The organism is Pseudomonas sp. UBA6753 (genome assembly GCF_002453565.1).
Lineage (GTDB): Bacteria > Pseudomonadota > Gammaproteobacteria > Pseudomonadales > Pseudomonadaceae > Aquipseudomonas > Aquipseudomonas putida_Z.
Map to the genome: position 1 here is coordinate 1 of NZ_DKHD01000061.1, position 56,483 is coordinate 56,483.

51 protein-coding genes and 1 pseudogene (1 of these 52 running past the window's edge) are annotated in these 56,483 nt (G+C 65.1%); 14 read left to right on the plus strand and 38 right to left on the minus strand.

Going from position 1 to position 56,483, the window contains the following annotated elements:
• Positions 1-235 precede the first annotated feature (235 nt).
• Together recJ and B2790_RS23940 are read right to left on the minus strand one after the other, a co-directional pair.
• A complete protein-coding gene (recJ, locus tag B2790_RS23935; protein WP_085601932.1) occupies positions 236-1,945 on the minus strand; it encodes a single-stranded-DNA-specific exonuclease RecJ in 1,710 nt (569 codons plus the stop codon).
• 8 nt (positions 1,946-1,953) lie between these two features.
• Positions 1,954-2,496, minus strand: coding sequence for a YaeQ family protein (locus B2790_RS23940; protein ID WP_286919932.1), 543 nt, complete (start codon positions 2,494-2,496; stop codon positions 1,954-1,956).
• 133 nt (positions 2,497-2,629) lie between these two features.
• Between B2790_RS23940 and B2790_RS23945 the strand changes: the two genes are divergently transcribed.
• Positions 2,630-3,829 (plus strand): CaiB/BaiF CoA transferase family protein, encoded by a 1,200-nt coding sequence (locus B2790_RS23945; RefSeq protein WP_286919933.1) that lies wholly within the window; start codon positions 2,630-2,632, stop codon positions 3,827-3,829.
• Between the two features lie 20 nt (positions 3,830-3,849).
• On the plus strand, positions 3,850-4,725 hold the full coding sequence (locus tag B2790_RS23950) for a TIGR02285 family protein (RefSeq protein ID WP_286919934.1): 876 nt from the start codon (positions 3,850-3,852) through the stop codon (positions 4,723-4,725).
• 252 nt (positions 4,726-4,977) lie between these two features.
• Here B2790_RS23950 and B2790_RS23955 read toward each other — a convergent pair whose 3' ends face one another.
• The 12 genes and pseudogenes from B2790_RS23955 to ffh all read right to left on the minus strand — a co-directional run bounded on the left by B2790_RS23955 (position 4,978) and on the right by ffh (position 14,867).
• Positions 4,978-5,259: a DUF3509 domain-containing protein gene (locus tag B2790_RS23955; protein ID WP_286919935.1), complete on the minus strand. Its 282-nt coding sequence runs from the start codon at positions 5,257-5,259 to the stop codon at positions 4,978-4,980.
• 79 nt (positions 5,260-5,338) lie between these two features.
• Positions 5,339-5,758, minus strand: a pseudogene (locus B2790_RS23960) (histidine kinase).
• A gap of 220 nt (positions 5,759-5,978) precedes the next feature.
• Entirely contained in the window at positions 5,979-7,388 is a 1,410-nt protein-coding gene (gene thrC / locus B2790_RS23965) for a threonine synthase (RefSeq protein ID WP_010952565.1), read from the minus strand.
• A gap of 58 nt (positions 7,389-7,446) precedes the next feature.
• Positions 7,447-8,751, minus strand: coding sequence for a homoserine dehydrogenase (locus B2790_RS23970; RefSeq protein ID WP_046616085.1), 1,305 nt, complete (start codon positions 8,749-8,751; stop codon positions 7,447-7,449).
• A gap of 83 nt (positions 8,752-8,834) precedes the next feature.
• Positions 8,835-9,578, minus strand: coding sequence for a thioredoxin fold domain-containing protein (locus tag B2790_RS23975; RefSeq protein WP_025337916.1), 744 nt, complete (start codon positions 9,576-9,578; stop codon positions 8,835-8,837).
• Between the two features lie 153 nt (positions 9,579-9,731).
• On the minus strand, positions 9,732-10,628 hold the full coding sequence (gene xerD, locus B2790_RS23980; protein ID WP_046616083.1) for a site-specific tyrosine recombinase XerD: 897 nt from the start codon (positions 10,626-10,628) through the stop codon (positions 9,732-9,734).
• Positions 10,629-10,786: 158 nt separating this feature from the next.
• A complete protein-coding gene (locus B2790_RS23985) occupies positions 10,787-11,194 on the minus strand; it encodes an acyl-CoA thioesterase (protein WP_025337914.1) in 408 nt (135 codons plus the stop codon).
• Between the two features lie 94 nt (positions 11,195-11,288).
• Positions 11,289-11,639, minus strand: coding sequence for a 50S ribosomal protein L19 (gene rplS / locus B2790_RS23990; RefSeq protein ID WP_003252148.1), 351 nt, complete (start codon positions 11,637-11,639; stop codon positions 11,289-11,291).
• A 42-nt stretch (positions 11,640-11,681) separates the two neighbouring features.
• Positions 11,682-12,434 carry a tRNA (guanosine(37)-N1)-methyltransferase TrmD gene (gene trmD / locus B2790_RS23995; RefSeq protein ID WP_003252146.1) on the minus strand — a complete coding sequence of 251 codons (753 nt, stop codon included), beginning with the start codon at positions 12,432-12,434 and terminating at the stop codon, positions 11,682-11,684.
• A gap of 3 nt (positions 12,435-12,437) precedes the next feature.
• Positions 12,438-12,974, minus strand: a complete 537-nt coding sequence (rimM, locus tag B2790_RS24000; protein ID WP_025337913.1) for a ribosome maturation factor RimM — start codon at positions 12,972-12,974, stop codon at positions 12,438-12,440.
• Between the two features lie 5 nt (positions 12,975-12,979).
• A complete protein-coding gene (gene rpsP, locus B2790_RS24005; protein ID WP_003259424.1) occupies positions 12,980-13,231 on the minus strand; it encodes a 30S ribosomal protein S16 in 252 nt (83 codons plus the stop codon).
• A gap of 259 nt (positions 13,232-13,490) precedes the next feature.
• On the minus strand, positions 13,491-14,867 hold the full coding sequence (gene ffh / locus B2790_RS24010) for a signal recognition particle protein (RefSeq protein WP_013971189.1): 1,377 nt from the start codon (positions 14,865-14,867) through the stop codon (positions 13,491-13,493).
• A 324-nt stretch (positions 14,868-15,191) separates the two neighbouring features.
• On the opposite strand from ffh, the gene B2790_RS24015 reads away from it, so the two are divergent.
• The 3 genes from B2790_RS24015 to B2790_RS24025 all read left to right on the plus strand — a co-directional run bounded on the left by B2790_RS24015 (position 15,192) and on the right by B2790_RS24025 (position 18,793).
• Positions 15,192-16,001 carry a cytochrome C assembly family protein gene (locus B2790_RS24015; RefSeq protein WP_025337912.1) on the plus strand — a complete coding sequence of 270 codons (810 nt, stop codon included), beginning with the start codon at positions 15,192-15,194 and terminating at the stop codon, positions 15,999-16,001.
• Between the two features lie 9 nt (positions 16,002-16,010).
• Entirely contained in the window at positions 16,011-17,216 is a 1,206-nt protein-coding gene (locus B2790_RS24020; RefSeq protein WP_075043942.1) for a transporter associated domain-containing protein, read from the plus strand.
• A 275-nt stretch (positions 17,217-17,491) separates the two neighbouring features.
• A complete protein-coding gene (locus tag B2790_RS24025) occupies positions 17,492-18,793 on the plus strand; it encodes an MFS transporter (RefSeq protein WP_286919936.1) in 1,302 nt (433 codons plus the stop codon).
• Between the two features lie 114 nt (positions 18,794-18,907).
• Here the strand turns inward: B2790_RS24025 and purT are convergent, their stop codons facing one another.
• The 5 genes from purT to B2790_RS24050 all read right to left on the minus strand — a co-directional run bounded on the left by purT (position 18,908) and on the right by B2790_RS24050 (position 22,191).
• Positions 18,908-20,089: a formate-dependent phosphoribosylglycinamide formyltransferase gene (purT, locus tag B2790_RS24030; RefSeq protein ID WP_025337909.1), complete on the minus strand. Its 1,182-nt coding sequence runs from the start codon at positions 20,087-20,089 to the stop codon at positions 18,908-18,910.
• A 76-nt stretch (positions 20,090-20,165) separates the two neighbouring features.
• On the minus strand, positions 20,166-20,633 hold the full coding sequence (locus tag B2790_RS24035; protein ID WP_003252131.1) for a VUT family protein: 468 nt from the start codon (positions 20,631-20,633) through the stop codon (positions 20,166-20,168).
• A gap of 202 nt (positions 20,634-20,835) precedes the next feature.
• Positions 20,836-21,021 carry a DUF1289 domain-containing protein gene (locus B2790_RS24040; protein ID WP_286919999.1) on the minus strand — a complete coding sequence of 62 codons (186 nt, stop codon included), beginning with the start codon at positions 21,019-21,021 and terminating at the stop codon, positions 20,836-20,838.
• Position 21,022: 1 nt separating this feature from the next.
• Positions 21,023-21,547 carry a gamma carbonic anhydrase family protein gene (locus B2790_RS24045; RefSeq protein ID WP_015269134.1) on the minus strand — a complete coding sequence of 175 codons (525 nt, stop codon included), beginning with the start codon at positions 21,545-21,547 and terminating at the stop codon, positions 21,023-21,025.
• Between the two features lie 44 nt (positions 21,548-21,591).
• Positions 21,592-22,191, minus strand: a complete 600-nt coding sequence (locus tag B2790_RS24050; protein ID WP_003252125.1) for a CoA pyrophosphatase — start codon at positions 22,189-22,191, stop codon at positions 21,592-21,594.
• A gap of 124 nt (positions 22,192-22,315) precedes the next feature.
• Here B2790_RS24050 and B2790_RS24055 point away from each other — a divergent pair, with 124 nt between their 5' ends.
• From B2790_RS24055 to B2790_RS24070, 4 genes are all read left to right on the plus strand, one after another.
• Entirely contained in the window at positions 22,316-22,867 is a 552-nt protein-coding gene (locus B2790_RS24055) for an NUDIX hydrolase (protein WP_085587598.1), read from the plus strand.
• Positions 22,868-22,889: 22 nt separating this feature from the next.
• Positions 22,890-23,444: a L,D-transpeptidase family protein gene (locus B2790_RS24060; RefSeq protein WP_025337906.1), complete on the plus strand. Its 555-nt coding sequence runs from the start codon at positions 22,890-22,892 to the stop codon at positions 23,442-23,444.
• 160 nt (positions 23,445-23,604) lie between these two features.
• Positions 23,605-25,287: a ShlB/FhaC/HecB family hemolysin secretion/activation protein gene (locus B2790_RS24065; protein ID WP_286919937.1), complete on the plus strand. Its 1,683-nt coding sequence runs from the start codon at positions 23,605-23,607 to the stop codon at positions 25,285-25,287.
• 27 nt (positions 25,288-25,314) lie between these two features.
• Positions 25,315-29,838, plus strand: a complete 4,524-nt coding sequence (locus tag B2790_RS24070; RefSeq protein ID WP_286919938.1) for a hemagglutinin repeat-containing protein — start codon at positions 25,315-25,317, stop codon at positions 29,836-29,838.
• A gap of 110 nt (positions 29,839-29,948) precedes the next feature.
• Here the strand turns inward: B2790_RS24070 and B2790_RS24075 are convergent, their stop codons facing one another.
• From B2790_RS24075 to B2790_RS24130, 12 genes are all read right to left on the minus strand, one after another.
• Positions 29,949-30,608, minus strand: coding sequence for a general secretion pathway protein GspN (locus B2790_RS24075; RefSeq protein WP_286919939.1), 660 nt, complete (start codon positions 30,606-30,608; stop codon positions 29,949-29,951).
• A complete protein-coding gene (gene gspM / locus B2790_RS24080) occupies positions 30,605-30,991 on the minus strand; it encodes a type II secretion system protein GspM (protein WP_286919940.1) in 387 nt (128 codons plus the stop codon). Before gspM ends, B2790_RS24075 begins: the two co-directional genes overlap by 4 nt.
• Positions 30,988-32,064 (minus strand): type II secretion system protein GspL, encoded by a 1,077-nt coding sequence (gene gspL / locus B2790_RS24085; RefSeq protein WP_286919941.1) that lies wholly within the window; start codon positions 32,062-32,064, stop codon positions 30,988-30,990. Before gspL ends, gspM begins: the two co-directional genes overlap by 4 nt.
• Positions 32,061-32,732: a prepilin-type N-terminal cleavage/methylation domain-containing protein gene (locus B2790_RS24090; RefSeq protein WP_349681755.1), complete on the minus strand. Its 672-nt coding sequence runs from the start codon at positions 32,730-32,732 to the stop codon at positions 32,061-32,063. The genes gspL and B2790_RS24090 overlap by 4 nt, the downstream gene beginning before the upstream one ends.
• Positions 32,733-33,662: 930 nt before the next feature.
• A complete protein-coding gene (locus B2790_RS24095; RefSeq protein ID WP_025337901.1) occupies positions 33,663-34,031 on the minus strand; it encodes a type II secretion system protein GspI in 369 nt (122 codons plus the stop codon).
• Positions 34,028-34,465: a type II secretion system minor pseudopilin GspH gene (gspH, locus tag B2790_RS24100; protein ID WP_286919942.1), complete on the minus strand. Its 438-nt coding sequence runs from the start codon at positions 34,463-34,465 to the stop codon at positions 34,028-34,030. The genes B2790_RS24095 and gspH overlap by 4 nt, the downstream gene beginning before the upstream one ends.
• A 3-nt stretch (positions 34,466-34,468) precedes the next feature.
• Entirely contained in the window at positions 34,469-34,903 is a 435-nt protein-coding gene (gene gspG / locus B2790_RS24105) for a type II secretion system major pseudopilin GspG (RefSeq protein ID WP_013971171.1), read from the minus strand.
• Positions 34,904-34,920: 17 nt separating this feature from the next.
• On the minus strand, positions 34,921-36,123 hold the full coding sequence (gspF, locus tag B2790_RS24110; protein WP_286919943.1) for a type II secretion system inner membrane protein GspF: 1,203 nt from the start codon (positions 36,121-36,123) through the stop codon (positions 34,921-34,923).
• A 3-nt stretch (positions 36,124-36,126) separates the two neighbouring features.
• The gene (locus B2790_RS24115) at positions 36,127-37,575 is read right to left on the minus strand and encodes a GspE/PulE family protein (protein ID WP_286101861.1); all 1,449 of its coding nucleotides are present in this window, start codon (positions 37,573-37,575) and stop codon (positions 36,127-36,129) included.
• Entirely contained in the window at positions 37,575-39,338 is a 1,764-nt protein-coding gene (gspD, locus tag B2790_RS24120; RefSeq protein ID WP_178080713.1) for a type II secretion system secretin GspD, read from the minus strand. The genes B2790_RS24115 and gspD overlap by 1 nt, the downstream gene beginning before the upstream one ends.
• A gap of 3 nt (positions 39,339-39,341) precedes the next feature.
• Positions 39,342-39,767, minus strand: a complete 426-nt coding sequence (locus B2790_RS24125; RefSeq protein WP_286919944.1) for a pilus assembly protein PilZ — start codon at positions 39,765-39,767, stop codon at positions 39,342-39,344.
• Positions 39,764-41,404: a lipoprotein UxpA gene (locus B2790_RS24130; RefSeq protein ID WP_286919945.1), complete on the minus strand. Its 1,641-nt coding sequence runs from the start codon at positions 41,402-41,404 to the stop codon at positions 39,764-39,766. The genes B2790_RS24125 and B2790_RS24130 overlap by 4 nt, the downstream gene beginning before the upstream one ends.
• A gap of 224 nt (positions 41,405-41,628) precedes the next feature.
• Here B2790_RS24130 and B2790_RS24135 point away from each other — a divergent pair, with 224 nt between their 5' ends.
• Positions 41,629-43,689, plus strand: a complete 2,061-nt coding sequence (locus B2790_RS24135) for a PhoX family protein (protein ID WP_286919946.1) — start codon at positions 41,629-41,631, stop codon at positions 43,687-43,689.
• 430 nt (positions 43,690-44,119) lie between these two features.
• Here B2790_RS24135 and gspK read toward each other — a convergent pair whose 3' ends face one another.
• Positions 44,120-45,085 (minus strand): type II secretion system minor pseudopilin GspK, encoded by a 966-nt coding sequence (gspK, locus tag B2790_RS24140; RefSeq protein ID WP_137163093.1) that lies wholly within the window; start codon positions 45,083-45,085, stop codon positions 44,120-44,122.
• Between the two features lie 145 nt (positions 45,086-45,230).
• On the opposite strand from gspK, the gene tatA reads away from it, so the two are divergent.
• From tatA to tatC, 3 genes are read left to right on the plus strand one after another with little or no spacing between them, the layout of a single operon-like run.
• Positions 45,231-45,464: a twin-arginine translocase TatA/TatE family subunit gene (tatA, locus tag B2790_RS24145; RefSeq protein ID WP_286919947.1), complete on the plus strand. Its 234-nt coding sequence runs from the start codon at positions 45,231-45,233 to the stop codon at positions 45,462-45,464.
• Positions 45,464-45,769: a Sec-independent protein translocase protein TatB gene (gene tatB, locus B2790_RS24150; protein ID WP_015269116.1), complete on the plus strand. Its 306-nt coding sequence runs from the start codon at positions 45,464-45,466 to the stop codon at positions 45,767-45,769. Before tatA ends, tatB begins: the two co-directional genes overlap by 1 nt.
• Positions 45,766-46,527, plus strand: coding sequence for a twin-arginine translocase subunit TatC (gene tatC / locus B2790_RS24155; RefSeq protein ID WP_137163092.1), 762 nt, complete (start codon positions 45,766-45,768; stop codon positions 46,525-46,527). The genes tatB and tatC overlap by 4 nt, the downstream gene beginning before the upstream one ends.
• Positions 46,528-46,629: 102 nt before the next feature.
• On the opposite strand, the gene B2790_RS24160 is transcribed toward tatC, so the two are convergent.
• Together B2790_RS24160 and purL are read right to left on the minus strand one after the other, a co-directional pair.
• Positions 46,630-46,941 carry a hypothetical protein gene (locus B2790_RS24160; protein WP_015269114.1) on the minus strand — a complete coding sequence of 104 codons (312 nt, stop codon included), beginning with the start codon at positions 46,939-46,941 and terminating at the stop codon, positions 46,630-46,632.
• Positions 46,942-46,944: 3 nt separating this feature from the next.
• Positions 46,945-50,844: a phosphoribosylformylglycinamidine synthase gene (purL, locus tag B2790_RS24165; RefSeq protein WP_137163091.1), complete on the minus strand. Its 3,900-nt coding sequence runs from the start codon at positions 50,842-50,844 to the stop codon at positions 46,945-46,947.
• 325 nt (positions 50,845-51,169) lie between these two features.
• Between purL and mltF the strand changes: the two genes are divergently transcribed.
• Positions 51,170-52,627, plus strand: coding sequence for a membrane-bound lytic murein transglycosylase MltF (gene mltF, locus B2790_RS24170; RefSeq protein ID WP_013971158.1), 1,458 nt, complete (start codon positions 51,170-51,172; stop codon positions 52,625-52,627).
• 110 nt (positions 52,628-52,737) lie between these two features.
• Here mltF and tadA read toward each other — a convergent pair whose 3' ends face one another.
• The 4 genes from tadA to B2790_RS24190 form a co-directional block, all read right to left on the minus strand.
• On the minus strand, positions 52,738-53,217 hold the full coding sequence (tadA, locus tag B2790_RS24175) for a tRNA adenosine(34) deaminase TadA (protein ID WP_075043916.1): 480 nt from the start codon (positions 53,215-53,217) through the stop codon (positions 52,738-52,740).
• On the minus strand, positions 53,217-54,599 hold the full coding sequence (locus B2790_RS24180) for a multicopper oxidase family protein (protein WP_274078580.1): 1,383 nt from the start codon (positions 54,597-54,599) through the stop codon (positions 53,217-53,219). The genes tadA and B2790_RS24180 overlap by 1 nt, the downstream gene beginning before the upstream one ends.
• Before the next feature lie 89 nt (positions 54,600-54,688).
• Positions 54,689-56,116 (minus strand): M48 family metallopeptidase, encoded by a 1,428-nt coding sequence (locus B2790_RS24185; protein ID WP_286919948.1) that lies wholly within the window; start codon positions 56,114-56,116, stop codon positions 54,689-54,691.
• Between the two features lie 76 nt (positions 56,117-56,192).
• A protein-coding gene (locus B2790_RS24190) for a hypothetical protein (RefSeq protein WP_286919949.1) crosses the window boundary here: on the minus strand, positions 56,193-56,483 show its 3' end. 375 nt of this gene lie beyond the right edge of the window; only the last 291 of its 666 coding nucleotides appear in the window; its start codon lies off the right edge, out of view; it ends in the stop codon at positions 56,193-56,195.

Here is a 56,483-nt window from a genome sequence, read left to right on the forward strand (position 1 = left end):
TGGATGGCCCCGGCTTCGCCGGTGATCGCCGGCAAGCCAGCTCCCACAGGTACAGCGCAAGCCTTAAGCCCGCCGCAGGCCCTGTGGGAGCGGGCGTGCCCGCGAAGAAGGCGACTCAGTGGATGGCACCGGCTTCGCCGGTGTTCGCGGGCATGCCCGCTCCCACAGGGATCTTCACCTGGCATCAAGGCCTTGTGCCATACCTACAGAGTTGCGGAAGCCGCAGTACTTGCAGTCAGCGCGGCTCCATGTGGGCAATCATCAACTGCACACTTTCATTACCACGAAACTCGTTCACATCCAGCTTGTACGCCAACTCGACCCAACGCACCGTCGGGTTCGGCCACACTTCGCGGTCAATGCCAAAGGCAATGCCGTCCAACCGCACCGAGCCGCACTCGCTCTTGAGCACCACCTTCAGGTGCCGCTCGCCCACCACGCGCTGCTCCACCAGCTGGAACACGCCATGGAACAGCGGCTCGGGGAAGTGCTGCCCCCAGGGCCCGGCATGGCGCAGGGCCTTGGCCAGGTCGAGGTGGAACTCCTCCACCGCCAAGCTGCCGTCGGACAGCAACCGACCGGTCAGGTCCTCTTCGCGCAGCTGGCGTCGCACTTCTTCGTCGAACGCCTCGGCAAATGCCGGGAAATTGGCCTCGGGCAGCGACAACCCCGCCGCCATCGCGTGGCCGCCGAACTTGCTGATCAACTGCGGGTGGCGCGCCGCCACGGCATCCAGCGCATCGCGAATATGAAACCCCGGCACCGAACGCGCCGACCCTTTGAGCATGCCCTCGCCAGCGTCGGCGAAAGCGATGGTCGGCCGGTGGTAACGCTCCTTCAGGCGCGAAGCCAGAATACCGATCACCCCCTGGTGCCAGTCGGCATCGAACAGGCACAGGCCATATGGCATCGACTCGACAGGCAGGTCCTTGAGCTGGGCCAGGGCCTCGCGCTGCATGCCCTGTTCGATCGACTTGCGGTCCTGGTTCAGGTCGTCCAGCTGCTGGGCCATGTCCTGGGCCAGGGCCGCGTCTTCACACAGCAGGCATTCGATGCCGAGGCTCATGTCGTCCAGGCGCCCGGCAGCGTTCAGCCGCGGGCCCAGGATGAAGCCAAGGTCGGTCGAGGTGATACGCCGGTGATCGCGCCGGGCCACTTCAAGAATGGCCTTGAGCCCCGGCCGGGCGCGGCCGGCGCGAATGCGCTCGAGGCCCTGGTGCACCAGGATGCGGTTGTTGGCATCCAATGGCACCACGTCGGCGACGCTGCCCAGGGCAACCAGGTCGAGCAATTCGCCGATGTTCGGCTGCGGCTGCGTTTCGTAGCGCCCCAGGCTGCGCAGGCGCGCACGCAGGGCCATCAGCACGTAGAAGATCACCCCTACCCCGGCCAGCGCTTTGCTCGGGAAACTGCAGCCCGGCTGGTTGGGGTTGATGATGGCGTCGGCGTCGGGCAACTCCGCACCCGGCAGGTGGTGGTCGGTGACCAGCACCTTGAGCCCGGCGGCCTTGGCGGCTGCCACACCGTCGACGCTGGAAATGCCGTTGTCCACGGTGATCAGCAGCTGCGGCTGGCGTTGCAGCGCCACCTCGACGATTTCCGGGGTCAGGCCGTAACCGTATTCGAAGCGGTTGGGCACGAGGTAGTCGACGTGGGCCGCGCCCAGCAGGCGCAGGCCCAGCACGCCAACAGTACTGGCAGTGGCGCCGTCGGCATCGAAGTCGCCGACGATGAGGATGCGCTGGCGCTGGTCGATAGCCTCGACCAGTAGATCCACGCCGGCCTCGATGCCCTTGAGCTGCTGGTACGGCAGCAGGCGCGCGAGGCTTTTGTCCAGCTCGGCCTCGCTCTGCACGCCGCGTGCGGCGTACAGGCGGGTCAGCAAGGGTGGCAGGTTACCCAGGAATGGCAGGGTCGGCGGCAGCGGGCGAGGTTCGATACGCATGGAGTGCTTCAGCCGCGCTCACCAAGCAGCCACTCCAGCTGCACTTCGTGCTGGCCACGGTCGTCGGTGACGAACAAGGTGCCTTCGCTGATCATCACGTCCCACTTGATGTTGCGGGGCATGTCGGTGGCGAGGGTTTCCAGCACCTCCTGCGGCACGGCGGCAATGCTCAGGTTCTTCAGGCCCTTGACCGCGTCCACCACCTTGTTCTGCCATACGCGCAGGCTGCCGTAGGCCAGCAGGCTGGTACGCTCGGTGCGGCGCGAGGACCAGGTCAGTCGGTCGGCGTCCGGCTGGCCCACTTCGATCCAGTGCAGGATGCGATCGTCCAGGCTCTTTTCCCACAGCGCCGCTTCGTCCACATCGGACAGGCCACGGCCGAACGACAGGTTCTCGTTGTACCACAGGGCGTAGGCCAGCAGGCGTACGGCCATGCGTTCTTCGGTTTCCGAAGGGTGGCGGGCGATGGTCTGACGGACGTTTTCGTACACGCCGCGGTCGAGGTCGGTCAGGTTCAGTTCGAATTTGTAGGTGGTGGACGGCTGGGCCATGGTCGACGGGCTTCTTGCGCAGAGAAAAAGTGACACAGTCTAACCGATACTGCCCTTCGTTGCCCCGCAGCAGTATCTGCCGCTTCGGACCTATGATAAAACCACGCATCTGCCCAGCTGCCACGGATGCCCCATGACTACGCCCAGCAAACCCCTCGCCGGTCTCAAGGTTGTCGAACTCGGCACCCTTATCGCTGGCCCGTTCGCCTCGCGCATCTGTGCCGAATTCGGCGCCGAGGTGGTCAAGGTCGAATCGCCCGATGGCGGCGACCCGTTGCGCAAATGGCGCAAGCTGTACGAGGGCACCTCGCTGTGGTGGTTCGTGCAGGCCCGCAACAAGCAGTCGCTCACCCTCAACCTCAAGCACCCAGAGGGCCGCGAGATTCTCAAGCGCCTGCTGGCAGACGCCGACATCCTGATCGAGAACTTCCGCCCGGGCGTGCTGGAAAAACTCGGCCTGGGCTGGGACGTGCTGCACGCGCTCAACCCGCGCCTGGTAATGGTGCGCCTGTCGGGCTTCGGCCAGACCGGGCCGATGAAGGACCAGCCGGGCTTCGGCGCCGTGGGCGAGTCGATGGGCGGCCTGCGCTATATCACCGGCTTCGACGACCGCCCACCGGTGCGCACGGGCATTTCCATCGGTGACTCGATTGCTGCCCTGTGGGGGGTGATCGGCGCACTGATGGCGCTGCGACACCGTGAAGTCAACGGCGGCCAGGGCCAGGTGGTGGACGTGGCCCTGTACGAAGCGATCTTCGCCATGATGGAAAGCATGGTCCCGGAGTTCGATGTGTTCGGCTTTATCCGCGAACGCACCGGCAACATCATGCCGGGCATCACGCCCTCCTCCATTCACACCAGCGCCGACGGCAAGCATGTGCAGATCGGCGCCAACGGCGATGCGATCTTCAAGCGCTTCATGCAGGCCATTGGCCGCACCGACCTGGCCGACGACCCGACCCTGGCCACCAACGATGGCCGCGACCTGCGCCGTGACGAGCTGTACGGGGTAATCGACCGCTGGGCCAACAGCCTGCCGCTGGAGCAACTGATACAGGTGCTGAACACCGCCGAAGTGCCGGCCAGCCGCATCTATTCGGCCGAGGACATGTTCAACGACCCGCAGTACCTGGCACGCGAAATGTTCCTGCAGGCCAAGCTGCCGGACGGCAAGCCATTCCGCATGCCGGGCATCGTGCCCAAGCTGTCGGACACCCCCGGCTCCACCGAGTGGGTAGGCCCGGCGCTGGGCGAACACACCGAAGCGCTGCTCGGCAACCTGGGCTACGACGCGGCGGCCATCGCCAGCCTGCACGCAGCAGGCACGGTCTGACCCTGACGCGGCCCTGGTCCATGCGCGCTGCCCGTTGCCTACGTCACCTGGTCCTGCTGTGCGGGCTGCTGCCCGCATTGCTGTTGCAGCCTGCCAGCGCCAAGGAGCGCCTCTTCTGGCTGGTGCGCGACCTGCCGCCGTTCACCATTCTGGAAGGGCCGGAGAAAGGCCGAGGGGTTATCGACCAGCTGTTGCCCCTGCTGATCAGGCAGATGCCCGAGTACGACCACAGCATCGTGCGGGTCAACCGCGCCCGCGGCATCCAGATGCTGCAGGACCTGAATAGCTTCACCTGCGACCCGACCCTGCTGTGGACGCCGGAGCGCGCCGAATATGTGCGGTTTTCCGTGCCCTCCCTGGGCGTGCTCAGTGGTGGCCTGGTGCTGCGCAAGGACAGCGAGGCGCTGGTGGCGCCTTACCTCGACGGCCAGGAGGTAGACCTGCATGGCCTGCTGAGCAAGGCCCCGCTGAAGCTGGGGGTTGTCGCCGAGCGCAGCTATGGCACGCAGATCGACGCCATCCTGCGCCAGTTGCCCGACACCGCGTTCAGCCGCCACTACGGCAACGACGCCACCGCCAACCTGCTACAGATGCAACAGCTCGGGCGCCTGCGCATGGTGCTCGGTTACTGGCCCGAAGTGCGCTACCTGGTGGAGCAGCAAGGCGGGGCACTGGCTGACTACCGGTTTCATCCTGTGCAAGGGGTGAACCGCTACCAGTTTCTGCATGTAGGTTGTTCGAACAGCGAGCTGGGGCGTGAAGCGATTGCGCACATCGACCAACTGCTGCCTGCCTTGCGCCGGGATGTGTTGCCGGGGTTGTATGCACGCTGGCTGGACCCGGCGTTGCAGGAAGATTACCTGGAAGAGAGCAAGCGCTTCTTCGAAGGCCACTGATTGCCTGCACCGGCCCTATCGCCGGCAAGCCAGCTCCCACCTCGACCGCATCAACCTCAAGCCATGTGCAGTAACTGTGGGAGCTGGCTTGCCGGCGATAGGGGCCGGTGCAGGCAACTCAAAAAGAAACCCCGAGCGCTGGGGAAACACGCCCGGGGCCAAGCGAAAGCCCCTGCGGGCTTCCCGTGACAGCCTTGCCAGCGCCGGAGCAAAGCACTGGCCCGGCTGCCCCTACAGTATCTGATAAACCACTCAGGCAAAGGTTCCATGGGGTTGCTGGCGCTGCTGCAATGCCGCGATCACACAGGGCTGCAAACGCCCTTCGGCGATCTGCAGGTCGCGGTGCAAGCCATCCACCAGGTCGATCAACAGGCTTTGTTCCTGCAACTGGCGCTCGCTGACCGTGCGCCGCAGGGTGATGCCGGCGAGGCGGTCGTGAATGGTCAATTGGCGATTACCCTCGGCATCGGCGACGCCGAGGTGGGTCTGATAGGGGGTCAGGGCTTCGTTGAGCAGTCTGCAGATTCTTTCCATCCGGATCACTCGCTGCGTGGTGGGATATAGAGGAACTGACCAACAGACGCAGCGGAAAGTTCGTTACACCGCGGCTGCTTCAGTGAGCATGCGGGGCGGACGTGACAGTTTGAATACGCCGCCACGGGCGCGCCTGCAGTGCTTGCAGGGCACGCTGCAGACTTGGCATCGACAGCGGCCAGGGCAGTTCGGCTAGCACCCACAGACCCCGGTTTCTGGCCTCCTAGGCAAGGTTGCGGCGCTTGGGAGTAGCCTGGCCGACGAACAGCAAAGCGCGGCTTCGGTGCTGCTGTTCGAGCAAGGCAAGGCCGGCACGGGTTGGCATGGCGTGGTCGAGGATCAACAGATCGGGGCGGTGATCGGCGTTCAGGCAGGCGTCGAGGTCTGCGCTGGTTTCGCTGATGCGCACATGGAACATGCCTTGGGCGTTGAGGGCCTGGTGCAGGAGGATCTGATGGGATGGGCGAGCCTGGTGGATCAACACGTAGGGCTGGTACATGAGCCGCTCCTGATAAGAGGACCGGCTAATTTAGGCTTTGCGCTGGGCGGCCTGAATAGGATGTTTCTGATGGAGCAGTGGGAAGATTCGGACAATTAGGGCTGCTCCGCAGCCCATCACCGGCAAGCCAGCTCCCACAGGGATTGCACATGACCTTGGGCCTATGCGGTCGGGGTGGGAGCTGGCTTGCCGGCGATGGGCCGCAGTGCGGCCCCGATGTTTACAGCGGCTTGCCGCGGTTGCCATGCTGGCTGACAAAGCCCTGCACGGCCTTCAGGTCATTGGCCAGCACCGTGCAACGCTCTTCACGGCTGAACAGGTCGCTGAGGTGCGCCGGCAGCTCCAGCGCCTTGCCAACACCGGCCTTCTCCACCGCTTCCGGGAACTTGACCGGGTGCGCGGTACCCAGCACCACCATCGGCGTGTCCAGGCTGCGGCGGCACTCGCGGGCGGCCTTGACGCCGATTGCGGTGTGCGGGTCGAGCACTTCGCCGGTAGCGGCGAACACTTCGGCGATGGTTTCGCAGGTCTGCTCGTCACTCACTGCCAGCGAGTCGAACAGCTTGCGCGCTTCGGTCCAGCGGTCTTGCTCGACACTGAAGCCGCCACCTTGCTTGAAGTTGGCCATCAGTTCGGCAATGGCGCCGCCGTTGCGGCCGTGCAGGTCGAACAGCAGGCGCTCGAAGTTGGACGAGACCATGATGTCCATCGACGGCGACAAGGTCGCGTGCAGGGTTTCCTTGACGTACTGGTTGCCGCTCATGAAGCGGTGCAGGATGTCGTTGCGGTTGGTGGCGACGATCAGCTGGCTGACCGGCAGGCCCATGTTACGTGCCAGGTAGCCGGCAAAGATGTCGCCGAAGTTGCCGGTCGGCACCGAGAACGCCACGGAACGCGCCGGGCCACCCAGCTGCAGGGCAGCGTGGAAGTAGTAGACGATCTGGGCCATGATCCGCGCCCAGTTGATCGAGTTGACCGCAACCAGGCGGGTGCCCTTGAGGAACGACTGGTCGGCGAAGCTGGCCTTGACCATTTCCTGGCAGTCGTCGAAGTTGCCTTCGATGGCGATGTTGTGGATGTTGTCGCCGAAGATGGTGGTCATCTGCCGGCGCTGCACTTCCGACACGCGCTGGTGCGGGTGCAGGATGAAGATGTCGACGTTGTCGCAACGGCGGCAACCTTCGATGGCGGCGGAACCGGTGTCACCGCTGGTGGCGCCAATGATCACCACGCGCTCGTTGCGCTTGGCCAGCACGTGGTCCAGCAGGCGGCCGAGCAGTTGCAGGGCGAAGTCCTTGAACGCCAGGGTCGGGCCGTGGAACAGCTCCAGCACCCACTCGTTGCTGTTCAGCTGACGCAGCGGGGCAACCGCGGCGTGGGCGAACTCGCCGTAGGTTTCTTCGAGGATCTTCTTGAAGTCGGCGTCGGCGATGCTGCCTTCGACGAACGGGCGCATCACCCGGAAGGCAAGTTCGTGGTACGGCAGGCCGGCCCACGAGGCGATTTCTTCCTGGGTGAAGCGTGGCAGGTTTTCCGGGACGTACAGGCCGCCGTCGCTGGCCAGGCCAGCCAGCAGGACGTCTTCGAAATTGAGGGCCGGAGCCTGGCCGCGGGTACTGATATAGCGCATGGGTGCAAACCTTCGATGCTGGGGCCGGGGCCGCACTGGCGGCCCGCCGGCACTATTGTTAGTTGAGCTGCTCGACGCGAATGCGCACGACCTTGCCGACCACGTCCTGCAGGGCTTCCAGGGCGACGATGGCGTCGTTGATACGCTGCTCGACCACGCGATGGGTCAGCAGGATCATCGGCACCAGGCCGTCCTGTTCCTCGGCTTCCTTCTGCATGATCGACTCGATGTTGATGCCACGCTCCGAGAGGATGCTGGCCACCTGGGCCAGTACGCCCGGGTGATCCTTGGCCTGGATGCGCAGGTAGTAGGCGCTTTCACAGGCCTCGATCGGCAGGATCGGGTGGGCCGACAGCGAATCCGGCTGGAAGGCCAGGTGCGGCACGCGGTTTTCCGGGTCGGAGGTCATGGCACGGACCACATCGACCAGATCGCCGACCACCGACGAAGCGGTAGGCTCCATGCCGGCACCGGCACCGTAGTACAGGGTGGAACCGGCGGCGTCGCCATTGACCATGACGGCGTTCATCACACCGTTGACGTTGGCGATCAGGCGGTCGGCCGGGATCAGCGTCGGGTGTACGCGCAGCTCGATACCTTCGGCAGTGCGGCGAGCCACACCCAGGTGCTTGATGCGGTAGCCCAGGGCCTCGGCATAATTCACGTCAGCAGTGGTCAGCTGGGTGATGCCTTCGGTGTAGGCCTTGTCGAATTGCAGCGGGATGCCGAAAGCGATCGAAGCCAGGATGGTCAGCTTGTGCGCGGCATCGATGCCTTCAACGTCGAAAGTCGGGTCCGCTTCGGCGTAACCCAGCGCCTGGGCTTCGGCCAGCACGTCCGGGAAGGCGCGGCCCTTCTCACGCATTTCGGTGAGGATGAAGTTGCCGGTGCCGTTGATGATGCCGGCCAGCCAGTTAATGTGGTTGGCCGACAGGCCTTCGCGGATGGCCTTGATCACCGGGATGCCACCGGCCACGGCCGCTTCGAAGGCGACGATCACGCCCTTCTCGCGGGCCTTGGCGAAGATTTCGTTGCCGTGCACGGCAATCAGCGCCTTGTTGGCGGTGACCACGTGCTTGCCGTTTTCGATGGCCTTGAGCACCAGTTCGCGGGCCACGGTGTAGCCACCGATCAGCTCGATGACAATGTCGATCTCCGGGTTGCTCGCAACTTCGAACACATCAGCGGTAATGGGGGTACCGGTAATCTGGCAGTTCGGGTTCTGCGAGCGCATGGCAATCTGTGCCACTTCAATACCGCGCCCGGCACGGCGGGCGATCTCCTCGGCGTTGCGCTGAAGTACATTGAAGGTTCCGCCACCGACGGTCCCCAACCCACAGATGCCTACTTTGACCGGTTTCACTGTGAACTCCCCATTGAACGGCCGACACCTATGCCGACCGTGAAACATGCCGTCACCCCATGACGACGGCGTACTGAATTGGATTACTTGGCCAGCGCCAGCTTGGCGACCTGCGGTGCCGGCTGGTAGCCCGGAATGACCTGGCCGCTTTCAAGGACGATCGCCGGCGTGCCGTTGACGCCGATCGACTGGCCCAGCTGGAACTGCTTGCTGACCGGGTTGGCGCACTTGGCGGCCTTGATTTCCTCACCCTCGACCATCTTGTCCATCGCCGCACGGCGGTCGCTGGAACACCAGACGGCCTGCAACTGCTGGTCACCCGGCGAACCGAGACCCTGACGCGGGAAGGCGACATAGCGCACTTCGATACCGCGGCGGTTGAGCTCGGGCACCTCGGCGTGCAGCTTGTGGCAGTACGGGCAGGTGGTGTCGGTGAATACCGTGATGTGCGACTTGGTCTCGCCCTTGGCAGGATAAACCACCATCTCGGCGGCTGGAATGCCGTTGATGAGCTTGGCAATGCCCAGGCGCTCGGTCTTCTCGGTGAGGTTGACCGGCTTGCCGTCCTGGATCTGGAACAGGTAGCCCTGCATCACGAACTGGCCGTCGCCGCTGGCATACAGCACGCGGCCGCCCTGCAGCTTGACTTCATACAGGCCACTGACCGGGCTGCTGGCCACGCTTTCGACGGGCACTTCCAGCTCGAGGTTCTGCAACGACTTACGGATGGCCTGCTCGGCAGTGGCATTGCTGTCGGTTGCCGCAGCAACGGCAAAGGTACTGGCCAGCGCCAACGCGGCGGCGGCGAAAAACTGGGTCACGCGCATGGGAACTCCTGAAGGCGGACAGGGGCCGGAGGACGCCACCTGCGGAAAATACGCGGTGACCGTGCGGCCCTTGGTGCAAACCGCCCAAGCCTACCACATCACACCGCCGGTGAAGGGCCTTGCAAGGACCGGTCGGCGGAACATGAAAAACATTCATCCACGCGGGTGGTGCTGGGCGTGCAATTGCTGCAGGCGGGCCTTGGCGACATGGGTATAGATCTGCGTGGTCGACAGATCACTGTGGCCCAGCAGCATCTGCACCACGCGCAGGTCGGCGCCATGGTTGAGCAGATGAGTAGCGAAGGCATGACGCAGGGTGTGCGGCGACAGCGGTTTGTCGATGCCGGCGACCCGGGCATGGTGCTTGATGCGATGCCAGAAGGTCTGGCGGGTCATCTGCTCGCCACGCTGGCTGGGGAACAAGACATCGCTGGGGCGGCCATTGAGCAGTTCGGCGCGGCCATCGCGCAGGTAGCGTTGCAGCCACACCACCGCCTCTTCGCCCATGGGCACCAGGCGCTCCTTGCTGCCCTTGCCCATCACCCGCAGCACGCCCTGGCGCAGGTTGACCTGGTCGAGGGCCAGGCTGACCAGTTCGGTGACCCGCAGGCCGCAGGCGTAAAGCACTTCGAGCATGGCGCGGTCACGCTGGCCGATGGCTTCGCCCAGGTCCGGGGCCTGCAGCAAGGCTTCGACGTCGGCTTCAGACAACGACTTGGGCAGCGGCTTGCCCAGTTGCGGCATGTCCACTTGCAGGGTCGGGTCGATGGCCACCAGCTTTTCCCGCAGCAGGTAGCGGAAGAAGCCGCGCAGGCCGGACAGGAAGCGTGCGGTGGAGCGTGGCTTGTAGCCCTGGTCGAGGCGCCAGGCCAGGTGGTCGAGAATCAGGTCGCGGCCGGCGTCGGGCAAGCTGACGCCGTGTTCCTGCAGCCAGCCGTTGAACAGAGCCAGGTCGCTGCGGTAGGACATGCGGGTGTTGTCGGACAGGCCCTTTTCAAGCCACAGGGCGTCGAGGAACTGGTCGATCAGGGGGTGGTCTAGGGCGGGCATTCGGGGCTGCTGGGTGTTGGAGGTGCGGCTAGTGTTTCACAGCAGCTTGGGGGTTGTCTGTACCGGCCTCTTCGCGGGCACGCCCGCTCCCACAGGACCTTCACAGTGCAGTACCTGTAGGAGCGGGCGCGCCCGCGAAAAGGCCGGTACAGGAGAACTCAGGCCTGGGGCAAGACTGGCACCGGCCGCTTGTCCTCGTCGATGGCGACGAAGCTGAACACCCCATGAATCGCTCGCTCGCGCCCGTCCAGGTACATGTTCTCGACGAACACATCCACCTGCACCTGCAAGCTGGTATTACCCACCTTGATGACCGACCCCACCAACTCGACGATCGAGCCCGCCGGGATCGGGTGCTTGAAGTCGATGCGGTCAGTGGACACAGTCACCAGCGGCAGGCGGCAGAAGCGCGTGGCGGCGATGAACGACACTTCGTCCATCCAGGCCAGGGCGGTTCCGCCGAACAGGGTGTTGTGGTGGTTGGTGGTATTGGGGAACACCGCCTTGGTCACGCGGGTCACCGACAGCTCGGTGCGGCGCAGGATTTCCTGGTCTCGGGTAGTCATGGCAATCACATCTTCGGGGGGTCAAAACGCAAAAAAGCAGCCCGAAGGCTGCTTTTTTCTCGCTAGGCGGCCTTGGCCACCGGGCAAACTGCACTCAGGACAGTTTTTCCTTGATGCGAGCGGCTTTGCCGGACAGGTCGCGCAGGTAGTACAGCTTGGCTTTACGCACGTCACCACGACGTTTCACGGCCAGGCTGTCGATTTGCGGGCTGTAGGTCTGGAAGGTACGCTCTACACCAACGCCGCTGGAGATCTTGCGCACGGTGAAGGCGCTGTTCAGACCGCGGTTACGCTTGGCGATAACGACGCCTTCGAACGCCTGCAGACGGGAACGCTCACCTTCCTTCACTTTAACCTGAACGACAACGGTGTCGCCTGGTGCGAAGGTCGGGATTTCCTTGCTCATCTGCTCGGCTTCGAGCTGCTGGATGATCTTGTTGGTCATGCTGTGCTCCTAAGATGGATACGTGATCCACCATCGATACGTTTAACTATCGTCCCGCTCGCGGAGATATTCCTCGAGCAGCTTCTTCTCTTCTCCAGAAAGCGAGCGACTTTCCAGAAGATCGGCGCGTCGTTCGAAGGTCCTACCAAGGGACTGCTTCATTCTCCAACGCCGGATGTGTGCATGGTTGCCACTTAGCAACACGTCGGGAACACGCTGATCCGCATACACCTCAGGCCGGGTGTAGTGCGGGCAATCGAGCAGACCGTCGGTGAAGGAATCTTCTTCCGCCGAGTCCACATGCCCTAAAGCTCCGGGCAGCAGCCGTGTAACCGCATCGATCAGTACCATGGCCGGCAGCTCGCCACCGGAAAGCACATAGTCGCCAATCGACCACTCCTCATCGACATGAGCCTCGATAAAGCGCTCGTCGATGCCTTCATAACGACCGGCGATCAGGATCAACGATTCCTGTTCGGCCAGGCCTTTGACCGCCTGCTGAGTCAGCTTGCGGCCTTGTGGCGAAAGGTAGATCACCTTCGCCGCTGCTCCGGTCGCTTGCCTGGCACTAACCAGGGCGTCTTCCAGAGGCTTGATTTTCATCACCATGCCCGGACCACCGCCAAACGGCCGATCATCCACCGTGTGGTGACGATCTGTGGTGTAGTCCCGCGGGTTCCAGCAAGTCACCTGAAGCAACCCCTGTTTCACCGCGCGGCTGGTAATGCCGTACTCCGTGATGGCCGAGAACATCTCGGGGAACAACGTGATGACGTCTACGCGAAGGTTACCCATCGTTTAGAAGTCCGCGTCCCATTCAACCCGCATCACGCCTGCTTCCAGGTCGATGTCGAGCACGCATTGCGCCGTATAGGGCAACAGACGCTCGCGATCATCCAGGCTGCCTGCGCAGGGCTTGACCACCATTACATCGTTCGCACCGGTCTCCAACAGGTGATCGACCTTGCCGAACAGTTGTTCGTCCTGGTTGATGACCTTCAGGCCCACCAACTGGTACCAGTAGTACTCGTCAGCAGCCAGGTTGGGCAAAAGGCTCCGCGGAATGCAGATTTCGTAACCGCTCAGAAGACGGGCTTCATCACGATCATCGAGGCCTTTCAGTTTCACGACCAGGCCCTTCTGGGAGCCACGACCGTTGACCAGCTCGACCTGCTTTACCTTGCCTTCGTGCCGAAGCGTCCAGCGCGGATAATCCAACAGGTTTTCAATCGGATCGGTAAAGGAATACACCTTCACCTCGCCGCGAACGCCGTGAACCGAAAAAATCTTGCCAACGACGATGAGGTCGTCAGCCTTTTCTGGCGTCGCGTTCATACTACTCAGGCAGCAGCCTTGGCAGCGTCCTTCAGCAGCTGAGCAACGCGCTCAGACGGCTGTGCACCCTGGCTCAGCCAGTAGTTGACGCGCTCTTGGTTGACCGACAGCTTGACTTCGGCGCCAGCAGCGATCGGGTTGAAGAAACCTACGCGCTCAACGAAACGGCCGTCACGGGCGTTACGCGAGTTGGTCACGGTCAGGTGGTAGAATGGGCGCTTTTTCGAGCCGCCACGGGCCAGACGAATGGTTACCATGTGAACATCGTTCCTATAGTCGGTGCTGCAGTTGATACAGCAGCTGGTACTGCAAATCTGAATGCCAAATAGGCACACGGGTGCCCAAAAGGCCGCATATTCTCGGGGAATACACGGACATTTGCAAATGACTTTTTCGGCAAGGCCCTGCCCTGCCGTCCAGATCTGCCGGTTGAGCCGCGAAATCCGCGGCCATTGCCCCGCCACGGCGGGGGTTCTGGGCGCCTGCCGGACAAACGGCAGGCCCCCGGAATAGGGTTTACAGCTTCGGCATGCCGCCGCCTGGCAGCATCCCGCCAAGGCCGCGCATCATCTTGGCCATGCCGCCCTTGGCGGAGAATTTCTTCATCATCTTCTGCATTTGCTTGTGCTGCTTGATCAGGCGGCCGACGTCCTGCACCTGGGTGCCGGAGCCGATGGCGATACGGCGCTTGCGCGAGCCGCTGATCAGCTCCGGATCACGGCGCTCGGCCGGGGTCATGGAGTTGATGATCGCTTCCATCTGCTTGAACTGCTTCTCGGCGGCGCCCTGGGCGTTGCCCATCTGCGACAGGTTGACCCCGCCGATGCTCGGCAGCTTGTCCATCAGGCCACCGAGGCCGCCCATGTTCTTCATCTGCTGCAGCTGGTCGCGGAAGTCTTCGAGGTCGAAGCCCTTGCCCTTCTTCAGCTTCTTGGCCAGCTTGTCTGCCTTGGCCTTGTCGATGTTCTGCTCGGCCTGCTCGATCAGGCTGAGCACGTCACCCATGCCGAGGATGCGCGAGGCGACGCGGTCGGGGTGGAACGGTTCGAGGGCTTCGGTCTTCTCGCCCATACCGATGAACTTGATCGGCTTGCCGGTGATGGCACGCACCGACAGCGCGGCACCGCCACGGGCATCACCGTCGACCTTGGTCAGCACCACGCCGGTCAGCGGCAGCGCCTCGCCAAAGGCCTTGGCGGTGTTGGCGGCGTCCTGGCCGGTCATGGCGTCGACCACGAACAGGGTCTCGATCGGCTTGACCGCGGCATGCAGCGCCTTGATCTCGTCCATCATGTCGGCGTCGATGTGCAGACGGCCGGCGGTGTCGACGATGACCACGTCGATGAACTTCAGCTTGGCTTCGCGGATGGCCGCTTCGGCGATGGCCACCGGCTTCTGGCTGATGTCGGACGGGAAGAAGGTGACGCCGATGTCGTTGGCCAGGGTTTCCAGCTGCTTGATTGCTGCCGGGCGGTAGACGTCGGCGGACACCACCATCACGCTCTTTTTCTTGCGCTCCTTGAGGAAGCGCGCCAGCTTGCCGGCGGTGGTGGTCTTACCGGCGCCCTGCAGGCCGGCCATCAGCACCACGGCAGGCGGGGCGGCGTTCAGCGCGAGGTCTTCATTGGCCGCGCCCATCAGGCTTTCCAGCTCGGCCTGGACGATCTTCACGAACGCCTGGCCCGGGGTCAGGCTGCGCGACACTTCGGTGCCGACTGCACGGTCCTTGACGCTGTTGACGAAATCCTTGACCACCGGCAGGGCAACGTCGGCCTCGAGCAGGGCCATGCGCACTTCGCGCAGCGTGTCCTTGATGTTGTCTTCGGTCAGCTTGGCCTTGCCGGTGACATGGCGCAGCGTCTGTGACAGGCGGTCGGTCAGGTTTTCGAACATGGTGATCCTTTCAGGCCCAGTAAAAGCCGAGGTTTGTCAGGCGCCCAGGGGGGAATGCATACCCGCCGGGCACAGCAAGGCGGCGATTATAGCGAAGTGCGGCGGCGGCGCACACCTTGCTGGCGGCCTGGTAGATATTCGGTGGCTGTGCCGGCCTCTTCGCGGGCAAGCCCGCTCCCACAGGTACACCACCACCCTGAAGAGCGGCGCGATCCCTGTGGGAGCGGGCGTGCCCGCGAATGCCCCGACACAAGCGTGCAGTCTTCCTAGAGCGGCGCGATCTATGCCAAACTCCGTCTCTTTAAGGCTCGCCAACCAGGACTTATGTTCTCCTCACCCAGCCTCATCCCTAACCTGATCGCCGCCGGCCTATATATAGCTGCGGCAATCTACCAGGGCTCTTACCTTGCCCAGAACCGCAAGGCCGACAAGCGCCTGCTTGCCCTGCTGGGTGCCTTCGCGGTACTCGCCCAGGCCGGTGCGCTGTTCTTCCAGCTGATCACCCCGCTGGGCCTGAGCCTGGACTTCTTCAGTGCCGCCAGCCTGATCGCCGTGGCGGTCATCGCCCTGACTCTGCTGGCCTGCTTGCGCATACCCGTGGAAAACCTGCTGGTGCTGCTGTTCCCGCTGGGCGCAGTGACCGCGCTGCTGGCCCAGTTCGCGCCCCCCGGCACGGTGCCGCTGGTCAACGAAGAGCCGGGCATCCTCGCGCATATCCTGCTGTCGATCCTGGCCTACGGGCTGTTCACCATCGCGGTGTTCCAGGCACTGCTGTTGCTGCTGCAGGACCGCCAGCTGAAGAACAAGCACCCGTCCGGGCTGATCCGCAACTTCCCGCCGCTGCAAACCATGGAAAGCCTGCTGTTCGGCTTCCTCTGGGCCGGCTGGTGCCTGCTGTCGCTGTCGCTGATCTCCGGCTGGCTGTTCCTCGACAACCTGTTCGCCCAGCACCTGGCACACAAGACCCTGCTGGCCTGTGTCGCCTGGGTGGTGTTCAGCGTGCTGCTGTGGGGCCGCACCCGCCTGGGCTGGCGTGGCCACAAGGCCATCCGCTGGACGCTGGCCGGTTTCTGCCTGCTGATGCTGGCCTATTTCGGCAGCAAGCTGGTTCGCGAATTCATCCTGCATATCTGACGGCCGCCCATGGATACCCTGCCGTACGCACCGCTATTCGGCACCCTGGCACTGGCGCTGTTGTGGTCGGCGCTGTTCACCGCGGTGGATGCCGCCCGCCTGCAACTCAATGGCGCGCTGCGCACCGGCGAGGATGGCCAGCCCGTGCTGCCGGCCCAGGCCCTGGTGCTGTGCGCCAGCCTGGGCAAGCTGCTGGTGCTGGGCCTGGCCTGCCTGGTTGGCCAGCGCCATAGCGGCGAGCACGGCTTCTGGCTGGCCGGGTTGGCCGCCACCCTCGTCCTGCTGGTGTTTGCCGATTACCTGCCGCGGCGCCTGGCCCGGCGCAACCCGCAGGCGTTCGTCAGCCTCGGCACCAGCCTGCTGAAAGTCCCCCTAGCCCTGTTGCAACCGCTGGCCTACCTGCTGGATGGCATTGCCAAGCTGATCCTGCGTCCGTTCCGTGTACAACCCACGGCCGTTGCCCTGCACCCGCAGGAAGCCGACGAGTTCGACGAGGATGAGGAACACGAAGCACCGCGCCACGGCCTGCTCGACGGCCTGCAGTCACTGGACAAGATGACCGTCAACGACATCCTGGTACCGCGCAACGAAGTGGACGGCATCAGCCTCGACGAGCCGATCGAGCGCATCATCGAGCAACTGATCGTCAGCCGCCACACCCGCCTGCCGGTGTACCACAGCGACATCAACCAGGTTGAAGCAATCCTCAATACCAAGCTGATCAGCCACCTGCTGCCCAAGGCCGAGCTGACCTTGGAGATGCTGCTCGGCGCCTGCTACGAGCCCTATTTCGTGCCCGAGAGCACGCCCCTGCAAATGCAGCTGCTGAACTTCCACAAACAGCAGCGCCGCATGGGCGTGGTGGTGGACGAGTACGGCGAAGTGCTGGGCATCGTCACCCTGGAAGACATCCTCGAAGAAATCGTTGGCGAGTTCGAGGATGAACACAGCCTGGACAACCCTCACGTGCACCCGCAGCCCGATGGCACCTTCGTCATCGACGGCACCGCTTCGCTGCGCGAGATCAACCGCAGCCTGGGCTGGCACCTGCCCTGCGACGGCGGGCCGAAGACCCTCAACGGGCTGGTCACCGAAGCGCTGGAAAGCATCCCGGAAAGCGCCGTTTGCCTGAAGATCGGCCGCTATCGCCTGGAAATCCTCGAAACAGAGGACAATTGTGCCAGCAAGGTACTGGTGTGGACCGTGACCCGATAGCTATACTCGGGTCACGCTTACCCAGCCCCGCCGTCCCGCCTGCTACCCGCACCCGGCGCTCCACGGCCAGTCCGCTCCACTGACACGCCCTGCGGTCCTGCTTCAACACCCCGAACAGTGCCCGCCCCCGCCCCTATCCCCCTTGGGCTATCGTCAGTCGGGCGCACACAACAACAAAACGCTCCGGCGCCCGCGCCACCGTGCCTGCCCTTTTGCATTGCACGCCGCGGGGCTTATCCCAATGGAGCCGGACCAGACTGTCAGGGACCTATTCAATGACAACCAGCAGCACCTATGCCGAAGCGCCTGCCGCACCGGTCAACTCGCCCGCGCGGGTAGCCACCGCCAGCTTCATCGGCACCGCCATCGAGTTCTACGATTTCTACGTCTACGCCACTGCCGCCGCCCTGGTGATCGGCCCGGTGTTCTTCCCGTCCGGGTCAGGCACCGCGCAGATGCTGGCGGCCTTCCTCACCTTCGGTATCGCCTTCCTGGCGCGCCCGCTGGGCTCGGCACTGTTCGGCCACTTTGGCGACCGTATCGGCCGCAAGTCGACCCTGGTCGCCTCGCTGCTGCTGATGGGCGTGTCCACCACGGCCATCGGCGTGCTGCCGGGCTACGACAGCATTGGTGTATGGGCGCCGATCATTCTCTGCCTGCTGCGCTTTGGCCAAGGCCTGGGCCTGGGTGGCGAATGGGGTGGCGCGGCCTTGCTGGCCACCGAGAACGCGCCGGAAGGCAAGCGCGCCTGGTTCGGCATGTTCCCGCAGCTGGGCCCGTCGATCGGCTTTTTGGCTGCCAACGGCCTGTTCCTGACCCTGGCCCTGGTGCTCAGCGACGAGCAGTTCCGCGATTGGGGCTGGCGCATTCCGTTCCTGCTCAGCGCCGCGCTGGTACTGGTGGGCCTGTATGTGCGCCTGAAGCTTGAAGAAAGCCCGGTGTTCGCCAAGGCCGTCGCCCGCCACGAGCGAGTGAAAATGCCGGTGGTCGACCTGTTTTCCAAATACTGGCTGCCGACCCTGCTGGGCGCAGCGGCGATGGTGGTGTGCTACGCGCTGTTCTACATCTCCACGGTATTCTCGTTGAGCTATGGCGTGACCACGCTGGGCTACAGCCGCGAGACGTTCCTTGGCCTGCTGTGCTTCGCGGTAGTGTTCATGGCCCTGGCCACACCACTGTCGGCCTGGCTCAGCGACCGCTACGGGCGCAAACCGGTGCTGATCGTCGGCGGCCTGCTGGCAGTGGCCTCGGGCTTTACCATGGAGCCGCTGCTGACTTCGGGGTCGACCGCAGGCGTGGCGCTGTTCCTGGCCATCGAACTGTTCCTGATGGGCGTGACCTTTGCGCCGATGGGGGCACTGCTGCCTGAACTGTTCCCGACCCACGTGCGTTATACCGGCGCTTCGGCGGCGTATAACCTGGGCGGCATCGTCGGCGCATCGGCGGCACCGTTCTTTGCCCAGAAGCTGGTGAGCATGGGTGGGTTGAGCTGGGTGGGGGGTTATGTGTCGGTGGCGGCGGTGATCAGCTTGATTGCCGTGCTGTGCCTGAAAGAGACCCGCAATACGCAGCTGTAAGTAATTGGGGCCGCGTTGCGGCCCTTCGCGGGCACGCCCGCTCCCACAGGGGTAGCGCCGAAACCTGTGGGAGCGGGCGTGCCCGCGAAGGGCTGCAACGCAGCCCCAATCGGATCAGAACTCGACCTTGACCGCCTGCGAAGCACGGGTCGCCTTGGCACGCGCCGCTTCGACCGACTCGTCACGCGCCAGGCACACGCCCATGCGGCGGGTACCGTTGATTTCCGGCTTGCCGAACAGGCGAATGGCGGTATCCGGCTCGCTCAGCGCCGCGCCCAGGTTGGCAAAGCTGGTCTGCTGCGACTGCCCCTCGGGCAAGATCACCGCCGAAGCCGAAGGGCCGAACTGGCGCACTACCGGAATCGGCAGGCCAAGAATGGCCCGGGCATGCAGGGCAAACTGCGACAGGTCCTGGGAAATCAGGGTCACCAGGCCGGTGTCATGCGGGCGTGGCGAGACTTCGCTGAACCACACCTGGTCGCCCTTCACGAACAGTTCCACGCCAAACAGGCCACGACCGCCCAGGGCATCGGTGACTGCCTTGGCCACCCGCTGCGACTCGGCCAGCGCCTTCGGGCTCATGGCCTGCGGCTGCCACGATTCCTGGTAGTCGCCCTTCTCCTGGCGGTGGCCGACTGGCTCGAGGAAGGTGGTGCCGCCAACGTGGCGCACGGTCAGCAGGGTGATTTCGTATTCGAAGTCGATGAAGCCCTCGACGATGACCCGGCCTTTGCCGGCGCGGCCGCCTTCCTGGGCGTAGTCCCACGACTTCTGCAGGTCGGCATCGCTGCGCAGCAGGCTCTGGCCCTTGCCCGACGAGCTCATCACCGGTTTGACCACGCATGGGTAGCCAACATCGGCCACGGCCTTGGCGTAGTCTTCGTAGGTGTCGGCGAAATGGTACGGCGAGGTTGGCAGGTCCAGTTCTTCGGCGGCCAGGCGGCGGATGCCTTCACGGTTCATGGTGAGCTGGGTGGCGCGGGCGGTCGGCACCACGTTGAAGCCTTCGTTTTCCAGCTCGACCAAGGTGGCGGTGGCGATGGCTTCGATTTCAGGGACGATGTAGTGCGGCTTCTCGGCCTCGATCACCGCGCGCAGGGCCACGCCATCGAGCATGTTGACCACGTGGCTGCGGTGCGCCACCTGCATTGCCGGGGCATTGGCGTAGCGATCGACGGCGATCACTTCGACGCCCAGGCGCTGCAGCTCGATCACCACTTCCTTGCCCAGCTCGCCACAGCCGCAGAGCAGTACACGGGTCGCGGTGGGCGACAAGGGGGTTCCGATACGGGTCATTTCAGGTCCTCGAAGGCGTCCGGGGCCGCACCAGGCTTGGCGCCGCCCGCTGAAAAAGGACCGCTATTCTACACCATCAACCCGCCACGGCGGCCCGCCGGGCGCGAAATGCCATGGCCAGCCACACGGCGGTGACACCGGCGAATTTCGAGGCCATGGCGGTGCCAATCACGGCTGGGGTCAGGGCGCCGATCATGCCGAAGAAGATGAAGGTGTCCACCGGGATGCTCAGCGCCGAACTCAGCCACAAGCGGTCGCGCAGCGGCCGGCGGGTGATGCTGAACACCAGCCAGTCGATCAGTTCGGAAATGAAGAACGCGGTGGCGCTGGCCAGGGCGATGGCCGGCTCCGAAGTGACATAGGACAGCACCAGTGCTGCCAGCATGGCGACCAGGGCGCCATGGCCGAAGCGGGTCTGCACCATGTCGCGCAGGATGAACACCAGGCCGCCCCACGCGGACCAGATGATGTCCAGGTGTGGCGCGCTGGAGAAGGCGTAGTTGATCAGCACTACGCTGCTGATGTAGGCAATCAGATAGAACATGGCGGGTAGTCTGTGGGCAAGCCGCACAGATTACCGCTGGCTGGTTCGCGGGTAAACCCGCTCTCAAAGGTACAGCATCAGGTTCGAGGGCTGCGCAGTCCCTGTGGGAGCGGGCATGCCCGCGAACACCGGCAAAGCCGGTGCCATGCACCGCGGTGTCTGTTTCGCGGGCACGCCCGCTCCCACAGGGTTCGTGTCGGTCCTAAAGAATGAGCCCCGCAGCCACTGCCCTTTCATGGCAACGCTTGAGCACCGCCCGGCGCTCGTCGTTGTCCATCCGCCCCCAGCGGCCGATCTCGGCCACGGTTCGCTGGCAACCTGTGCAGATATCCTGCTCGTCCAGCGCACAGATACTCACGCACGGCGAGGCCACCGGCCGCTCCACCACATCACTCATCGTCAACCACCAACTCCCGTGCATAACGCTGGGCATTGTGCACGTAATGCGCGGCACTGGCTTCGAGCATGCGCTTCTGCTGTTCGGTCAGCTCGCGCACCACCTTGCCCGGCGAGCCCATCACCAGCGAACCGTCAGGGATCTCCTTGCCCTCTGCAATCAGCGCATTGGCGCCGATGATGCAATGCTTGCCGATGCGCGCTCCATTGAGGATCACTGCATTGATACCTACCAGGCTGTAGTCGCCCACCGTGCAACCATGCAGCATGGCGTTGTGGCCAACGGTCACGCCCTTGCCCAAGGTCAGCGGCGAGCCCATGTCGGTGTGCATCACCGTGCCATCCTGCACATTGCTGCCCTCGCCAATGTCGATCAGCTCGTTGTCCCCGCGCAGCACCGCGCCAAACCACACGCTGGCATCGGCCTGCAGGCGCACCTTGCCGATCAGCGTGGCGTTGGGTGCGGCCCAACTGGTGGGGTGGCTCTCGACCCGCAGGTCGCCCAGGCGGTATTTCATGCTTGCTCCTCAGGCTGCAACGCAGACGACGGGGTTGGCCCCGCTCAGTTTTCGATGTAACGCTCAGGGGGCTGGTGCAGGCTGATGCCGGCATCGAACAGCAGGTTGACCAGTTCGACGATCATGATCGCCGACAACCCCCAGATCTTGTATTCGCCATAGCGATAGCTGGGCACATACCAGCTGCGCCCCTGGTAATCGATACGGTGGGTATGGTCGCGCGGGTCCTGGCGGAAAAATTCCAGCGGCACGGTGAATACTGCCGCGATCTCGGCATCATTGGCACGGTATTCGACAAAATCGGGGATGAGCCCGACGAATGGCGTCACTTTCAGGCCGTGCAGCGAAATCAGCGGGCTGAGCGGGCCGATCACTTCCACAAGGCCTGGTGGCAGGCCGATTTCTTCTTCCGCTTCACGCAGCGCGGTGAACACCAGGTCCGGGTCTTCCGGGTCGCGGCGGCCACCGGGAAAGGCCACTTCGCCGCCGTGGGTAGACAGGCCCTTGGCGCGCAGGGTCAGGACCAGTTCGGGCGCTTCGCTGCGGGTAATGGGCAAGAGGACCGCCGCTTCGGGGAACCGCCGGTCGGTTTCCAGTGATGCGGGTTGGTGGTTGCTCATTCGGCGAAGTAGCTCGTCCAGCATTGCGCACGCTCGTATCCAAGGCCTGCCTTGCATGATGCACCAAAGGCGCGAAGCACCCAAGCCCCGTGCGCTTGCGGCAGCACGGCCGGCGCGCCAAGATAGCCCAGAGCAAAAGGAACGACACATGAAATTCTGCAGCGCGTGCGGCCAACCGGTCACTCAGCGGATCCCCGAGGGCGACAGCCGCCTGCGGTATGTCTGCGAGTCTTGCCAGACCATCCACTACCAGAACCCCAACATCGTAGCCGGCGTGTTACCGACCTGGGGCAGCCAGGTGCTGCTGTGCCGGCGCGCCATCGAGCCACGCCGCGGTTTCTGGACCTTGCCTGCCGGTTTCATGGAAAACGGCGAAACCCTGGACCAGGCCGCCCGTCGCGAAACCGTCGAGGAGGCCTGCGCCCGGGTCGGCAGCATGAACCTGTACCAGCTGTTCGACTTGCCACACATCAACCAGGTGCACGTGTTCTTCCGCGCCGAACTGGCGGACCTTGATTTCGCGGTCGGTGTCGAAAGCCTGGAGGTGCGGCTGTTCGAGGAACATGAGATACCGTGGGGCGAGCTGGCTTTCCGCACCGTCACTCGCACACTAGAATGCTACTATCGCGATCGCATCGGGCAGCACTACCCCATAGGCCATGAATACCTGCCGCCGATGAACGTCTCGCCCATTACCTAGAAGCCTTCAGGGATACCGTTACATGCGCTGGTTGCTTGCCCTTTTCTGCCTTTGCGTTACCTCGGTGTCCCAGGCGGCCTTCACCGAGACCATCATCCGCAAGCCCCAGCCGGCAGCGCAAACCCCATCGCCTTCGCAGCAGGCCATGCAACCGCTGATCGACAAGGTACTGGTGATCAAGTCCGAGCGCCGCCTGCAGCTGATCAGCCGTGGCGAACCGCTGAAAACCTACCGTATCTCGCTGGGCAAGCAGCCAAAAGGCGCCAAGGAGCGCGAAGGCGACAAGAAAACCCCCGAGGGCCTGTACTGGCTGGACTGGCGCAAGCAGAGCGACCGCTTCAACCTGGCCATGCACATCAATTACCCGAACATCACCGATGCCGCCCGTGCCACCCGCGAAGGGGTGAGCGCCGGCAGCATGATCATGATCCATGGCACGCCGATCAACGACGAGTATCCGGAGTGGTACTTCCACACCCTGGACTGGACGGACGGCTGTATTGCCATGCGTAACCGCGACATGCAGGAAGTGTGGGACCTGGTGCGGGATGGCACGTTGATCGAAATTCGGCCCTGATAGCGGGCCTTTCAACTGATGCTGTAGGAAGCTTCCCACCTCCAGGCAAGAACGCGCCTTACAAGCGCTTAGGCCGGGTACTGCATCCAGGCGAACCCCTTAGTTTTTAGCATCCACGCAGACGAGTACGAAATCCGTACATCATTTGCGGGGTGCTTCAATGCCGTTCCACATTCACCGCGCCACCTGCTGGGCGCTCACCTGCTGCCTGTCCGGTTTGCTGGCCGCGCCCCAGGCGCTGGCCGACGACCCCGCCAGCCAGCAACTGCGCGATCAGCAGCGCGGGCTGCAACAGCTGGAACAGCAACAGCGGCTGGAACGCTGGCAGCGCCAGCCCGCCCCGGCTGAAAGCCACGACACCACCGCCCCCCTCCCGCACGACCAGCGCTGCTGGGCCATCACCGGCGTACGCGTGGCCGGCAACCGCAAGCTTTCCGACTCGGCGCTAACGCCAACCCTTCGCAGGTTCATTACCCCGTGCATGGGCATTGCGGAAATCAACGGGCTGCTGAAAGCCATCACCCAGCGCTATGTACAAGCCGGATACCCCACCAGCCGGCCTTACCTGCAGCAACCGCCACAAGACGGCGCACCGCTGAACCTGGTCATCGTCGAGGGGTTCGTCGAGTCCATCGAAATGGCCGGCCCCGAATTGCCCCTGTCCCTCCCCGGCGCCTTTCCCGGCCTGCTCGGGCAGCCACTGTACCTGCCAGCCCTGGAGCAAGGCCTCGACCAGCTCAATCGCCTGCGCGCTTATGACCTGTCCGCAGAATTGCTGCCCGGCGAACTGCAGGGCGGCACCCGGGTTGTCGTGCAGCCGCGCAAGGTGGCCTCGCGCGGGCACCTGGACAGCCGCTTCGACAACCGCGGCAGCGACCTGACCGGGCGTCATCGCCTGAACCTCGGCTTCGGCCTGGACAGCCCACTGGGCCTCAATGATGACCTGCGCCTGTCGCTGAACGGCACGGTGCTCGATGCGTCCGGGCAAAGCCAAGGCATCTCGCTGTACTACAGCATCCCCTACGGTGCCTGGACCTTTGCGCTCAGCGCCAGCGAACTGCGTTACGAGGCGCCGCTCCCACACAGCCGCCAGGTAACCGACGGCAGCAGCAGCTACCAGGGCGTGAGCGTCGAGCGGGTACTGTGGCGCAACCAGCAAGGCATGCTCAGCGCCAGCGCCCGGCTGGACCGCAAGCAAATGGTCAACCGCAGCGCTGGCGCGGTGATCGTCCAGCAGAGCCCCACCCTGGTCTCCGTGGAGGCGGGTATCAACCTGCTTTGGCTCCAGGGAGGCCTGTGGAATGGCTACCTCGGTGTCGCCCAGGGTATCGACGCCTTCGGCGCTGACCGCTCACCGCTGGGAGCGGAACGCCTGCGCCCGGATTTTCGCAAGTACCGCTCCAACCTGCTGCATCTGCGCCAGGGCCCGGCCAGCCACCCATGGCGCTGGCAGAGCGAGCTGGCTCTGCAATTCAGCAGTGACCCACTACCCGCCGTCGAGCAGTTGCTGGTCAGCGACGATTCGGCCGTGCGCGGGTTTCGCCTGCGTACCTACTCCGGTGCCAGCAGCGCCGCCTGGCGCAACACCGTCAGTCAGCCGCTGCCGGAGGGCTGGACCGCTCCCCTGCAAGTACGCCCCTACATCGGCCTGGACCTCGGCTGGACCCGCACTGCCGAAGGCAAGCCTTCACAACGCCTTGCCGGGGCCACCGCCGGTGCCGAACTGAGCCTGCCCGGCAGCCTCCTGCGCCTGGGCTACCAACGCGCGCTGTACGCCAGCGACCTGCCCCGTCCGCTGCTGGAACCCGGCTTCTGGGTAGTGGAACTGGCCCTGAACATCTGATTCACCCACAACAAAGAGAACGAGAACATGCAAACACTCTCGCAGTCGTCTTCCCGCCCAGATACCTTGCGCTGGGCCATCTTCCTCGCCCTGCTCGGGCCCGGCGCCGCACTGGCCCAGGGCGGCCTGACAGCAACCAGCGGCCCCGGCGGCACACCGGTCATCAACGACGGCCACGGCGTCCCGGTCATCGATATTGTCGCGCCAAACGGCAAAGGGCTGTCGCACAACCAGTTCCTCGACTACAACGTCGACCGCTCCGGGGTGGTGCTGAACAATGCCACCCAGGCCGGGCAGTCGGAGCTGGCCGGTGCCCTGGCGGCCAACCCGCAATTCCAGGGCCAGGCCGCCTCGACCATCCTCAACGAAGTGGTCAGCCGCAACGCCTCGCTGATCGAAGGGCCGCAGGAAATCTTCGGCCGCCCGGCCGACTACATCCTGGCCAACCCCAACGGCATCACCCTCAACGGCGGCAGTTTCATCAACACCACACGCGCCGGCTTCGTGGTGGGTACTCCTGAGTTCGAAGGCCAGCAACTCAAGTACCTCGACACGCTGAACGCCAGCGGTACCCTGCAAGTGCTTGAGGGCGGCCAGCGCAACCCCAACGGCGCCCTCGATCTGATCGCCCCGCGCGTGGACGGCAAAGGTCTGCTGATGGCGCGCAACTCCATCGATATCACCGTCGGTCGCAACCGCATCGACAGCACCAGCGGCGAAATTGTCGAACACCTGCCCGGCACCCCGTCCAGCATCGATGCCAGCCTGTTCGGCGCCATGCGCGCCGGGCGCATTCGCGTGGTGAGCACCGCAGAAGGTGCCGGTGTGCGTGTGGGGGCATCGCAGCTGCTGGGTATCGACGGGGTCGACATCCAGTCGGCCGGCGCCCTGCAAGTCAGCGGCAAGGCCGACAACCCCGTCGAACTGCACAGCGAACAGGGCGATCTGCGGCTGACTGCTGCCGATGACCTGACACTCGAAACCGTCGATGGGCAAGCTCGACGAATCGAGGCCAAGGCCGGCAAGAAGCTCACGCTGGACGCCACGACCCGCGAGAACATCGAGCGCGACAGCGACAGCTGGAACAAGAAGTTCCTGTTCGTCACCCGCGAAACCTACAACCGCGAAACCACCACCACCCAGCAGCAGCAACAGGGCAGCAGCTTGCAAGGCAAGGACGGCGTGCTGCTGCAATCCGCTGACGACATGCGCCTGGTGGCTGCCAAGGTGGATGCTGGCAATGAGCTGACCCTCGACAGCGGCGCCAACCTGGCCATCGCTGCCGGCATCGACAGCCAGCACACCGAAGAGCAGGTTCGCCACCGCAAGGACTTGTGGCGCGGTGACAGCGATACCGACCAGTACAAGGAAACCGCGCAAGGCAGTGCGCTCCAGGCCCAGCGCATGACGCTGAAGGCCAAGAATACCGTCGATGTGAAGGGCAGCAGCCTGCACAGCCGCGGCGACATGGCGATCGAAGCCAAGGAGGCAACCATCGGTACCACCGCCCTGCAGGAGCGCGGTACCCGGCGCGACTATCGCGGCGACCTGGTATCCGGCACCTTCTTTGGCGACCGCAAGGGTAACGACAGCGAAGGCCAGGCCGTAGCCGGCAGCAGTGTCACGGCGGATGGCAAGCTGGCCGTGGTAGCTGACCAGGTTGCCATCAAGGGCAGTACCGTGCACGGCAAGGAGGACGCGGTGCTCTACAGCACAAAAGGTGCACTGGCCATCGAAGCCGACCATGGCCGCACCACCACCACCGACCGTACCAGCGACAGCAAGCTGTTCGGCCTGATTGGCAGCGACCGCGAGAACACCGAGCGTACGCAACAGGTACTTACCAGCGACGTCAGCTCGGCCACCAATTTGCGCCTGGCCAGCGCCGAGGAAATGCGCATCCAGGGCGCCAAGGTCGCAGCGGGCGGGCACCTGCAGGTAGAGGCCAAGGGCGACCTGCTGATTACCAGCGCGCAAGCGGTTGACGAGCGCGAAACCCGCAACCAGCAACGTGGTTTCACTGCCAGCGCCAAGCAGACCCAGGAGGCCGAGGATGGCAAGCCCGAGTCCCGCCAGTACTCGGCCGGCATTGCCTATGACGTCGCCACCACCAGCAGCAAGCAGCACACCACCAGCCAGGTCGCCAGTGAGCTAGAGGGCGCTTCGGTGAGCCTTGGCAGCGGGGCTCACCTGCAAGTCAACGGTTCCACGGTGAAGGCCGCCGCAGGCGACCTCGATGTGCAGGCCCAAAAGGTGACCCTGGGGGCAACCCGCAACGACCGCGACAAAACCACCAGCACCACCAACAGTGGAGGCGGCCTGACGGTGACCGGCGGCATCGACCGGCTGGGCAGCTTGTTCGAAGGCCATCACAACCGCCAGGTGCAGACCGAACGCGACAGCAAGGTGCAACGCAGCACATTGCAGGCCAGCGGCGACCTGAAGCTGAATGGCGATGAACTGGTCACAGAGGCCGCACGCGTCAAGGCCGGCAACACCCTGCAGGTGACGGCAAAACGCATCGACAACCGCGCGGTGCAGGATACCGAGGAACGTGAACAAAGCCGTGACGACTGGTCGGGCAGCCTCGGCGCCAGTGTCGAGTACCGCGACCTTACCCGCCCCATCGAACGCCTGGTGCTGGGCGAAGAAGCCGCGCGCTTCCAGCAAGCCTCCCCCGAAGACGCCATGGCGCCGCCCAGCGTTGGCGCCGACATGACCGTGGACCACCTCAAGCGCCTGGAAAACCAGCGCCGCGGCTTTGCCCAGGTGAGCGAGTTGGCCGGGGCCAAGGTCGAAGTCAAGGCCGACAACATCACCGACCAAGGCACCGCGTGGCGCGCCAACGCTGGCAAGCTGCAGATCGAGGCCCGACAACACCAGATGCAGGCGGCCGAGAACACCCAGGAAAATACCGTGCAACGCCTGGCCTACGGCGGCGATATGCGCCTGGACACCAGCACCGGCGAAGACCTGAATGCACGCGCCGCCGGCAAAGGCGGCTCGCTGGACAAAAAGGACAGCGCCAGCAGCGCCGTACCCGGCAGCCTGTATGGGCAACAGGGCATCCAGGTGCAACTGGGCAGCTCTGGCCATTATGAAGGGACGCGCATCGATGGCGGTGAAAGCAGCGTGGTCATCAGCAGTGCCGGTTCGCTGACATTGCCACAGGCAAACGACCAGACCGAACAGCAGTCACGCCAGCTCGACGGCAATGCCTGGGCCAAGGTCGGCAACCGCCCGGGCAGCACCGGCGTCGATGGCCGGGGCTACCTCGACCACGGCCAGAACCAGAGCACACAGAGCAAGGCCCAGGTGGCGCAGATCGACGCCAAGGGCCAGGTACAGCTGAGCAGTGGCGGCGACCTGTTGCTCGAAGGCACCCGCATTGGCAGCCGTGAGGCCAAGACCGGCGACATTCAACTGCAAAGCGGCGGTCGGCTGCAGGTCAAGGCGGCCAGCGACACCCAGAACGCTACCGGTGCCAAGATGGGTGGCGGCGTGGAGCTGGCGGTCAAGGCTGGCAACACCAAGGGCGGTGCCATCGGCGGCCACTTCAGCACCGGCAAGCAGGACGAAGAGGCACGCCAGGCGGTGAATGCCCTGTTCGCAAGCAACGGCACAGTGACCCTGGGCAGCAGCGCCCGCGAGAATGTCGCCCTGCACCTTGAGGGCCTGCAGGCCTCGGCCGAACAGATAACCCTCGACGCATCGAATGGCGGCATGCTGGTGGAAGCGTCCTCCAGCCAGGAGCGACGTGACAACCTCGACATCACCGCCGGGGCCGGCTTCGACATGGCCAAGGGCGCGGTCGACACCCGCGGCCTGCATGGCCGCCTCAAGGTGGAGCTCGACAAGCGCGACAACCTCACCTGGAACGCCAGCGACCTGCGCGCCGAGCGCATCGACCTGCAAAGCCGTGGCGATACCCGCCTCGAAGGCGTCACCCTGGAGACGGGGCGTATCGATGGAGTGATCGACGGCGACCTGCGCATCGCCAGCCGCAAGGACAACGTCAATACCCTGAGCGTGAAAGGCGATGCCCGGCTGAGCCAGGAGAAAAACCCGCGAGGCTACGTCAACGCGGCCACTTCGGTGGCAGGGCCGCTGGGGAGCAAGGTGGATAAAAAAGCTGGCTCCGCACTGAGCAAGGCAGACCCGGGGCTCTCGCCCACCTTCAGCCTCGACGTGTCGCACGCACAGCGCGACAGCGTAGGCCAGCAGACCACGCTCAAAGGTAGCGACGGTATCGACCTGCAGGTTGGTGGCAACGCTCGCCTGGTGGGGGCACGCTTGCAGTCGGCCAAAGGCGATGTGGTGCTCGACGCCAACTCGGTTACCCGGGAAACACTGAGCGGTAACGATTATCGCCGGGATGTGTCGATCGATGCGTCCAACTCACCGGTGGACCTGGGCACGGCGGTGGCCGAGCTGGCCAAGGGCAAGGGTGCGGCGGATGGGGAAAATGCACTGGACCTGGGGTTGTTGAGGACCAGTGGGCACAATCGCAGTGAGCAGTGGGCTTCGAGTGTGCAGGGCAAGAAAAACTGAAGCAGGCGCCGCGCTGGAGGGCACGGGCTTCGTGCCCTCTTTTAGCATTTGGGCCAGACAGTTGATTGGTTGTAGGAGCGGCAAGCCAGCTTGCCGGCGATAACACCTGTCTACCAGCGCAAATCCCGCTGCCCTGCCAGCGCCTGCGGTCCAAGCCACTGCACCCCACGCAGCAAAGGCGTCAGCGCCGCCTCCGGCTGCAGCTCGACCACCACCTGCGCCCGTCGCGCGGGCAGGTCGGCATCCACGGCCACTTCATGCTGCCCCTGCTGCACCAACTGCCCGCGCAGATGCCAGCCGCTGCGGCAGTCCATTTCCAGCCAGCCCTGCCCCAGGCCCAGTGACCAGGGCTCGCTCAGGGCAAGGTCGGTTACCGTCATGCGGCCTTCGCTGGCACGGCATTGCCGCCCTGCCCCCTGCACCCGCAACGTGCCCTGCCACTGGCCGGCCAAGCGGTAATCCGTCGCCACCGTCGCCTGGGCCCCCATGGCTGTCGCCTCCAGCCGCCAGCGCCATGGCCAGCCTTCGGCGCGCAACTGCCAGGCCTGGCCCTGGAAGCCGAGCTGCGCGTTCGCCTGCATGCGCCAGGGCTGCACCGCCCAACGCAATGGCCCGACCGGCCCCAGTTGCTGCGCCTGGCCTTGCCACAGGCTGCCGCTGACCTCACGCTCTGGCAGTCCTATCCCGCGCACCACCCAGCTGGCCGGCAGTTCCACCAGCAATGTCACGGCGAAAACCAGCAGCACCCACGCCACACTTCTTCGACTCATGGCCGCACCACCAGGTCGAAGCGCAATCTCTTTTCATGCTGTTCCAGCCCCCACTGCAATGGCTGTACGCCTTCTGCACGCAGGACCTGCAACCAGCCTTGCAGCACTCGCTCGTCGGCCACCTGCCCACGCAGTTGCCAGGTCTTGCCCTGCGCATCGACCTCGGCCAGTTCGATCTGCCGCGCCTGGGCCGACTGTCGGAGCCGCTCCAGGTTCAACCCCGGGCCGCCTTGCAGGCTGGCGGCCTGTTCGGCCAGCCCGCGCCACTGGCTGAGCTCGCGCCATTGCGCAAGGCCTGTGCGCAGGGCCAGGAAGGCCAGCAACAGGGCAATCAGTGCCCAGGCGAACTTCAAGCGATGACGCTGTACCCAGTCCCGGTTCATGAGGCTGCTCCCAGGTCGAATACCACTTGGCCGTCCTGCACCTGGACCGAGGCCCCGGCAGCTGTTGCCATCTCGCTCCATGGCGGCGCACTGCCTTCACCCTCCAGACGCAGGTGCCAACGCTGGCCATCGAAACGCACCGCTTGCAGGCGCCAGCCGGGGTGGTCACGCAGCCAGGCCTGCAACATCGTCTGCAGGTCTTCGAGCTGGCGCGTGCGCAGCTGCTGTTGCAATTCACTTTCGCGCAGGCGCTTGAGGGTCTGCGCGGCGTGCCGGGGGCTGGCCTGCTCACCGGTGACGGCGATGACCTGGCTGCGCCAGAGTTGTGCCTGGGTCCACTGCTTGCTCAACCACAGCCCGCCCCAGACGGCAGCCAGTACCAGGCAGGCCGCAAGCAAGCGTTGCTGCAGCCGGGACACCACCGGTAGCGAACGCACCTTGCGGGTACGCTCGAACAGGCCGGGCAATGAATCGAGCGGTGCCAGCGTACTGGGCCAGTCGCCGCTCAGCGCGACCTTTTGCAGCTCCGCCCACGGTTGCCGTGGCACCTCGCCCAATGCGTCCGGCCAGACTAGCCAGTGCTCCTGCCTGTCTTCGGCCAGCCCTTTGTACAAATACATGCTGGGTGTGCGCTGCCATTGCCAGGCATGTCCCGACTCGGGGGGCGGCAGCAGCTGTAGTTCTGCCCAGCAACGTGCCACCTGCAAGCCCCATTCGGCGCACTGCCCGCGCCAGTCCTCCAGTTGCTGACGGGCCACTACCAGTAACCGAAGATGGCCGGGGTCGCGGGCCAGGCAGGCGCATGTCACCTCGTCGACTGCCTGCAGCAAGCGGTCTTCGAGCAACAGCGGCCATTCTTCACGCTTGAGCCCCGGCGGTGCCGGCACGCGGAAGTAGCTGCACGCCTCGGCAGGCAGGATCAACGCCACACGGGCCTGCAGGTTCGCCGGGGGCTCGCCCTGCCCATGGCGTTGCACAAGGCCGCCCTCGGCTAGCGCCCAGTGCCAGACAACGCCTGGTCGCAGCAACAACCACGACTGGACCGGGCTGCGCCGCCGCCTTTCAAACTTCATGAGCGCCCCCACGGGAGGGCGAAGGTGCAGACATAGGGTGCTCCGTCACGCTGCAGTTCCAGACGCACGCCACGGCCGGGGTGCGCAGGTTGGTCGGAAGGCCAGGCCAGCCAGCGGCCGCCCTGGTAATAAAGAACATTCATGGCGCTGACCCGGTCGAGCCGCTCGCGCTGGACCCAGCGTGGGGCGGCGGCGGCATAGAGATCGGCCGAGCTTTCCAGCAGCAGGCGCTGTTCGCGGGCCTCGAAGCGCAGGCGCTGGCGCTGCAGGCGCGAGCCGCCCTCGGCTTCCGGCATGCCGGTGCTGGCGACCCAGAGCAACTGTTTGCTTGCCGGTTGCCAGTCCAGCCAGCGGCTGGCCAAGGGCAGGCGCTGGTCGTAGACACGGCGCATTACCGGGCTGTCGAAGCGACGCTCCAAGGCCAGGCAGAAGTCCAGCACCGAGGTTTCCTGCGTGGTGACCTGCAGGCGCTCGCGAACCTTGAGCCAGCCGTTGACCAGGGCGGCGAGCATGATGCCGAGCACAGCAGTAAGTGCCAGGGCGACCATCAGCTCGATCAGGGTAAGGCCGGCCTGGCGGTGCTTGCTCGGCAGGGTCCAAGGCTGACGAGTATGCGCCCTCCCTGTGGGAGCGGGTGCGCCCGCGAACACCGGCGAAGCCGGTGCCATACACCGAGTCGCCTGCTTCGCGGGCATGCCCGCTCCCACAGGGACCGCGCAAGCTTCACGATCTCTGTCACTCACGGCTGATCCAGGGGCAGGCACCTGCGCGGGGTGGAACTGGGCCCCTGTGGGAGCGGGCGCGCCCGCGAACACCGGCGAAGCCGGTGCCATCCACCGAGTCGCCTGCTTCGCGGGTAAACCCGCTCCCACAGGGACCGCGCAAGCTTCACAATCTCTGTAACTCATGGCCGCTCCAGGGGCAGGCACCTGCGCGGGGTGGAACTGGGCCCCTGTGGGAGCGGGCGCGCCCGCGAACACCGGCGAAGCCGGTGCCNNGGGGGGGGGCGGCCCCCCCCGAAATGGGGTGTTAAGTGCCCCGCGGGTGTCCGGGGCCGCGCCCGCTCCCACAGGGGCAGCACAAGCTTCACGATCTCTGTCACTCACGGCTGATCCAGGGGCAGGCACCTGCGCGGGGTGGAACCGGGTCTCTGTGGGAGCGGGTTCACCCGCGAACACCGGCGAAGCCGGTGCCATACACCGAGTCGCCTGCTTCGCGGGCATGCCCGCTCCCACAAGAGCCGCACAAGTTTCACGATCTCTGTAACTCATGAGCACTCCAGCGGCAGGTACCTGCGCGGGGTGGAACTGGGTCTCTGTGGGAGCGGGCGCGCCCGCGAACACCGGCGAAGCCGGTGCCATCCACCGAGTCGCCTGCTTCGCGGGCATGCCCGCTCCCACAGGAGCCGCACAAGTTTCACGATCTCTGTAACTCATGAGCACTCCAGCGGCTGGCATCTGCACGGGGGAGGAACTGGGCCTCTGTGGGAGCGGGCGTGCCCGCGAACACCGGCGCAGCCGGTGCCATACACCGCGTCGCCTGCTTCGCGGGCATGCCCGCTCCCACTGGGACCGCGCAAGCTTCACGGTTTCTGTAACTCATGGCCGCTCCAAGAACACGGTGTACTGGCCTAGCGGCAGGCGCTGGTCGCGGTCGGCGAACAACAGCAGCTCGCCACGGCGCAGGTCGCGTACGCCGGTGCGGCGCAGCTGCAGTTGCCAGTGGCAGCGCTGGCCGCCCTGGCTCAGTTCACCGCCAACCTGGTTTGCCGCCGGCCAGTACTGCTCGACGGCAAAGCGGGTTTGCAGTTCTCGCGCGCATAGCAGGCCAAGGCGGTGTTGCTGCAGGTTGTCCTGCACCGCCAGGCGCTGGCGCAAAACCTGGCTGGTGATCACCGCCAGCACCGCGGCAATCGCCAGGGCCACGGTCACCTCAAGCAGGGTGAAGCCACGCTGATGCCGCTTCATGGGGCGACCACCACCTGCAAGCGGCCATCGCGGCTCCAGGCCCATTGCTGGCTGCCATCGGCCCAGCGCCAGCGCACGTTGCCCGGTTGCGCCCAGCCATGCGGGGTGAACAACAGGCGCGGCTGTGGGCTGGCCGGCCAGTCCGGGCGCAGGCCCTTGGGCCAGTCACCAAGGGCGACAGCTTCGACCTCCCAGCCATTACCCTCGCGCCGGACGAACTCCGGGCGCTGGCCATTCCAGCGCAGCCCGCGCAGCTGCCCGGCATGCCGGGACAGAGCGGCCTGCGCCCGGGTCTCGCTCGCCAGCCGTTGCAGCGCCTGGTCGACACTGGCCTGGCTGTTGCCGAACCCGGCCACCGCCAATCCGGTCATCAGCCCGGCGATGGCCAGCACCACCAGCAATTCGATCAGGCTGAAGCCCCGCTGACGGCGCACCCGTTACAGCTCCCAGTTACCCAGGTCGGCATCCTGGCCTTCGCCGCCCGGCAGGCCGTCGGCGCCCAGCGAGTACACGTCGACCCGGCCATGCTCGCCGGGCATGCGGTACTGGTACGGGGTGCCCCACGGGTCTTCCGGCAGGCGGCGTACGTAGCCGTCGCTGCGCCAGGCCCGTGGCAGCGGTTCCTGGGCCGGCTTTTTCACCAGCGCGGCCAGGCCCTGCTCGCTACTGGGGAAGCGCAGGTTGTCCAGGCGGTACATGTCCAGCGCCTGCTCCAGGGTGGCCAGGTCGGCCATCACTTTCTGCTTCATGGCCTTGTCCTGGTTGCCCAGCACGCTGGGCGCGACCACGGCGATCAGCAGGCCGATGATGAAGATCACCACCATGATTTCCATGAGGGTGAAACCGCGCTGGCGGTTACGTCGATGCTGCATGGCAGTACTCCTTGTCGTCACAATTGCAGGCCCTGGTTGAGTTGCATGATCGGCAACAGCACCGCCAGCACGATGAACAGCACCACAGCGCCCATCACCAGGATCATCAGGGGTTCGAACAGCGCCATGGCGGTATCGACCTGGCGGGCGAAGCCGCGCTCCTGGTCGTCGGCCACGCGCTCGAGCATGTCGGCCAAAGTGCCGCTGGCCTCGCCGCTGCCGACCATGTTCACCAGCAGCGGCGGGAACTGCTGGCTGGCATCCAGCGCGCGATGCAGGCTGGTGCCGCCCTGCACCTGCTGGCGCACCTGCTCCATGGCCAGGCGGATACGCCGGTTGCCGACGGTTTCGGTGGCCACTTGCAGAGCTTCGAGCAGGGCCACACCGCTGCCGCTGAGGATTGCCAGGCTGCGTGCCAGGCGCGCGCTTTCCAGCACCTGAAGTAGGCTGCCGATATGTGGCAGGCGTAGCAGCAGCTGGTCGCGGCGCAGGCACCAGTGCGGCTTGCGCAGCAACCAGCCGCCGAGCGCGCCGAGCAACAGGGCCAGCCCCAAAAGCCAGGGCCCGGCCTGCACCAGCCCTTGGCTCAGGCCGATCAGCAGCGATGTAATGAGCGGCAGGCTCTGCCCGGCATGGGCGAATTGTTCGGTGAGTTTGGGTACGACGAAGGCCATCAGGCCTACCACCACGGCAAGCGACACCCCCATCAACACGGTGGGGTAGATCAGCGCGGTACGTGCCTTGTGCTGCTGTCGTTGAACCTGCTCCAGGTGGTCGGCGAGGCGGGTCAGCACCTGGGCCAGGCGCCCGGACCGCTCGCCGGCCTCGACCAGCGCGCAGTACAGGCCGGTAAACGGTGCCCCCTGGCGCGCCAGGCTGCGGGCCAGGCCCAGGCCTTCGGCCAACGAGCCGCGCAAGGCCACCAGTACACTGTGCAGGGCGGGCTGGCGCAGTTGCCGTTCCAGGGTAGCCAGGGCGTCGACCAGAGGGATGCCGGCACCGGTCAGGGTGGCCAGCTGACGAGTCAGTTCGCACAGCTGGGCGCGGCTCAGGCGCTGGCGCCGGGGTTGCCGGGTGCCGGCTTCGTGACGCTGCAAGTGGCGGGCGAACAGGCCCTGCTCACGCAACAACTGGCGGGCATGACGTTCGCTGTCGGCCTGCAAGCTGGCCTTGTGGGTCTTGCCGGCGAGGTCGACGGCCTGGTAGCGATAGGTCGGCATGGCTCAGCCCTGCACCACGCGCAGTACTTCGGCCAGGCTGGTCTCGCCACGGGCCAGGCAGTCGCTGGCCATCGCCACCAGGCTCTGCCGGCGCTCGGCCAGGTAGGCCTGCATGGCCAGTTCACTGGCGCCGTCGTACAACAGGCCGATCAGCCCGGCATCCAGCTCGATGAATTCATACAGGCCCAGGCGCCCGACATACCCGCTGCCCTGGCACTGCTCGCAGCCCACCGCGTGGTAGCTGCTGCCCAGCGCCGCCAGCTCGGGCCACAGGTCGCGTTCCGCCGGCTGCAGCGGGTGCGCCACGGCGCAACTGCACAAGCGCCGCACCAGGCGCTGGGCCAGTACGCCGCGCAGGCACGAGGCGATCAGGAACGGTTCGATGCCCATGTCGCGCAGGCGGGTCACCGCGCCCACCGCACTGTTGGTGTGCAGCGTGGACAACACCAGGTGGCCGGTGAGGCTGGCCTGTACGGCGATCTGCGCGGTCTCCTGGTCACGGATTTCGCCGAGCATGATCACGTCCGGGTCCTGGCGCAGGATGGCGCGCAGGCCGCTGGCAAAGGTCAGCCCGGCACGCGGGTTGATGGCGGTCTGGCCGATGCCGGCGATAGCGTATTCCACCGGGTCCTCGACAGTGAGGATGTTGCGGCTGCCGTCGTTGAGGCTGTTGAGGCTGGCATACAGGGTAGTGGTCTTGCCCGAACCGGTCGGCCCCGTGGACAGCACGATGCCGTTGGGCCGTGCCAGGCAACTGCGCAGGCCCTGCAACACCGCCGCCGGCATGCCCAGGTTGCCCAGCGCCAGCAGGCTGGCCTGCTTGTCGAGCACGCGCATCACCACCCGTTCACCGTGGATGCCGGGCAGTGTCGAGACCCGCACATCCACTTCGCGCCCCGCCGCACGCAGGGTGATGCGGCCATCCTGGGGCTGGCGCTTTTCGGCGATGTCCAGACGGGCCATGACCTTGATCCGCGACACCAGCATGGCCGACAGCGCACGCGGTGGGCGCAACACTTCGCGCAGGTGGCCATCGACCCGCAGGCGCACCACCAGGCTCTGCTCGAAGGTTTCTATGTGGATGTCCGACGCGCGCAGGCGCAGGGCCTGGCCGAACAGGCCGTTGATCAGGCGAATCACCGGGGCTTCGTCGTCGCTTTCCAGCAGGTCCTCGATGCGCGGCATTTCGCTCATCAGGCTGTCCAGGTCGACCTGGTCGCCGATGCCTTCGATCAGCGCCTCGGTGGCAGCATCGCCGGCCTGGTACAGCTGGCCGAGGCGTTCGTCGAACAGTGCAGGCTCCAGGTATTCGAGCAGGCTGGGCTGGCCGTGCACGCGCAGCAGCTCCTGCAACTGGGCGCTGTCGGCGTCGTGCCGCAACCATAGCTGCCAGCCCTGCTCCGCAGGGGCCATGGCCACCCCGCTCTGCCGTGCCTGGCGATAAGGCAGCATCACCAGTCACCGCCTTCCAGCCGTGCGCGGCTGGAGGGGAACACCTGCAGCAACGGCGTAGCGTTTTGCGCATCCGCAAGGTCGGGCAACTGCAGCGGTGTGGTCTGCTGCAAGGTGCGGTACTTGTCTTCGCTGAGCCCGGCCAGGCTCGGCCCGTCACGCAGGATACGCGGGCGGATGAACACCATCAGGTTCTGCTTGGTGTTCTTGGTGGCGTCGGAGCGGAACAGCCGGCCCAGGTATGGGATATCGCCAAGCAGCGGCACGCGCTGGTCGCTGGTGCTCAGTTCGTCGCTGATCAGGCCGCCGAGGATCACCAGGCCGTTGTCCTCGACCATGACCTTGGTCTTGATCTCGCGCTTGTTGGTGATCACGTCGCTGGCAGCCGTAGTGTCGGCAATCGACGACACTTCCTGGACGATGTCCAGGCGCACGCTGTTGTCGACGTTGATCTGCGGCTTGATGCGCAGCTTCACCCCGACTTCCTTGCGCTCGATGGTCTGGTACGGGTTGGCGTTGTTCTGCGTCACCGATCCAGTGACGAAGGGCACTTCCTGGCCGACCAGGATCGACGCCTCGGCGTTGTCCAGGGTCAGCAGGGTGGGCGTGGACAGCAGGTTGAAGCCGCTCTTGCCCTTCAGCGCGTTGACCAGCATGGCGAAGTTGAAGCCGCCGCCGAAATGGCCGATACCCGCCATGGCTCCGGTGGTGCTGGACAGCAGGTCGCCAAGGGCCTCGTTGTCGCCACTGGCAGCAGCCCCGGCGATGCTGGCGATGTTTACCCCGTTGCTGCCGAAATTGACGATGCCGGCACCGAACTTCTCGTCAGCGAACAGCCACTGCACGCCCAGTTCCTGGGCGCTGCTGTCGGACACCTCGGCGATGATCGCTTCCACCACTACCTGGGCACGGCGGATGTCCAGCTGCTCGACAATGGCGCGGTAAGCGGCCAGCTCGCTGTCGGGGCCGACCATGACCACGGCGTTGGTGCCTTCTTCGTACTCCAGGCGGATGCCCGAGCCTCCGGCGACAGGCACTACGGGCCTGTCCTTGCCCTCTGCTTCGCCCGCACCTTCAGAGGGCGCCATGCCTTCCTGGCTGAGCCCGCGCAACACCTTGACCACTTCGCCCGCATTGGCATGGCGCAGGTAGATGACCTGGGTACTGCCGCTGCCTGGTGCGTCCTGAGGGCGGTCGAGCTGGCGCAGCAAGCTGGCGATACGTTCCAGGTTGCTGCGCCAGTCGGTAACTACCAACTGGTGCGCCGCCGGATAAGGTGTGATCACACCGACCCGTGGGTCGATCAGGGGCTTGAGAATGCCCAGCACCTGCTCGCTGGCGGCGTTGCGCACATTGAATACCCGCGTGGCCACGCTGTCGCTGCCTTCCCCCTGCTGCCCTCCCGCCTCCACCGGCACAGGCTCCAGGCGAGCGGCCTGGTCGGGAACGATCTTCACGCTGCCGTTGGGCAGGTCGACAGTGGCGTAGCCCTGGGCGCGCAGCTGGGCCAGGAAGATGTCGTAGATGGCATCGGCGTCGTGCAGGTCGACGGTGCGCACGGTGACCTTGCCCTTGACCCGGGGGTCGACGATGAAGGTGGTGCCGGTAATGCGCGACACGCTGTCGATGAACTCGCCCAGTTCGGTGTCGACGAAGTTCACCTCGTACATCGGCGTACCGTTGTCGTCGAATACTGGCTCTTCAGCACAGGCCATGGACAGGGCCAGGCTCAGCGCGGCCGCCACGCAATATCTAACAGGCATCGTTCATCCTTGCCGCTTGAAGCCGGTCACGGCGGGGCGTGGCGGCCAGGGCAGGCGTTCACGCCGCCCCTGGTTGTTGAAAATCAGGCCATCGCTGTCGATGTCCTGCAGCACGATCCCTGGTGCCAGGCGCTGACCGCGGGCCAAGGTGCGCACCTGCTCGCCATAGCGCAACACCACCACGCTGGAGGCCAGCGGCTGGGCCTTGAGGCCACCCAGGTATTGCAATGGCAGGCGGGTGATGGCGATGGCACCGTCGTCGACGGGTACCTGCCATTGGCCGACCATCAAGCCAGGCAGCGGCTTGTCGGGCGCGGTGGGCGCAGTGGCCGGTTGCGGCTGGCGGCCCAGTTGCAGCACGCACTGGGCGGCCAGCCAGCCGGCCAGGGTCAGGCCAGCGCCAGTCAGCAGGCGCGAGGCGAGCATCACGAGGCCAGTTGCCTTGGGTGCCAGCCCGGGTGCCCCTGCACGTAGCGCACTTCGGGCAGTTGCAGCGGCGCCAGTTGCCAGTCGCTCGCCTGGCGTGCGAGCCAGGCTTCGACCCGTTGCCACAGCGGCTCGCCGGCCTGGGTTTCGAATTGCAGGCCAAAGGTGCGGCACAGGCCCTGCACCGGTTCCAGGCCACTGATGCGCTTGCCTTGCGGGCTGTAGCTGACACGCCAGGCCTGGCCCTGCCAGCGCGGCAGGTCCTGGCTGTTGTCCAGCAGCAGCGGGTCGCCGAACAGTTGCTCCGCGGCGTTTTCCAACACTTGCTCGACCTGCCGGGCCGGCGCTTCGACCACCGGTGCCGGGTAGCCACCGGTGAGGCTGATCAGGTGTTCGCGGGTAATGGCCGCCCCGGCGGGCAGCGGGTAGTCGTAACGCAGGCCCGGCAGCAACACCGGCATGCTGCTGTCGTCGGCCAGGGCCTGATGCAGCAGGCGGTCCCAGCTGCCGCCTCGGGTATCGCGGCGCCACAGCGCCTGGGGCGCGCGGGCCAGCGGTTGATCGAGCCAGGCCGCGTGGCCGGCGCGCTGCTGGCGCAATTCTGCCTGCAATGCCCCGACACGCTGTTGCGCGGCGGGTGCCAGCTGTTGCTCAAAGGCCGGGAAGAAACGCCCGTCGAACTGCCACAGCCCGGCCACGCGCTGGCAGCGCAGGCGGAAGGCGCCGCTGCCCCGGCAACCGGCGAACAGCACCGGCACGCGGCGGCCGCTGGCCTGGCTCACCTCGACCGGCTCCGGCCACAGGTCCTGGCCACGGGCGCACAGCAGCACGTCGATCTGCGGCACCCGTTCGGCCAGCCACAGACCCGGCCCGGTACCGACATCGGCCATGGCCACCACCAGGTCGGCCTCGCGCCGGGCTTGTTCGAACACCGGCTGCAATGACTGGTACCACTGTTTAAGGGAGGCTTTCTGGTCCTGGGCGTAGGGGTCGGTCAAGCCGACCACGGCAATACGTGCACCGCCGCGTTCGAAGACGTGCAAGGCTTCCAGGCCCAACGCCAGGCGTTGCGTGTCTGCCAGCCCGGCGCCCAGGGTAACGGCGCCAGCCTGGCGATACAGCGCCGAGCTGCGCTGTGGCCACAGCACGCGCTCGTCGCTGCTGACCCGCGCTTCGCTGCCCAGCAGCTGGCTGCCCTGCAGGCCGCTTTCGCCCTGGGTCAGGTAGGCCAGGCCACTGCCATTCCAGCCCTGGCCGTTTTCCAGGGTCAGGCTGTTGCCCGCCCCAGCCTCGCCGCGCAGCTGCTCGAGCAACGCCGCCAGCACCGCGTAGCCGCCCAGCTGGGCAGATGCAGCCTGGCTGGCATCGAGCAGTGGCGCCAGTCGCGGGTAGGCGATGCTGGCACTGCTGCCGGTCATCCATGGGGCACGGCCCAGGTGGCTGACCGGCCCCAGGCGGGTGGCCGGCACCACGGCCTGGCCAGGCTGGCGGGCATCGAGGGTGTCGGCCACGTACAGCAGGTCGAAGCTGGCATTGCCGCCCTGCTGCCCGGGAAGGGCGGAGCAGGCGCCGAGCAACGGTGCCAAGGCACCGATACCCATCCAGCCGATCACTTCGCGCCTGTGCACACTGCTTGCCATCGAACCCGCCATCCTTATCCATGTTCATTCAGGGCCCCGGATGTTGCGGCGTTGGCATTACAGTTTGATGGCAGAAATCCGACAGCCATTCCAAAGTGGTCTGTACAGCACGCTTCTAAGAGCGAGTTGTTTTAAAACCCCCTTAACATTTCTGCCAATGAATCATCATATTTGCGCACTAAAGTCGCGGTTTCCTCTAACTCAGCCAACATAAGGACACCCTGATGAGTCGAGATACCGGCGACAACCTGGACCGGAACCAAAGCGGCAACCTGCCGATGGCCAACGTCATGGACGCCTACCTGAGCCGCCGCAGCGTGATGCGCGGCAGCCTGGGCGCCGCCATCGCCATGATTGCCGGTACCGGCCTGACAGGCTGCTTCGACGGTGGTGGTTCCGATCACGATGATCCGGTCACCGAGCCACCCGTGACTGAGCCGGAAGTGCCGAAACTGGCACTGGGCTTCCAGTCCATCCCGGGCTCGCGCACCGACGCCTGCGTGGTTGCCGCCGGCTACAGCGCCTATGTGCTGGCGCCCTGGGGCACGCCGATCAACAGCAACGGCAACCCGTGGAAGTCCGACGGCAGCAACACCTCGACCGACCAGGCCAACGCCATGGGCATGCACCATGACGGCATGCACTTCTTCCCCATCAACGGCAGCTCCGAAGACGGCCTGCTGGCGGTCAACTTCGAGTACATCGACACCGCCGCCCTGCACCCTGCCGGCCCGACCACCGATGTGAACGGCAAGCGCCCGGTCGAGGAGGTGCGCAAGGAAATCAACGCCCACGGCGCCGGCGTGGTGCGCCTGCAGAAAATCGGCGGCCGCTGGCAGGTGGTCGACAACGACCCGCTCAACCGCCGCTTCACTACCGCCTCGCGCATGGAAATCACCGGCCCGCTGCGGGGTACCGAGCACGTCAAGACCAAGTACTCCACCGCCGGCACCCACTGCCGCGGCACCAACAACAACTGCGGCAACGGCTATACCCCGTGGGGCACCTACCTGACCTGTGAAGAGAACTGGCCAGGCATCTTCGTCAACAAGGGCACCCGCCCCGAAGACCAGCGCCGCATTGGCGTGGGCACCTCCAGCGGCCAGTACAAGTGGGAAACCGCGGCCGGTGACAGCAGCGAAGTGGCCGACGAATTCGCCCGTTTCGACGTCACCGTCAAAGGCGCCAGCGCCACCGACGACTACCGCAACGAAGCCAGCACCTACGGCTATATCGTCGAAATCGACCCGTACAACAGCAACACCCTGGCCACCAAGCGCACGGCGCTGGGCCGCTTCCGCCACGAAGGCTGCGCCCCGGGCCTGCCCGTCGCCGGCAAGCCGCTGGTGTGGTACATGGGTGACGACTCGAACAACGAGTACCTGTACAAGTGGGTGTCCACCGCCGTGTGGGACGCCGCCGACGCCAACCCGGCGGACCGCCTGGCCACCGGCGCCAAGTACCTCGACCAGGGCAAGCTGTACGTGGCCCGCTTCAATGCCGACGGCACTGGCGTACGGCTGCTTCTGGACGTGGCCACCGCCACCACTGGCGGCAGTACCCTGGGCGCACTGTATGGCGACCTGCCGGGCATCATCCTCAACACCCGTGGTGCTGGCGATGCCGTGGGCGCAACGCCGATGGACCGCCCGGAATGGACCACGGTCAACCCGCTCAATGGCGACGTGTACCTGACACTGACCAACAACAGCGCGCGCACGCCGGAAAAGGTCGATGCAGCCAACCCACGCGGCCCGAACCGTCACGGCCACATCATCCGCTGGCACGACAGCGACGACCAGCTGAGCTTCACCTGGGACATCTTCGTGTTCGGTGCCAACGCTGCCGGCACTGCCGACATCAACCGCTCCGGCCTGACCGAACTGAACCAGTTCGCCAGCCCGGACGGCATGAGTTTCGATAGCCGTGGCGTGTTGTGGTTCGAGACCGACAACGGCGAGAGCACCGTGACCGACTACACCAACGACCAGCTGCTGGCAGTGATCCCAACCAACCTGGTGGATGCCAGCGGCAAGCAGGTGCCGGTGAACGCACAGAACCAGGTGGACCTGCGCCGCTTCTTCGTCGGGCCGAATGGCTGCGAAGTGACCGGGATTACCTTTACTCCGGACAACAAGACGCTGTTCGTCAACATCCAGCACCCGGATAACTGGCCGTATACCGACAAGGCCACCGATGCCACCCCGGCAGGTGCCACGGTAAGGCCGCGGGCTGCGACGGTGGTGATCCAGCGTATCGATGGCGGGGAGATCGGCACCGCCTGATCGATCTGCGCACGGGGGCCGCTTTGCGGCCCTATCGCCGGCAAGCCAGCTCCCACAGGTACAGCGTTGCTCTCGAGGTGTCGCTGTACCTGTGGGAGCGGCCTTGTGTCGCGAAAGGGCCGCAACGCGGCCCCAGGATTGATGCGCAATAGTGGAAATTGCTGGGGCTGCTTTGCAGCCCTTTCGCGACACAAGGCCGCTCCCACAGGGGATTGCGCCAACTTTTAGAATTTGAGCAAGACAGTTGCTCCCACCTCGACCACATCGGATTCAAGTCATGTGCAGCTCCTGTGGGAGCCGACTTGTCGGCGATGAGGCCCTGACAGACTATGCAACCACAGGGACATCACAGGTTCTGAATGCTGTGGTAACCCTGTGGGAGCTGGCTTGCCGGCGATGGGCTGCAAAGCAGCCCCGGCAATCTCAAGCCCTACCACACCATCGGCTCGCGGCTACGCACCCGCACTTGCTGCGCCGGAACCCGGGCATGCCATTGCACCACCCCCAGCGCCTCCACCTGGAACTCGCTGCGTATCACCCGCCCCTCCTCCGCGAACGACAGCTGCAACAGGAAATACCCGCTGTTCAGCAGCAGCCCTTCGCTCAAACGCTCGAAGGTTTCGTCATCCACCGCCCCCAGGGCCTGGCGTAGCGCAGTTGCATCCACATACCCCGACGCCGGCCGGCCGCTGATGATGCGGCTGAGCAACGAGCGCGGATAGCGCCCTTCATACAGCGCCTCCAGCAATGGCAGATGCTCCAGCCCAAGGGCATTGGCATTCAGCCGCCAGCCGGTGGTCTGCGGCAAGGCGCACAGCATCGGGTAACGGCCCTGGCGGCTAGCGTCCGGCTCCAGTAGCAGGTTCAGCTCGCTGGTATCGAGCATTGGCTGGTTGGCCGCCAGGCGCGGTGGTTGCTGGCGCAGGTACTGGGCGCTCTCGGCGCCCTGCAGGCGGGTATCGCTGTCGGCATCCAGCCAGTCGGCCAAGGCATCGACCAGGCGCTCGGCAGCCATGTCGTCGCCCAGCAGGTAACGCAACTGGCGCGCAGCACGCTCACCGTCAGCGCCAAGCAGCGCATTGACGTTGAAACAGGTGTGCTGATCGCGCACCCGCAACTGCGCCTGGCCGGCGCCAAAATCGTAGTTCAACGGCTGCCCGCGCAAGGCCTGCCAGAACAGCGGGCTAAGCCGCCAGCTGGGGTCACGCAGGGCCTGCTCGGCATAGGCCAGGCCGGCCTGCTCCATCGCTCGCGCCTGCACCCGCTGGTGCAACAGGCGCACATCATCGACCTGGCGCCGGCCATCTTCCACCAGCCAGGCCATGCCCGCCGCCAGCATCGCCAGCACCACCATCACCATCAGCAGGGCCGCGCCCTGCTGTTGCCTGCCACCCATCCTTGCCTGCCTCTGTCGCCGAATAAAGACGCCAGTCAACACGCCCGGTGTTGCAGGTAGATGGCAGCGGCCGTTCGTCATGTGTACGTCATCTGCGCGAGGCAGGATTGTCTTTCCTTTTCATGACCTTACAGGAGTGGTCGCAATGGGTGGCATTGGAATCTGGCAACTGGTGATCGTACTGCTGATCGTATTCCTGCTGTTTGGTACCAAGCGCCTCAAGGGCCTGGGCAGCGATATGGGCGAGGCGATCCAGGGTTTTCGCAAGTCCATGGGCGGTGACACTGACGCCACTCCCCCAGCGCATACGCAGGTGCAGCAACAGTGCCCGCTGACCGGTCAGGGTACGCAGCAACCGCAAGCGGACCGTCAGCCCTGATGTTCGAGGTAGGCTTCAGCGAGTTGCTGCTGGTCGGCATCGTCGCGCTGTTGGTTTTAGGCCCGGAGCGCCTGCCGGTGGCGGCACGCACCCTCGGGCGCGGCCTGGGCCAGGCGCGCAGGGCCATGCACGCCTTGCGCAGGCAGGTGGAGCGGGAGATCGAACTGCCCGCTGTCGAGCTACCCACTCTCGACAGTGCGCCTTTGCAGCGCCTGGAACAGGAGATCCGCCAAGGCATCAGCCTGAAAGCGGAGCCGGCCAATGATGCGGCCACGGTCGCTCCCCCCAAGGAAAACCTTTCATGAGCATTGCCATGGACCCGGCGGCGAGCATGCCGCTGACCGAACACCTGCGCGACCTGCGCAAACGCCTGGTGCGTTGCCTGGCGCTGGTGGCGCTGGTGTTCGCCGGCCTGTTCCCCTTCGCCCAGACGCTGTACACGCTGATCTCCGAACCGCTGCGGCGCTTCTTGCCGGAAGGTGCGAGCATGATCGCCACCAGCGTCACTTCGCCGTTCCTGACGCCGTTCAAGCTGACTGCGATGTGCGCAGTGTTTATCGCCATGCCACTACTGCTGCACCAGGCCTGGGGCTTTCTGGCGCCGGGGCTGTACCGCCGTGAACGGCGCATTGCCCTGCCGTTGCTGGTGTCGAGCATCGTGCTGTTCTACGCCGGCATGGCCTTCGCCTTCTTCCTGGTGTTCCCGATGATGTTCGGCTTCTTTGCAAGCGTTACACCGGAGGGCGTGGCGATGATGACCGATATCAGCCAGTACCTGGACTTTATCCTGGCGCTGTTTCTGGCGTTCGGGCTGGCGTTCGAGATCCCGGTAGCGACGTTTATCGTGGTCTGGGTAGGGTTGGCCGATGTGGCTACGTTGCGACGCAGCAGGCCCTACGTGATCGTCGGCTGCTTTGTGGTGGGGATGATCCTGACGCCGCCGGATGTGTTTTCGCAGACGATGTTGGCGGTGCCGATGTGGGTGCTGTTCGAGGTGGGGTTGCTGGCTTGTGGGTGGTTGAAGCGGCCTGGGCAGGGCAAGGAGATTGTGGCTGGATTGTAGGGCCCTATCGCCGGCAAGCCAGCTCCCACAGAGATATCACAGGTTCTGACGACTGCGATATTCCTGTGGGAGCTGGCTTGCCGGCGATGGCCTTGATGCGGTCTAGAACTCGGCGAGCCGCCAGACTTCGTAGGCTGGCGTCTCGTACGGGTGGCTCTGCTTGAGTGCAGCGACGACCTGGGCAATCAGGTCGTCAGCCACCACCAACTCCACCTTCCACTCTTCCACCACCTCGACCTGGCCGGTTTGCCCGAGGAACGGCTGGCTGCCGTCCAGCGGGCGGAACTGGCCTTGGCCCAGCGTCTGCCAGGCGCAGTGGTCATAGTCACCGATGCGCCCGCCACCCGCGGCGAACACAGCGGCCTTGACCACTTCGACGTGGCTGGCGGGGACGAAGAAGGCGAGCTTGTACACGCCTTAGTTCACCCACACCCGTGCATTACGGAACATACGCATCAGCGCGGCATCTTCCTGCCACTCATCCGGGCGCCAGGAGTTCTGCACGGCACGGAACACACGCTCCGGGTGCGGCATCATGATGGTCACGCGGCCGTCGCGGCTGGTGAGGCCGGTGATACCACGCGGCGAGCCGTTCGGGTTGGCCGGGTAGGCTTCGGTGACCTTGCCGTGGTTGTCGACGTAGCGCAGGGCCACGCAACCGGACAGGTCGGCTGCCAGCAGTGCTTCTTCGCTGGCGAACTCGGCATGGCCTTCACCGTGGGCGATGGCGATCGGCATGCGCGAACCGGCCATGCCCTGCAGGAAGATCGAGTTGGACTTCTGCACTTCGACCATGGCCACACGCGCTTCGAACTGCTCCGAGCGGTTGCGCACGAAGTGTGGCCAGTGCTCGGTGCCCGGGATCAGCTCGTGCAGGTTGGACATCATCTGGCAACCGTTGCACACGCCCAGGGCGAAGCTGTCGGTACGCTCGAAGAAGGCCTGGAAGGCGTCACGGGCGCGGCTGTTGAACAGCGCCGACTTGGCCCAGCCTTCACCGGCACCCAGCACGTCGCCGTAGGAGAAGCCACCGCAGGCAACCAGGCCCTTGAAGGCTTCGAAGTCGACACGGCCAGCGAGGATGTCGCTCATGTGCACGTCGATGGCGGCAAAGCCGGCACGGTCGAAGGCGGCTGCCATCTCGACCTGGCCGTTGACGCCCTGCTCCCGCAGGATGGCCACTTGCGGGCGCACGCCCTTCTTGATGTACGGCGCGGCGATGTCGTCGTTGACATCGAAGCCCAGCTTGACCGACAGGCCCGGGTTGTCTTCCTCGAGCAGCAGGTCGAATTCCTGGTCAGCGCAGTCGGCGTTGTCGCGCAGGCGCTGGATCTGGTAGCTGGTCTCGGCCCACTGGCGCTGCAGCATGCGGCGGTCGTCGTCGAACAGCACTTCGCCGTTCAGGCTGATGGACACTTCACCGTTGTTGACCGGCTTGCCGATCACCGCGACGCAGCCTTCACCCAGGCCAGCGGCGCTGAACTGTGCCAGTACGTCGGGGGTGGCATCCTGGCGAACCTGGATGACCGCGCCCAGCTCTTCGTTGAAGAGGATGGCCGGCACGTCGCCCTGGCTGTCGGTCAGCGGGTCGAGGTGCAGGTCGAGGCCGCAGTGGCCGGCGAAGGCCATTTCCAGCACGGTGGTGACCAGGCCGCCGTCAGAACGGTCGTGGTAGGCCAGCAGGTGGCCATCTTCGTTCAGGCCCTGGATCACGGCGAAGAACGCCTTCAGGTCTTCGGCGTCGTCGACGTCCGGTGCCTGGGCAGCGATCTTGCCGTAGGTCTGTGCCAGGATCGAGGCGCCCATGCGGTTCTTGCCGCGGCCCAGGTCGATCAGGATCAGGTCGGTCTCGCCCTTGTCCATGCGCAGTTGCGGGGTCAGGGTCTTGCGGATGTCGGTGACCGGGGCGAAGCCGGTGATGATCAGCGACATTGGCGAGGTAACGCTCTTCTCGACGCCCTCGTCGCTCCACTTGGTCTTCATCGACATCGAGTCTTTGCCGACCGGAATGGTAATACCCAGTTCCGGGCACAGCTCCATGCCGACAGCCTTGACGGTGTCGTACAGGCGGGCGTCTTCACCTGGGTGGCCGGCGGCAGACATCCAGTTGGCCGACAGCTTGATGTCGGACAGCTTCTTGATGCGCGAGGCAGCCAGGTTGGTCAGTGTCTCGCCAATTGCCATGCGGCCGGACGCCGGGGCATCCAGCAGAGCCAGCGGGGTACGCTCGCCCATGGCCATGGCTTCACCGGTGTAGACGTCGAAGCTGGTGGCGGTGACGGCGCAGTCGGCCACCGGTACCTGCCACGGGCCGACCATCTGGTCACGAGCTACCAGGCCGGTGATGGTGCGGTCACCGATGGTGATCAGGAAGCTCTTGCTAGCCACGGCCGGGTGGCTGAGGACGCGCTGAACGGCGTTGTCCAGGTCCAGCTTGCTCGGGTCGAAGTCATCGCCCAGCTCGGCTTCGCGGGTAACCGAACGGTGCATGCGTGGCGGCTTGCCCAGCAGCACATCGAGCGGCATGTCTACCGGCGTGTTGCCGAAGTGGCTGTCGCTTACGGTCAGGTGTTGCTCTTCAGTCGCTTCACCCACTACGGCAAACGGGCAACGCTCACGCTCGCAGATTGCCTTGAAGCGCTCGAAGTCGACGGCGCTGACGGCCAGCACGTAACGCTCCTGCGATTCGTTGCTCCAGATTTCGTGCGGGGCCATGCCCGGCTCGTCGTTGGGCACGTTGCGCAGTTCGAAGCGGCCACCACGGCCACCGTCGTTGACCAGCTCAGGGAAGGCGTTGGAGATACCGCCGGCGCCAACGTCGTGGATGAAGGCGATCGGGTTGTTGTCGCCCAGCTGCCAGCAGCGGTCGATGACCTCCTGGCAACGTCGCTCCATTTCCGGGTTTTCGCGCTGTACCGAAGCGAAGTCCAGGTCAGCCGAGCTGGCACCGGTAGCCACCGACGAAGCGGCGCCGCCGCCCAGGCCGATCAGCATGGCCGGGCCACCGAGCACGATCAGCTTGGCGCCGACGGTGATCTCGCCCTTCTGCACGTGGTCTTCACGGATGTTGCCCATGCCACCGGCCAGCATGATCGGCTTGTGGTAGCCGCGCACTTCTTCACCGTGAGGGGTGTTGATGGCCTGCTCGAAGGTACGGAAGTAGCCGGTCAGCGCCGGGCGACCGAATTCGTTGTTGAACGCAGCGCCACCCAGTGGGCCTTCGATCATGATGTCGAGGGCGTCGACGATGCGCTCAGGCTTGCCGTAGGCCTGCTCCCACGGCTGTTCGAAGCCCGGGATACGCAGGTTGGACACGGTGAAGCCGGTCAGGCCTGCCTTGGGCTTGGCGCCACGGCCGGTCGCGCCTTCGTCGCGGATTTCGCCGCCGGAGCCGGTGGAGGCGCCGGAGAACGGGGCGATGGCGGTCGGGTGGTTGTGCGTCTCGACCTTCATCAGGATGTGCACCGGCTCCTGCACCGCGCCGTACTGGCGGGTTTCAGGGTTCGGGAAGAAACGGCCGGCAACGTTGCCGACGATCACCGAGGCGTTGTCCTTGTACGCAGACAGCACACCTTCGTTGTGCATCTGGTAGGTGTTCTTGATCATGCCGAACAGGCTCTTTTCCTGAGCCTGGCCGTCGATGTCCCAACTGGCGTTGAAGATCTTGTGGCGGCAGTGCTCGGAGTTGGCCTGGGCGAACATCATCAGTTCGATGTCGTTCGGGTTGCGCTTGAGGCCCTGGAAGGCGTTGACCAGGTAGTCGATCTCGTCTTCGGCCAGGGCCAGGCCCAGGTCGATGTTGGCCTTGGCCAGGGCGTCACGGCCACCGGCGAGGATGTCCACCGAGGTCATCGGCTTGGGCTGGGCATGGCTGAACAGGTCAGCGGCCTGCTCCAGCTGGCCGAGCACGCGCTGGGTCATGCGGTCGTGCAGCTCGGCGGCGATCAGTTCGGCGTCGGCTTCGCTCAGGTTGCCGGCAACGTAGTAGGCGATACCGCGCTCCAGGCGCTGGATCGACTGCAGGCCGCAGTTGTGGGCGATGTCGCTGGCCTTGCTGGCCCACGGCGAAATGGTGCCCAGGCGCGGCACGACCAGGAACAGGCGGCCGCTCGGCTCCTGTACCGGCACGCTCGGGCCGTACTTGAGCAGACGCCCCAGCACCTGCTGCTGGTCGGCGGTCAGCTCGCCGTCGACATCGGCGAAGTGGGCAAATTCGGCATACAAACCAGTAACAGCGGGGACTTTCTGGCTCAGTTGCTCGAGTAATTTACCGTGGCGAAAGGCAGAAAGGGCAGGAGCGCCGCGCAGGATCAACATCGTCGGGACAGCCTCAGGAAGGGGTGTGCTTAGAGGCCGTGCATTCTAGCCTAATTCGAAGGGTTTCGGCACCCGCTCTAAGCCACGGCTGCCGGGCGGCGGAACCGGACTTGCGGGTCAAAAAAAATTGCCTTGTGTTGCCTGCTCCGGCCCTATCGCCGGCAAGCCGGCTCCCACAGGTATATCACCACCCCTCAAGGCCTGCGTTGTACCTGTGGGAGCCGGCTTGCCGGCGATAGGGCCGGTAAAGCACAGAACCTGCTACCAGACAAGCTAACAGTTGTCGAGATATGGTTGGGCCAGTCCTTTGCGTATACTGCAACCTATGTTCGCCCACACTGCTTTGCGCCAGCGTTGCGCCAGATGGCTTTTCGCAACCGGACTCTTTCTGCTGCTCGGTGCCTGCGTTGAAAAACCCAGCACCCTCGAGCGCGTGAAGGAGGATGGCGTGCTGCGCGTGATCACCCGCAACAGCCCGGCCACCTACTTCCAGGACCGCAACGGCGAAACCGGCTTCGAATACGAGCTGGTCCAGCATTTCGCCGAGGATCTCGGCGTGAAGCTGCAGATCGAGACCGCCGACAACCTCGACGAGCTGTACGACAGCCTTGGCAAGCCCTCCGGCCCGGTGCTGGCAGCGGCCGGCCTGGTCACCAGCGAACGACGCAAGGCCCAGGTCAGGTACTCCCACCCTTACCTGGAAGTGACCCCACAGGTCATCTACCGCAACGGCCGCACGCGCCCCACCAACGCCAAGGGCCTGGTCGGCAAGAAGATAATGGTGCTCAAGGGCAGCAGCCACGCCGACCAGCTGGCCGAGCTGAAAAAGCAGTACCCGGGCCTGGAATACGAAGAATCCGACGCCGTCGAGGTGGTCGACCTGCTGCGCATGGTCGACGAAGGCCAGATCGACCTGACCCTGGTCGACTCCAACGAGCTGGCGATGAACCAGGTGTACTTCCCCAACGTGCGGGTTGCCTTCGACCTGGGCGACACCCGCGACCAGCGCTGGGCGGTGGCGGCCGGTGAAGACAACAGCCTGCTCAACGAGGTCAACGAGTTCCTCGACAAGGCGCAGAAGAACGGCACCCTGCAACGCCTGAAGGACCGCTACTACGGCCATGTCGACGTACTGGGCTATGTGGGGGCCTACACCTTCGCCCAGCACCTGCAGCAGCGCCTGCCCAAGTACGAGAAGCACTTCAAGAGCTACGCCAAGGTCGAGCAGGTGGACTGGCGCCTGCTGGCCGCCATCGGCTACCAGGAATCGATGTGGCAGCCCGAGGTCACCTCCAAGACCGGCGTGCGCGGCCTGATGATGCTGACCCAGCGCACCGCCCAGGCGATGGGCGTGTCCAACCGCCTGGACCCGAAGCAGAGCATCCAGGGCGGCGCCAAGTACTTCATGAAGATCAAGGAAGAGCTCGACGACAGCATCCAGGAACCGGACCGCACCTGGTTCGCCTTGGCTGCCTACAACGTCGGCACCGGCCACCTGGAAGACGCCCGCACCCTGGCCAAGCGCGAGAAGCTCAACCCGAACAAGTGGCTGGACGTGAAGAAGATGCTGCCACGGCTGTCGCAGAAGCAGTGGTATCGGCAGACCAAATACGGTTATGCACGTGGCGGCGAGCCGGTGCATTTCGTGGCCAACATCCGTCGCTACTACGACATCCTCACCTGGGTAACCCAGCCGCAGCTCGAAGGCCAGGTGGCCGAGGGCAGCCTGCATGTGCCCGGGGTGAACAAGGACAAGCCGGCGGAGCAGTCGCCGCCGATGTAGGCCTGTCAGGGCCCAATCGCCGGCAAGCCAGCTCCCACAGGTTCTCCACTGCCCCCAGGCCTGCAGATATCCTGTGGGAGCTGGCTTGCCGGCGATAGGGCCCTGACAGGTTACCCCTTGGCCCGGCGGGCCTTGAAGAAGTCACTTAGGATCTGCCCGCACTCCTCCGCCAGCACCCCGCCCTCCACCATCACCCGGTGGTTCAGGAAGCCCTGCCCGAAAAACTGCCCCTGGCTCTGCACTATCCCCGCCTTGGGCTCCAGCGCGCCGTACACCACCCGCATCACCCGCGAATGCACGATCAACCCCGCACACATGCTGCACGGTTCCAGGGTCACATACAGGGTGCTGCCGGGCAGCCGGTAGTTGCTGGCGGATTTCGCCGCCGCGCGAATGGCCACCATCTCGGCGTGCGCACTGGGGTCACTGTCGATGATCGGCCGATTGAAGCCCTGCCCGATCACCTGCCCATGCTGCACCAGTACCGCGCCCACCGGCACCTCGCCCATGGCCGCGCCTTCGGCGGCCAGGTCCAGGGCTAGGCGCATGAATTCCTGATCGCGGCTGCGATCGATGATCTGCGGGCGCATCAGACCACCGCGATCGCGGCCATCAGGCCGGTTTCCATGTGGTCGATGACGTGGCAGTGGAACATCCAGGTGCCCGGGTTATCCGCCACCAGCGCCACCTGGGCGCGCTCGTTCTTGCCCAGCAGGTAGGTATCGGTGAACCACGGCTCCTTGATGTCGTGACGGTTGGAGCCGATCACCTTGAAGCTCATGCCGTGCAGGTGGATTGGGTGCTGGTACTGGGTCATGTTCTTCAGCTCGAAGATGTAGCTCTTGCCCTTCTTCAGCGTGGCAATCGGCCGCTCGGCGCAAGTCTTGTCGGTGATGTCCCAGGCCTGGCCGTTGATCTGCCACATGCTCGACGGCCTGTCCTGGTCCGTAGTGACCGAGACTTTCGCCGCCCATTCGAAATTGAAGTTGAGCTTTTCGGCATTCTCCAGGTCCGGCTCGGCGATCGGGTTGGGCGGTAGCGCTGGCGGCCAGTCGCTCGGCGCGTCGTTACTGGCCACCGAACGCAGGGTGCCCAGGCGCACGAAACCGTCGCGCAGGGAGATCTCCTCCCCCGCCTCGGGAATGCGGATAGCCAGGCAGATACGCATGCCTGGGCCGAGCCAGTAGTCATCGTCCAATGGGCGCGGGGTTACCGGGTTGCCGTCCAGAGCATAGATTCTTGCCTCGCAGTTGCCCTTGAGGTTGATGCGGTAGGTCCAGGTGTTGTCCAGGTTAAGCAGACGCACCCGCACAACCTGGCCGGCTGGCAGCTCGGTGACCGAATCGGCCTGGCCATTGATGGTGATCAGGCGCCCGGCGGTGCCGTTGCGCGCCGCCTCACGCGGGATGCTGAACGGCAACCAGGCGCCCTGCTCGTCCACGTGCCAGTTCTTCAGGCTGAGCGTGCGCTCATGCTGGAAGCCGGTCGGCTCGCGCTCCTCGACGATCAGCGGGCCGACCAGGCCACGGCCCAGCTCCTCGGAGCTGCTGACGTGCGGGTGGTACCAGTAGCTGCCGGCATCCGGCACACGGAACTTGTAGTCGAAGTACTCGCCGGGTTTGACCGGCAGTTGCGACACATAGGGCACACCGTCCATTTCCAGCGGCAGGCGGATACCGTGCCAGTGGATGGTGGTTTCGACCGGCAGGTGGTTGATGAAGCGCACCCGCAGCCAAGTACCCTGGCGCACGCGCAACTCGGTACCCGGTGCCGACGGGCCGAAGGCCCAGGCCTCGGTCTTGTGCCCAGGCACCAGTTCGACGTCCAGGGGCGCTGCGATCAGCTCGTAGTCATGGCCGGCATTGTCGTCTTCGACCTTGCCCAGCCAGTAACGCGCCGCGCCACCGGCGCCCAGGCCAACCACAACCAGGCCGGTCAGGCCCTTGAGCATTTGTCGACGGGTGAAGGACATCGGTGCGGGTACCTCGTGTTCTGCGCAATCAAGCTGCCAGCATGGCTGGCGATGAAGGGCGAATACGATACACCTGCAAATGGGAAATATTAAGTGAAGTCTCTTTGGATGCTGCCCGCAGCCTTGCTATCGCAAGTGCTGTCGGGGGCCAGACAAAGGTCGTTGAACCATTGCTGGTCCCCAACGGACGGCACGCGCAAGGCCGCCTGCAGCAATTGCGGGTCGAGCAGGATGTCCAGGTTGTTCAGGCGCGTGGCGAGGTCGGGGTGCGTATCGAACGGATGGGTAGTGGCCAGCCCCAGCACTTCCTCGCCCAGTTGCAACGGCGTGCCTTGCAGGTGCGCCGCCAGCGCCTGCAAAAGGTTGCTGCCACCGTGTGCGACCAACAAGCCGTCGATCACCTGGCCCAGGGCAATCACCCGTAACAGCGCCTGTACGAACAGCTTCGGGCCAGCGACCTCGGCACCTGCCCGATCAGCCAGCAATTCCTGTGCACGCCCCCAGTGATGAACCGCAAGCTGGAAATGGTGCAAGAACTGCCCGGCAAGCCACAAGGTGGGCCGAACCACCCAGCGCGGAGCATCCTCGTCGCCGACCATGGCCGAATACTGCGCGCACATCAGGCTGAATCGCGCACTGGTTTCGCTGCCCCGCTCCGTATCACGGCGCCTGAAATGGCCCAGTTCGTGACCGATGATCGAGGCCGCCTCGGCCTGGCTCAAGGCGGCCAGGCAAGGTAGAGGCAGATACAATGTGCGCCCCCTGAGGACCTGCCCGTCGGGCTGCAGCAGGATCGGAACGCTGGTGACGAAAAACCCTTGGTCAAGCCCGACCACGATATGGTCCGGGGCGGGCGCGTGCAGTTGCGCTGCCAAGGTCTCGATCCACTGCCACACCGCTGGGGTCGCCTGCCTGCCGAGCGGGCGGGCCAGAAAACTGGCGGTCGGAGACTGCATCAGCGGCCACTGCCGACGCATTCGCCAGACCTGGCGAACACACACAACCAGAACAGAGGCCAGCGGCAGCACCACGATCAACACCGTCATGCCGCCCTGCGCTGCGCGGCTCGCTCCGGAACTGGCCTCGTAGAGCAACGACAGGCAAAGCGAACCGGCAAGCATGACCATGTAAATGCTCAAGCAACAGCCCAGGCCCTGCCAGCTGGCCATCATGCGCTCATGCAGGTAGGCCGCAGAACGCAGCGCCCGCCAGGCGTCCAGCTTCAGCTTGAGCCAGGCCCAGAGGCCTGCCAGCAAAGCGGCCACCGCCAGCCAGCAGCTCACACTGGCCATCATCTTCCGTACGCTTACCCAGTGGCGATCCGCATCGAGCAGGTCCAGATGGCGCTGCAGGGCCTGTCGTGGATCGACATGCCTGGCAAGCTGCTTGCGGGCTTCCCATGGCAATTGCCGTAGCAACGTCTCACTGGGGGCAGCCAGCCATTGCCGTATGGTCCGGGCCTGATCCTGCGCCGTGTCAGCCCGCCAGTACTGCACTTTACCCCAGCCGAACAGCACCAGTGGCAGCAGCAGCAGGATCAGGCCCCAACCGAAGCGCCTCATTGCCCCATAGCGCCAATGGTCACGATCAGGCTCATCTGGCCGCTTCACCCAGACGCGCCACGCCCGGATACAACTGCGCCAACGTACGCCTGGCCTGGGCCGCTTGCACATAGGCATAAAGCAGATCCACCAGTTCCTGCAGGCCAAGGCGTCGCCCGGCCACGACGGGCGTGCACAACCACAGCCTGACGCGCAAGCCGCCCGCGACGACCACCGCGTCAGGCGAGGCCAGCGCCCTGAAACAGGCCGGTGCCAGCGCTGGTGCATGGCTGAACGCCGACACGGTAAAGATCAGCCGTGTGGTGAAGTAACCCTGCTCGAC

What these genes read in the sequence shown, in the direction of transcription:
- recJ (WP_085601932.1), bottom strand. Translation starts at nt 1,945, where the DNA reads ATGCGTATCGAACCTCGCCCGCTGCCGCCGACCCTGCCATTCCTGGGT.
- B2790_RS23940 (WP_286919932.1), bottom strand. Translation starts at nt 2,496, where the DNA reads ATGGCCCAGCCGTCCACCACCTACAAATTCGAACTGAACCTGACCGAC.
- B2790_RS23945 (WP_286919933.1), top strand. Translation starts at nt 2,630, where the DNA reads ATGACTACGCCCAGCAAACCCCTCGCCGGTCTCAAGGTTGTCGAACTC.
- B2790_RS23950 (WP_286919934.1), top strand. Translation starts at nt 3,850, where the DNA reads ATGCGCGCTGCCCGTTGCCTACGTCACCTGGTCCTGCTGTGCGGGCTG.
- B2790_RS23955 (WP_286919935.1), bottom strand. Translation starts at nt 5,259, where the DNA reads ATGGAAAGAATCTGCAGACTGCTCAACGAAGCCCTGACCCCCTATCAG.
- thrC (WP_010952565.1), bottom strand. Translation starts at nt 7,388, where the DNA reads ATGCGCTATATCAGTACCCGCGGCCAGGCTCCGGCCCTCAATTTCGAA.
- B2790_RS23975 (WP_025337916.1), bottom strand. Translation starts at nt 9,578, where the DNA reads ATGCGCGTGACCCAGTTTTTCGCCGCCGCCGCGTTGGCGCTGGCCAGT.
- xerD (WP_046616083.1), bottom strand. Translation starts at nt 10,628, where the DNA reads ATGCCCGCCCTAGACCACCCCCTGATCGACCAGTTCCTCGACGCCCTG.
- B2790_RS23985 (WP_025337914.1), bottom strand. Translation starts at nt 11,194, where the DNA reads ATGACTACCCGAGACCAGGAAATCCTGCGCCGCACCGAGCTGTCGGTG.
- rplS (WP_003252148.1), bottom strand. Translation starts at nt 11,639, where the DNA reads ATGACCAACAAGATCATCCAGCAGCTCGAAGCCGAGCAGATGAGCAAG.
- trmD (WP_003252146.1), bottom strand. Translation starts at nt 12,434, where the DNA reads ATGGGTAACCTTCGCGTAGACGTCATCACGTTGTTCCCCGAGATGTTC.
- rimM (WP_025337913.1), bottom strand. Translation starts at nt 12,974, where the DNA reads ATGAACGCGACGCCAGAAAAGGCTGACGACCTCATCGTCGTTGGCAAG.
- rpsP (WP_003259424.1), bottom strand. Translation starts at nt 13,231, where the DNA reads ATGGTAACCATTCGTCTGGCCCGTGGCGGCTCGAAAAAGCGCCCATTC.
- ffh (WP_013971189.1), bottom strand. Translation starts at nt 14,867, where the DNA reads ATGTTCGAAAACCTGACCGACCGCCTGTCACAGACGCTGCGCCATGTC.
- B2790_RS24015 (WP_025337912.1), top strand. Translation starts at nt 15,192, where the DNA reads ATGTTCTCCTCACCCAGCCTCATCCCTAACCTGATCGCCGCCGGCCTA.
- B2790_RS24020 (WP_075043942.1), top strand. Translation starts at nt 16,011, where the DNA reads ATGGATACCCTGCCGTACGCACCGCTATTCGGCACCCTGGCACTGGCG.
- B2790_RS24025 (WP_286919936.1), top strand. Translation starts at nt 17,492, where the DNA reads ATGACAACCAGCAGCACCTATGCCGAAGCGCCTGCCGCACCGGTCAAC.
- purT (WP_025337909.1), bottom strand. Translation starts at nt 20,089, where the DNA reads ATGACCCGTATCGGAACCCCCTTGTCGCCCACCGCGACCCGTGTACTG.
- B2790_RS24035 (WP_003252131.1), bottom strand. Translation starts at nt 20,633, where the DNA reads ATGTTCTATCTGATTGCCTACATCAGCAGCGTAGTGCTGATCAACTAC.
- B2790_RS24045 (WP_015269134.1), bottom strand. Translation starts at nt 21,547, where the DNA reads ATGAAATACCGCCTGGGCGACCTGCGGGTCGAGAGCCACCCCACCAGT.
- B2790_RS24050 (WP_003252125.1), bottom strand. Translation starts at nt 22,191, where the DNA reads ATGCTGGACGAGCTACTTCGCCGAATGAGCAACCACCAACCCGCATCA.
- B2790_RS24055 (WP_085587598.1), top strand. Translation starts at nt 22,316, where the DNA reads ATGAAATTCTGCAGCGCGTGCGGCCAACCGGTCACTCAGCGGATCCCC.
- B2790_RS24060 (WP_025337906.1), top strand. Translation starts at nt 22,890, where the DNA reads ATGCGCTGGTTGCTTGCCCTTTTCTGCCTTTGCGTTACCTCGGTGTCC.
- B2790_RS24065 (WP_286919937.1), top strand. Translation starts at nt 23,605, where the DNA reads ATGCCGTTCCACATTCACCGCGCCACCTGCTGGGCGCTCACCTGCTGC.
- B2790_RS24070 (WP_286919938.1), top strand. Translation starts at nt 25,315, where the DNA reads ATGCAAACACTCTCGCAGTCGTCTTCCCGCCCAGATACCTTGCGCTGG.
- B2790_RS24075 (WP_286919939.1), bottom strand. Translation starts at nt 30,608, where the DNA reads ATGAGTCGAAGAAGTGTGGCGTGGGTGCTGCTGGTTTTCGCCGTGACA.
- gspM (WP_286919940.1), bottom strand. Translation starts at nt 30,991, where the DNA reads ATGAACCGGGACTGGGTACAGCGTCATCGCTTGAAGTTCGCCTGGGCA.
- gspL (WP_286919941.1), bottom strand. Translation starts at nt 32,064, where the DNA reads ATGAAGTTTGAAAGGCGGCGGCGCAGCCCGGTCCAGTCGTGGTTGTTG.
- B2790_RS24090 (WP_349681755.1), bottom strand. Translation starts at nt 32,732, where the DNA reads ATGGCACCGGCTTCGCCGGTGTTCGCGGGCGCACCCGCTCCCACAGGG.
- B2790_RS24095 (WP_025337901.1), bottom strand. Translation starts at nt 34,031, where the DNA reads ATGAAGCGGCATCAGCGTGGCTTCACCCTGCTTGAGGTGACCGTGGCC.
- gspG (WP_013971171.1), bottom strand. Translation starts at nt 34,903, where the DNA reads ATGCAGCATCGACGTAACCGCCAGCGCGGTTTCACCCTCATGGAAATC.
- gspF (WP_286919943.1), bottom strand. Translation starts at nt 36,123, where the DNA reads ATGCCGACCTATCGCTACCAGGCCGTCGACCTCGCCGGCAAGACCCAC.
- B2790_RS24115 (WP_286101861.1), bottom strand. Translation starts at nt 37,575, where the DNA reads ATGCTGCCTTATCGCCAGGCACGGCAGAGCGGGGTGGCCATGGCCCCT.
- gspD (WP_178080713.1), bottom strand. Translation starts at nt 39,338, where the DNA reads ATGCCTGTTAGATATTGCGTGGCGGCCGCGCTGAGCCTGGCCCTGTCC.
- B2790_RS24130 (WP_286919945.1), bottom strand. Translation starts at nt 41,404, where the DNA reads ATGGCAAGCAGTGTGCACAGGCGCGAAGTGATCGGCTGGATGGGTATC.
- B2790_RS24135 (WP_286919946.1), top strand. Translation starts at nt 41,629, where the DNA reads ATGAGTCGAGATACCGGCGACAACCTGGACCGGAACCAAAGCGGCAAC.
- gspK (WP_137163093.1), bottom strand. Translation starts at nt 45,085, where the DNA reads ATGGGTGGCAGGCAACAGCAGGGCGCGGCCCTGCTGATGGTGATGGTG.
- tatA (WP_286919947.1), top strand. Translation starts at nt 45,231, where the DNA reads ATGGGTGGCATTGGAATCTGGCAACTGGTGATCGTACTGCTGATCGTA.
- tatB (WP_015269116.1), top strand. Translation starts at nt 45,464, where the DNA reads ATGTTCGAGGTAGGCTTCAGCGAGTTGCTGCTGGTCGGCATCGTCGCG.
- tatC (WP_137163092.1), top strand. Translation starts at nt 45,766, where the DNA reads ATGAGCATTGCCATGGACCCGGCGGCGAGCATGCCGCTGACCGAACAC.
- purL (WP_137163091.1), bottom strand. Translation starts at nt 50,844, where the DNA reads ATGTTGATCCTGCGCGGCGCTCCTGCCCTTTCTGCCTTTCGCCACGGT.
- mltF (WP_013971158.1), top strand. Translation starts at nt 51,170, where the DNA reads ATGTTCGCCCACACTGCTTTGCGCCAGCGTTGCGCCAGATGGCTTTTC.
- tadA (WP_075043916.1), bottom strand. Translation starts at nt 53,217, where the DNA reads ATGCGCCCGCAGATCATCGATCGCAGCCGCGATCAGGAATTCATGCGC.
- B2790_RS24180 (WP_274078580.1), bottom strand. Translation starts at nt 54,599, where the DNA reads ATGTCCTTCACCCGTCGACAAATGCTCAAGGGCCTGACCGGCCTGGTT.